This window comes from Streptomyces sirii (genome assembly GCF_045690365.1).
Taxonomy (GTDB): Bacteria; Actinomycetota; Actinomycetes; order Streptomycetales; family Streptomycetaceae; genus Streptomyces; species Streptomyces sirii.
The window spans coordinates 799,083-855,879 of record NZ_CP147982.1 but is presented as its reverse complement, the minus strand read 5'-3'; the positions used below and the strand labels follow the sequence as shown (position 1 = coordinate 855,879).

50 protein-coding genes and 3 pseudogenes (1 of these 53 running past the window's edge) are annotated in these 56,797 nt (G+C 71.4%); 32 read left to right on the top strand and 21 right to left on the bottom strand.

Annotated elements, in window-relative coordinates; all coding sequences use genetic code 11:
* Nucleotides 1–120: 120 nt before the first annotated feature.
* Entirely contained in the window at nt 121–2,298 is a 2,178-nt protein-coding gene (locus tag WAB15_RS04075; RefSeq protein ID WP_407285352.1) for a polyprenyl synthetase family protein, read from the top strand.
* Between the two features lie 65 nt (nt 2,299–2,363).
* Here the strand turns inward: WAB15_RS04075 and WAB15_RS04070 are convergent, their stop codons facing one another.
* Entirely contained in the window at nt 2,364–3,089 is a 726-nt protein-coding gene (locus WAB15_RS04070; protein ID WP_407285351.1) for a rhomboid-like protein, read from the bottom strand.
* 57 nt (nt 3,090–3,146) lie between these two features.
* Entirely contained in the window at nt 3,147–5,516 is a 2,370-nt protein-coding gene (locus WAB15_RS04065; RefSeq protein ID WP_407285350.1) for a helix-turn-helix domain-containing protein, read from the bottom strand.
* A 162-nt stretch (nt 5,517–5,678) separates the two neighbouring features.
* Here WAB15_RS04065 and WAB15_RS04060 point away from each other — a divergent pair, with 162 nt between their 5' ends.
* Together WAB15_RS04060 and WAB15_RS04055 are read left to right on the top strand one after the other, a co-directional pair.
* The gene (locus WAB15_RS04060) at nt 5,679–6,746 is read left to right on the top strand and encodes a BTAD domain-containing putative transcriptional regulator (RefSeq protein WP_407285349.1); all 1,068 of its coding nucleotides are present in this window, start codon (nt 5,679–5,681) and stop codon (nt 6,744–6,746) included.
* The gene (locus WAB15_RS04055; RefSeq protein WP_407285348.1) at nt 6,743–7,468 is read left to right on the top strand and encodes a DUF6585 family protein; all 726 of its coding nucleotides are present in this window, start codon (nt 6,743–6,745) and stop codon (nt 7,466–7,468) included. The genes WAB15_RS04060 and WAB15_RS04055 overlap by 4 nt, the downstream gene beginning before the upstream one ends.
* Nucleotides 7,469–7,561: 93 nt before the next feature.
* Here the strand turns inward: WAB15_RS04055 and WAB15_RS04050 are convergent, their stop codons facing one another.
* Together WAB15_RS04050 and WAB15_RS04045 are read right to left on the bottom strand one after the other, a co-directional pair.
* Nucleotides 7,562–8,104: a YciI family protein gene (locus tag WAB15_RS04050; RefSeq protein WP_399144776.1), complete on the bottom strand. Its 543-nt coding sequence runs from the start codon at nt 8,102–8,104 to the stop codon at nt 7,562–7,564.
* Nucleotides 8,105–8,185: 81 nt separating this feature from the next.
* Nucleotides 8,186–9,703 (bottom strand): serine hydrolase domain-containing protein, encoded by a 1,518-nt coding sequence (locus WAB15_RS04045; protein ID WP_407285347.1) that lies wholly within the window; start codon nt 9,701–9,703, stop codon nt 8,186–8,188.
* A 109-nt stretch (nt 9,704–9,812) separates the two neighbouring features.
* Here WAB15_RS04045 and WAB15_RS04040 point away from each other — a divergent pair, with 109 nt between their 5' ends.
* The 3 genes from WAB15_RS04040 (at nt 9,813) to WAB15_RS04030 (ending at nt 14,268) form a co-directional block, all read left to right on the top strand.
* The gene (locus WAB15_RS04040; protein WP_407285346.1) at nt 9,813–11,033 is read left to right on the top strand and encodes a sensor histidine kinase; all 1,221 of its coding nucleotides are present in this window, start codon (nt 9,813–9,815) and stop codon (nt 11,031–11,033) included.
* Nucleotides 11,024–11,671 carry a response regulator gene (locus tag WAB15_RS04035; RefSeq protein WP_399144779.1) on the top strand — a complete coding sequence of 216 codons (648 nt, stop codon included), beginning with the start codon at nt 11,024–11,026 and terminating at the stop codon, nt 11,669–11,671. The genes WAB15_RS04040 and WAB15_RS04035 overlap by 10 nt, the downstream gene beginning before the upstream one ends.
* 179 nt (nt 11,672–11,850) lie before the next feature.
* Nucleotides 11,851–14,268 (top strand): SpoIIE family protein phosphatase, encoded by a 2,418-nt coding sequence (locus tag WAB15_RS04030; protein WP_407285345.1) that lies wholly within the window; start codon nt 11,851–11,853, stop codon nt 14,266–14,268.
* A gap of 96 nt (nt 14,269–14,364) precedes the next feature.
* Here the strand turns inward: WAB15_RS04030 and WAB15_RS04025 are convergent, their stop codons facing one another.
* From WAB15_RS04025 to WAB15_RS04010, 4 genes and pseudogenes are all read right to left on the bottom strand, one after another.
* The gene (locus WAB15_RS04025; RefSeq protein ID WP_399144781.1) at nt 14,365–15,528 is read right to left on the bottom strand and encodes an NAD-dependent formate dehydrogenase; all 1,164 of its coding nucleotides are present in this window, start codon (nt 15,526–15,528) and stop codon (nt 14,365–14,367) included.
* Between the two features lie 187 nt (nt 15,529–15,715).
* Entirely contained in the window at nt 15,716–15,994 is a 279-nt protein-coding gene (locus tag WAB15_RS04020; RefSeq protein WP_399144782.1) for an antibiotic biosynthesis monooxygenase family protein, read from the bottom strand.
* An 86-nt stretch (nt 15,995–16,080) separates the two neighbouring features.
* Entirely contained in the window at nt 16,081–16,494 is a 414-nt protein-coding gene (locus tag WAB15_RS04015; protein WP_407285344.1) for an MBL fold metallo-hydrolase, read from the bottom strand.
* 49 nt (nt 16,495–16,543) lie between these two features.
* A pseudogene (locus WAB15_RS04010) lies at nt 16,544–16,966 on the bottom strand (fumarylacetoacetate hydrolase family protein); the annotation flags it as partial.
* 337 nt (nt 16,967–17,303) lie between these two features.
* On the opposite strand from WAB15_RS04010, the gene WAB15_RS04005 reads away from it, so the two are divergent.
* Both WAB15_RS04005 and WAB15_RS04000 read left to right on the top strand, forming a co-directional pair.
* Complete coding sequence (locus WAB15_RS04005) at nt 17,304–17,903, top strand: TetR/AcrR family transcriptional regulator (protein ID WP_407285343.1); 600 nt, start codon at nt 17,304–17,306, stop codon at nt 17,901–17,903.
* Nucleotides 17,904–18,031: 128 nt separating this feature from the next.
* On the top strand, nt 18,032–18,493 hold the full coding sequence (locus WAB15_RS04000; protein WP_407285342.1) for a polyketide cyclase: 462 nt from the start codon (nt 18,032–18,034) through the stop codon (nt 18,491–18,493).
* Nucleotides 18,494–18,591: 98 nt separating this feature from the next.
* Here WAB15_RS04000 and WAB15_RS03995 read toward each other — a convergent pair whose 3' ends face one another.
* The 6 genes from WAB15_RS03995 to WAB15_RS03970 all read right to left on the bottom strand — a co-directional run bounded on the left by WAB15_RS03995 (nt 18,592) and on the right by WAB15_RS03970 (nt 26,064).
* Nucleotides 18,592–20,322 carry a PKD domain-containing protein gene (locus tag WAB15_RS03995; protein ID WP_407285341.1) on the bottom strand — a complete coding sequence of 577 codons (1,731 nt, stop codon included), beginning with the start codon at nt 20,320–20,322 and terminating at the stop codon, nt 18,592–18,594.
* 333 nt (nt 20,323–20,655) lie between these two features.
* On the bottom strand, nt 20,656–21,252 hold the full coding sequence (locus tag WAB15_RS03990; RefSeq protein ID WP_407285340.1) for a Type-2Aa cytolytic delta-endotoxin: 597 nt from the start codon (nt 21,250–21,252) through the stop codon (nt 20,656–20,658).
* An 87-nt stretch (nt 21,253–21,339) separates the two neighbouring features.
* Nucleotides 21,340–22,365, bottom strand: coding sequence for a TolB family protein (locus tag WAB15_RS03985; protein ID WP_407285339.1), 1,026 nt, complete (start codon nt 22,363–22,365; stop codon nt 21,340–21,342).
* The gene (locus tag WAB15_RS03980) at nt 22,362–23,684 is read right to left on the bottom strand and encodes an MFS transporter (protein ID WP_407285338.1); all 1,323 of its coding nucleotides are present in this window, start codon (nt 23,682–23,684) and stop codon (nt 22,362–22,364) included. The genes WAB15_RS03985 and WAB15_RS03980 overlap by 4 nt, the downstream gene beginning before the upstream one ends.
* A gap of 5 nt (nt 23,685–23,689) precedes the next feature.
* Complete coding sequence (locus tag WAB15_RS03975) at nt 23,690–24,580, bottom strand: alkaline phosphatase family protein (RefSeq protein ID WP_407285337.1); 891 nt, start codon at nt 24,578–24,580, stop codon at nt 23,690–23,692.
* 125 nt (nt 24,581–24,705) lie between these two features.
* Nucleotides 24,706–26,064 carry a helix-turn-helix domain-containing protein gene (locus WAB15_RS03970; RefSeq protein ID WP_407285336.1) on the bottom strand — a complete coding sequence of 453 codons (1,359 nt, stop codon included), beginning with the start codon at nt 26,062–26,064 and terminating at the stop codon, nt 24,706–24,708.
* Nucleotides 26,065–26,440: 376 nt separating this feature from the next.
* Here WAB15_RS03970 and WAB15_RS03965 point away from each other — a divergent pair, with 376 nt between their 5' ends.
* From WAB15_RS03965 to WAB15_RS03935, 7 genes are all read left to right on the top strand, one after another.
* A complete protein-coding gene (locus WAB15_RS03965) occupies nt 26,441–27,160 on the top strand; it encodes a DUF4232 domain-containing protein (RefSeq protein ID WP_407285335.1) in 720 nt (239 codons plus the stop codon).
* A 264-nt stretch (nt 27,161–27,424) separates the two neighbouring features.
* Nucleotides 27,425–27,850 carry a hypothetical protein gene (locus WAB15_RS03960; RefSeq protein ID WP_407285334.1) on the top strand — a complete coding sequence of 142 codons (426 nt, stop codon included), beginning with the start codon at nt 27,425–27,427 and terminating at the stop codon, nt 27,848–27,850.
* 379 nt (nt 27,851–28,229) lie between these two features.
* Nucleotides 28,230–28,337 (top strand): keywimysin-related RiPP, encoded by a 108-nt coding sequence (locus WAB15_RS03955; protein WP_393490870.1) that lies wholly within the window; start codon nt 28,230–28,232, stop codon nt 28,335–28,337.
* Nucleotides 28,338–28,491: 154 nt separating this feature from the next.
* Entirely contained in the window at nt 28,492–30,420 is a 1,929-nt protein-coding gene (locus WAB15_RS03950) for a lasso peptide isopeptide bond-forming cyclase (RefSeq protein ID WP_407285333.1), read from the top strand.
* Between the two features lie 14 nt (nt 30,421–30,434).
* Nucleotides 30,435–30,692 carry a lasso peptide biosynthesis PqqD family chaperone gene (locus WAB15_RS03945; protein WP_399144797.1) on the top strand — a complete coding sequence of 86 codons (258 nt, stop codon included), beginning with the start codon at nt 30,435–30,437 and terminating at the stop codon, nt 30,690–30,692.
* Nucleotides 30,693–30,878: 186 nt separating this feature from the next.
* A complete protein-coding gene (locus tag WAB15_RS03940; RefSeq protein WP_399144798.1) occupies nt 30,879–31,295 on the top strand; it encodes a lasso peptide biosynthesis B2 protein in 417 nt (138 codons plus the stop codon).
* 4 nt (nt 31,296–31,299) lie between these two features.
* The gene (locus tag WAB15_RS03935) at nt 31,300–33,177 is read left to right on the top strand and encodes an ABC transporter ATP-binding protein (RefSeq protein ID WP_407285332.1); all 1,878 of its coding nucleotides are present in this window, start codon (nt 31,300–31,302) and stop codon (nt 33,175–33,177) included.
* Between the two features lie 49 nt (nt 33,178–33,226).
* Here the strand turns inward: WAB15_RS03935 and WAB15_RS03930 are convergent, their stop codons facing one another.
* Complete coding sequence (locus tag WAB15_RS03930; RefSeq protein WP_407285331.1) at nt 33,227–35,740, bottom strand: ATP-binding protein; 2,514 nt, start codon at nt 35,738–35,740, stop codon at nt 33,227–33,229.
* 668 nt (nt 35,741–36,408) lie between these two features.
* Nucleotides 36,409–36,726, bottom strand: coding sequence for a hypothetical protein (locus WAB15_RS03925; protein ID WP_407285330.1), 318 nt, complete (start codon nt 36,724–36,726; stop codon nt 36,409–36,411).
* A 702-nt stretch (nt 36,727–37,428) separates the two neighbouring features.
* On the opposite strand from WAB15_RS03925, the gene WAB15_RS03920 reads away from it, so the two are divergent.
* The 10 genes from WAB15_RS03920 (at nt 37,429) to WAB15_RS03875 (ending at nt 48,039) form a co-directional block, all read left to right on the top strand.
* Complete coding sequence (locus WAB15_RS03920) at nt 37,429–37,596, top strand: hypothetical protein (protein ID WP_399144803.1); 168 nt, start codon at nt 37,429–37,431, stop codon at nt 37,594–37,596.
* A gap of 206 nt (nt 37,597–37,802) precedes the next feature.
* The gene (locus WAB15_RS03915) at nt 37,803–39,386 is read left to right on the top strand and encodes a radical SAM protein (RefSeq protein ID WP_407285329.1); all 1,584 of its coding nucleotides are present in this window, start codon (nt 37,803–37,805) and stop codon (nt 39,384–39,386) included.
* Nucleotides 39,387–39,500: 114 nt separating this feature from the next.
* Complete coding sequence (locus tag WAB15_RS03910) at nt 39,501–41,384, top strand: carbamoyltransferase C-terminal domain-containing protein (protein ID WP_407285328.1); 1,884 nt, start codon at nt 39,501–39,503, stop codon at nt 41,382–41,384.
* 149 nt (nt 41,385–41,533) lie between these two features.
* The gene (locus WAB15_RS03905) at nt 41,534–42,436 is read left to right on the top strand and encodes a phytanoyl-CoA dioxygenase family protein (protein WP_407285327.1); all 903 of its coding nucleotides are present in this window, start codon (nt 41,534–41,536) and stop codon (nt 42,434–42,436) included.
* The gene (locus WAB15_RS03900; protein WP_407285326.1) at nt 42,429–43,781 is read left to right on the top strand and encodes an MFS transporter; all 1,353 of its coding nucleotides are present in this window, start codon (nt 42,429–42,431) and stop codon (nt 43,779–43,781) included. Before WAB15_RS03905 ends, WAB15_RS03900 begins: the two co-directional genes overlap by 8 nt.
* A 3-nt stretch (nt 43,782–43,784) precedes the next feature.
* A complete protein-coding gene (locus WAB15_RS03895) occupies nt 43,785–44,720 on the top strand; it encodes an NAD(P)/FAD-dependent oxidoreductase (RefSeq protein ID WP_407285325.1) in 936 nt (311 codons plus the stop codon).
* A 120-nt stretch (nt 44,721–44,840) separates the two neighbouring features.
* Nucleotides 44,841–45,758 carry an Inducer of phenazine A gene (locus WAB15_RS03890; RefSeq protein ID WP_407285324.1) on the top strand — a complete coding sequence of 306 codons (918 nt, stop codon included), beginning with the start codon at nt 44,841–44,843 and terminating at the stop codon, nt 45,756–45,758.
* 11 nt (nt 45,759–45,769) lie between these two features.
* A complete protein-coding gene (locus tag WAB15_RS03885; RefSeq protein ID WP_407285323.1) occupies nt 45,770–45,955 on the top strand; it encodes a hypothetical protein in 186 nt (61 codons plus the stop codon).
* 13 nt (nt 45,956–45,968) lie between these two features.
* A complete protein-coding gene (locus WAB15_RS03880) occupies nt 45,969–47,849 on the top strand; it encodes a carbamoyltransferase (RefSeq protein ID WP_407285322.1) in 1,881 nt (626 codons plus the stop codon).
* A complete protein-coding gene (locus tag WAB15_RS03875; protein WP_399144815.1) occupies nt 47,827–48,039 on the top strand; it encodes a hypothetical protein in 213 nt (70 codons plus the stop codon). Before WAB15_RS03880 ends, WAB15_RS03875 begins: the two co-directional genes overlap by 23 nt.
* Before the next feature lie 56 nt (nt 48,040–48,095).
* On the opposite strand, the gene WAB15_RS03870 is transcribed toward WAB15_RS03875, so the two are convergent.
* The 3 genes and pseudogenes from WAB15_RS03870 to WAB15_RS03860 form a co-directional block, all read right to left on the bottom strand.
* Complete coding sequence (locus tag WAB15_RS03870; RefSeq protein WP_407285321.1) at nt 48,096–48,722, bottom strand: class I SAM-dependent methyltransferase; 627 nt, start codon at nt 48,720–48,722, stop codon at nt 48,096–48,098.
* Nucleotides 48,723–48,825: 103 nt separating this feature from the next.
* A pseudogene (locus tag WAB15_RS03865) lies at nt 48,826–49,347 on the bottom strand (NAD-dependent epimerase/dehydratase family protein); the annotation flags it as partial.
* Between the two features lie 59 nt (nt 49,348–49,406).
* Nucleotides 49,407–49,619 (bottom strand): annotated as a pseudogene (locus tag WAB15_RS03860) (nuclear transport factor 2 family protein); the annotation flags it as partial.
* Nucleotides 49,620–49,709: 90 nt separating this feature from the next.
* Between WAB15_RS03860 and WAB15_RS03855 the strand changes: the two are divergent.
* The 5 genes from WAB15_RS03855 to WAB15_RS03835 all read left to right on the top strand — a co-directional run bounded on the left by WAB15_RS03855 (nt 49,710) and on the right by WAB15_RS03835 (nt 53,652).
* On the top strand, nt 49,710–50,294 hold the full coding sequence (locus WAB15_RS03855) for a TetR/AcrR family transcriptional regulator (protein WP_407285320.1): 585 nt from the start codon (nt 49,710–49,712) through the stop codon (nt 50,292–50,294).
* Between the two features lie 236 nt (nt 50,295–50,530).
* Nucleotides 50,531–51,073: a DUF1707 domain-containing protein gene (locus tag WAB15_RS03850; protein ID WP_407285319.1), complete on the top strand. Its 543-nt coding sequence runs from the start codon at nt 50,531–50,533 to the stop codon at nt 51,071–51,073.
* A 498-nt stretch (nt 51,074–51,571) separates the two neighbouring features.
* Nucleotides 51,572–51,949: a peptidase inhibitor family I36 protein gene (locus WAB15_RS03845; RefSeq protein ID WP_407285318.1), complete on the top strand. Its 378-nt coding sequence runs from the start codon at nt 51,572–51,574 to the stop codon at nt 51,947–51,949.
* 131 nt (nt 51,950–52,080) lie between these two features.
* Entirely contained in the window at nt 52,081–52,950 is an 870-nt protein-coding gene (locus WAB15_RS03840; protein WP_407285317.1) for a hypothetical protein, read from the top strand.
* Nucleotides 52,951–53,238: 288 nt separating this feature from the next.
* Nucleotides 53,239–53,652 (top strand): hypothetical protein, encoded by a 414-nt coding sequence (locus WAB15_RS03835; protein ID WP_407285316.1) that lies wholly within the window; start codon nt 53,239–53,241, stop codon nt 53,650–53,652.
* Nucleotides 53,653–53,836: 184 nt separating this feature from the next.
* Here WAB15_RS03835 and WAB15_RS03830 read toward each other — a convergent pair whose 3' ends face one another.
* Nucleotides 53,837–54,556 carry a DUF6215 domain-containing protein gene (locus WAB15_RS03830; protein ID WP_407285315.1) on the bottom strand — a complete coding sequence of 240 codons (720 nt, stop codon included), beginning with the start codon at nt 54,554–54,556 and terminating at the stop codon, nt 53,837–53,839.
* 596 nt (nt 54,557–55,152) lie between these two features.
* Here WAB15_RS03830 and WAB15_RS03825 point away from each other — a divergent pair.
* Nucleotides 55,153–55,899 (top strand): hypothetical protein, encoded by a 747-nt coding sequence (locus WAB15_RS03825; protein WP_399144822.1) that lies wholly within the window; start codon nt 55,153–55,155, stop codon nt 55,897–55,899.
* A 15-nt stretch (nt 55,900–55,914) separates the two neighbouring features.
* On the opposite strand, the gene WAB15_RS03820 is transcribed toward WAB15_RS03825, so the two are convergent.
* Nucleotides 55,915–56,526 (bottom strand): TetR/AcrR family transcriptional regulator, encoded by a 612-nt coding sequence (locus WAB15_RS03820; protein WP_407285314.1) that lies wholly within the window; start codon nt 56,524–56,526, stop codon nt 55,915–55,917.
* Between the two features lie 258 nt (nt 56,527–56,784).
* Between WAB15_RS03820 and WAB15_RS03815 the strand changes: the two genes are divergently transcribed.
* Nucleotides 56,785–56,797: the 5' portion of a purine-cytosine permease family protein gene (locus tag WAB15_RS03815; RefSeq protein WP_407285313.1), read on the top strand. Its footprint extends 1,448 nt past the window's final position; 13 of the gene's 1,461 nt are visible here — the first part of the coding sequence; it begins with the start codon at nt 56,785–56,787; its stop codon lies off the right edge, out of view.

Genomic DNA, 56,797 nt, shown 5'->3' with positions numbered 1-56,797 from the left:
GTACGGATGTCGGTGGGCAACTCGCCCGGCCGTTGGCGGTTTGCTGCTAGGCCTGACGAAGGCATGGGACTCCTGGGCCGCTCAACGTGGCCGGGGGGCGGTGCGCGGTTGGGGGGGAGCATGCTGGAGCGGTGGGCCCTGCGCGGCCGGCTGTCCGGGGAGGCCGGCGAGTCGTCTACGTTCGCGGTGATGTTCTTACGGGGTGTGGACGCGGCGGACGGGTGTCCATCGGTCCCGTGGCACGCGTTGCTGTGGTCCCGGTCGGGCGCCGGTGGCCGGGAGCCGGCTGTCCGCACCTGGATGGACGGCCCGGCGGTGGCGATGCTGCGGTCGGTCGTCGAGGCCGATGAAGCGATGGACTCGCGGGTGCGCGCGGCGCTGGCGGAGGCGCTGGCGGACGGGACGCCGGTGCCTCCTGACCGGCTGCTTTCCGGGCCGGTTGTGGTTGCCGCCAAGGGACGAGTGGGGCTTGAGTACGGCGGTGTGGCCGCCCTGCGGGAGGCCGCCGACGGCTCGTACCTGCTCACCGTCCTGGAGGAGGACGGCCGCAGGGTGGACCTGGTCGTCGAGCCCACCCGGGCAGCCCTCCCGTATAGCGATCTGGGGGACCTGGGCGGCCATTGCCGGCCGCGCTGCGGCGTGCGGGGCGTGATCGCCGGACCGGGCGAGCGGCCGGTGGCGGTGTCGGGCAGCGGGTGGTACGACCACACCATCGGCGCCGACCTTCCGCGTATGAGCGGCGGGCGGCGGACGGCCGATGTCGGCTGGAGCCGTCTGGACATCGGGTTGGACTGCGGCTGGGACATCTGCGTCGGCGACGTCCAGGTCGAAGACGTCGTCTCGCGCCGCGTCACCGAACGGCGTACGGCCGCGGGCGTCGTGGCTCCCGACGGCACCGTCGTCCATGCCCGGCCGCACCTTGTGGAATCCGCCTCGTGGACCTCGCTCGCCACGCTGAACACCTATCCGACGTCCTGGGAGGTCCCGCTCCCCGAAGTGGACGCGCAGCTCACGGTCACGGCGACCGTGGACCAGGACATCCGAAGCCTGCTGTTCGGCTTGGGTCTGCTCTGTACGGACGCCGAGGTGCGGGGCACTCTGGGCGGTCGACCGGTGCGGGGACGAGCCTGGGTGGAAGTGGTGCCCGCCCAGCAGGTCACGGACATCGAGGAATACCTGGGCCGGCTCCAGACGGTCACCCGGCGCGAGGTGGATCTGCTCTACCCGGACTGCCCCTCACCGGCCTTGACGGCCTCGCTGCTGGGTGGCCGGGGCACCTCGACGGACGGCATGCCCGATACGACGGTGCACGAGACCCTGGTGCGGCCCATCCGCCACCTCACGGACCCCGGGGGCAGGGGCTGGCGGACGTTCGTGTGCTGCGCGGCGATGGAGTTGTTCGGGGTCTCCAGCGGCCCGTATGCCCCTTTGCTGGCGGCCGTCGAAGTGATCCACAGCGCGACTCTGGCGATCGACGACGTACAGGACGAGTCGACCTGCAGGCGGGGCGTTCCGGCCGTGCACACCGTCTACGGCGTGCCGACCGCGATCAACGCCGCCACCGCCGCGTACTTCGTCCTCGACCGCGTCATCGAGGACCTCGTGCCCGACGACGACGCCCTGCGCCTGGGCGTCTACCAGCGGTGGATTCGGATCCTGCGGGCGGCGCACGGCGGCCAGGCGGTCGACATCGCAGGCCACACAGAAGCGATGGACCAGGCGGTCGCCGCACACGATCCGACCGCGCTGCTGGCCCGGATCCAGGCGGCCCATCGGTTCAAGACCGGTTTGCCGGCCCGCGCCTTCGCCGAGATCGGAGGCCTGATCGTCAGAGGCGGCGCCGCGCGGATCGCCGTCCTGGGGGAGTACTTCGAAGCCGTCGGCACGGCCTACCAGATCACCGACGACCTCCTTGATCTGTACGGCGCGACGCTTCCCGCCCCGCAGGGCGAACGCCGCAAGCACTGCGGGGAGGATCTCCGGGCCGGCAAGGTCACCATGCCGCTGGCCCGCGCCGTCTCCCTGCTGCCGGCCGATGAGATCTCCCGGCTGTGGCGGTCCGTGCGCGGTGGCGGAGCCGATCCGGCGACGGTGCGCGAAGTTGCCGCCGCCGTCACCGGCTGCGGCGCAGTCCAGGCCTGCTACCAGGAGGCGAAGGCCCATGTCGACGTCGCCTGGCACCGGCTCGAGCCCGTGCTGGCGGAGTCCATCACCAAGGTCCTGGTTCGGGCCCTGGGGAACTACGCCGCCCTGCGCGAACCGGACGTCCCCGCCCGGGGAGGCGTGTTGTGGAAGTGACGGCGGTCGTCCCGCTTACGGAAGCGGTCGCAGGGCGGCACCGACCAAGCCTCACATGCGGTTTCCTACGCCATATGGTCGGGACCGATCTGAGAACTCGGGGCGTTCGCCCGCCGCGGCCCGACCTGGGTCATGAGGAACGCCACGGTCAGTCCGATCAGCGCCGCGGCGATATGGCCGATCGTGGTGAAGTCCGGGAGCCGGCCGTACCACTCCGCCGCCGTGAGGGGATAGAGCACCGCGACGGCGGCCCACCATGGGCGGGCACGGCGCGGTAGCAGCGGTGTGATGGAGGCGGTGGCCGCGATCGATACGTAGCTCACGCCATAGTCCAGCGCGTGCCGGATATCCGGCGGATACGTTCCCGCATCGATCGCCATCGCCACGACGCCGGACGTGACCAGCGTCGCCCCCACATGTCCCAGCAGCACCGCCGCGAAGGCGCGCGGTGCGCCGATCCGGTGTTCCAGGAACCCGAGGCAGACGGCGACGCCGAGTCCGACGGTGAGCAGATAGTCCAGCAACGTGCCCCGATCAACGACAAGGAGGCTGCCGAGGAGGCTGGTGACGGGGTGCCGCGGAAGGTTGTCGATGTTGGTGCTGATGTCTTGCAGTATCCGGCCGGCGGTCGACTCCGGCAGTACGCGCTTGACGACGAGGGTGTCCACGGCCAGCAGGACGAGATAGCCGAGAGTGGCCGGACTGCGGCGCGGATATCGGGTGAGCGCACGAATCGAGCGGCCGAGGAGGGTTTCGGGGGCGGCTTCGGAGTGCTGGGAGATGTCGGTCACGGTGTGGGGGGCTCCGGGGACTTTCAGGGGAGGGAATTTTCCGGGGGAGTCGTCTCGTCAGGCTGACTCCGATTCGTCGGTCGGGCGCGGGCCGTCCGGTCCGGCCGGCTGCTGTGGTACGCGGGGGGAGCGGTAGGCGCGAGCGAGGTGGCCTTGCAGCCGGGCGTGGCGGAACTGGTAGACCGCGCCGGCCTGACGGAGCACGCCCCGCTGGTAGGCGTCTTCGAGGAAGGTGACGACGGCCCAGGGCAGCCGGCCGGTCAGCGGCAGCCAGATCCGGGAGAACACCGCCCACTGCCCCCAGGCGGTCAGACTCAGCGCATAGCCGAGGGCGCCGCCGAGCCCGCTGATGAGGCCGAGCTTGAGCGAGGCCGTCAGACTCCAGACCACCGGGCCGGTGACCGTCTCGACGAGGCCGACCACCGCCATGGATCCCAGGCCGACCATGAGTCCGAAGGTGGGGGACCAGAGCAGGAGTTGGGTGGCGACGGTCCGGGAGTTCGTACGCAGCAGGCTGACCGGATTGACGGCGGACCGGATGTCGAGGGGGGCTTCGAAGAGGGTCAGCAGTCCGAAGGTGGGGCCGGCTCCCAGCGCGAACACCAGGCCGTAGACGATGCCGTCGCCGAGGCCGACGGTCAGGACGGTCGGGAGGCTGCCGTGTGCGAGGACGCCGTTCAGCACTCCGCGGACGAAGCCGTAGCAGAGGCCGAACACGAGCCCGCACACCAACCCGATCACCAGCCGGGGGAGGGCTCTGCGTCTGGTCCGCGCGTCCCGGCCGAACAACTTCATGCGCATGCTGGACGGTTCCACGGCCGCGTCGTCGGACGCGACCAGTAACCAGTACGCGATGCCGAACAGGAGCCCGGAGAGGAGTCCCGCCGCCAGCCCGTCGGCGAGCTGGAACTGGAGGGAGTCGAAGAGGGTGCCGACGACACTGTCGACGAGCCCGACGGCCAGACAGGTCGCCAGCGCGGTCACCAGTGTGCGTGTGGTGCGGCGCAGCCCGTAACCGAGCCGCCACCACTCCAGGTTGGGGGTGTCGAGCCGGGTCAGGTGGTCGGCCAGGTAGCCGAGCCAGTACTGGGCGCGTTCCGGGTCGACGGTGCGGCGCGGCCCGCTGCCGGGGCGGTGGTCGGGCCGAGGACGGTAGGCGGTGGCGATGAAGTTGTCGAGGAGGTGGTCCTCCAGCTCCCCGGGGCTGGAGAAGCGCCGGGTCTCCAGGAGCGAGGCCGGGTGGTTGCCGGGGGTGTCGCTGTAGACGGCGCGGGCGAGGGTGACCATCAGCGGAGTGGTCAGCACCGCGGCGAGGTTGGCACCGGCCTGGCTGTGCGGCCGCTCGCGCAGCTCGTTCAGCACGGGATCCCAGGCGGTCGCCGAGGGAGCCCCGCCGCGGGCCTTGCGTGTGGTGCGCGGCAGGTAGTCGGCCAGGTCGTCGAGGGTGAGGTCGGTCAGATCCACCGCGGCGGCGGAGGTGAGCACATCGGTCTCCGCCACCGCGGCGGCGTACTCGGACGGACGGCTGGTCAGCAGCAGCGGGAGAGTGGTGGCGTTGAGCGCCTCCAGCGCGGGACGGCGCAGTCCGCCGGCGATCTCGTCGAAGCCGTCCAGTACGGGAAGCACCCGGCCGGTCTCGACCAGCGCGGCGGCCAGGCTCGACCCGCCGGGCCCCGGGGCGGCGAGACCGGGGTGATCGCGCGTCAGCTGCGCGGCCAGCCAGTCCCGGAACGTCATGGCGGTCGGATCCCATGAGCCGATGCTGAAGATCACCGGTACGGCTTCGGTGCGGCTCCTCGACGTCAGGTAGTCCAGGACGAACCGCACGGCGAGGATCGTCTTCCCGGAGCCGGAACGGCCCAGCACCACCAGCCGCCCGGACGGGATCCGCCGGAACACGCCCGCGATCTCGTCCAGTTGCCCGCTCAGGTCCAGCGGACCGGGCGTGGCACCGGCGGGCAGCCGGCGGATGTTGGCCCAGTGATCGGTCAGCTCCTCGGCAACCGGCCGCCAGCGCACCGGCAGCGGATAGGGATCGTGGACCTGCCGCTGCTCCTCCTCGCGCCGCCAGCGGGCGGCCACCGTCTGCGCCAGCTGCTCGGACACATCGGCCAGGGTCTCGTCCAACGCCGACTCCGGACGGACGCCCGGCCCCGGCTCGGCGCGCCCGGCCGGGTCCTCCGACCGGGTGTCGTCCCCGGTCCGGCGGACGGCAGCCGCCAGCAGCTCCTCCCGTTCCTCGGGGCTCAGCCCGAGCGCGTCGGCCAGCAGGCGCACCGTGGTCACCCTGGGGTCGGCGCGCTCGCCGGTCTCCAGCCCCCGGATGGTGCGCACGCCGACTCCGGCGCGCTCCGCCAACGCCTCCTGAGTCATCCCGGCCGCCCGCCGCAGCCGCTTCAACAGTGCGCTGAACTCACTGGTTGTCACAGGTCACGCCTTCCCCCCGGCATGTCGATTCCCCCAGGTGAGGGACTCTAGCGCGGCCACCGGCCGGATACGGCCGGTCTGCTGGCCTGTCCGCCGCGCGGTGCCGGGGCCAGCGTCGACGGCAGCGACCAGACCGACCACCGGAAATCAGGGGACCCCGCGATGCCGACGACCGCGACCGCCGACCGATCGACCGTCACCACGCTCACGTCTCAGGAACGCGAGCTGCTCTACGCGGTCGGCTGCGGCCTGAGAGACGCCGAGATCGCCACCGCCCTCGCGCTCCCCGACGACGCCGTGGCCGGCCGCCTCGCGCGGATCCTCGCCAAACTCGGGCTGCGTGACCGGGCCGCCGCCATCGTCCACGCCTTCGACTGCGGCCTGGTCGTCCCCGGCCACGGCCCGCGCGAGCCGGTAGGCCCGCCGGCACGGACCGCCGGCCGCCAGGCCCGCGAACCGCGGGTGCGGATCTGCGTGCTCGGCCCCCTGAAGGCATGGCGCGACGGCCGGCCCGTGGACCTGGGGCCGCTCCGCCAGCAGGCCGTGCTGGCGGCGCTGGCGCTGTCCCCGGACCGGACGGTCAGCCAGCAGGAACTGCTGGACGGGGTGTGGGGGATGGAACCGCCGAACACGAAGGTGGTGCCGGTGTACATCTACCGACTACGGAAGATCCTCAACGCCGGGGACGGCCAGGACTCGGTGATCCAACGTGACCGGTGCGGCTACCGGCTGGTACCCGGCGCGGTCGAGGTGGATGTGACGCGCATGGAGGAACTGGTCACCGCCGCCGGAAAGGCCGAGCGGGCCGGCGAACTCGCCGAGGCGGTCCGGGTCTGCGGCCAGGCGGTGGACCTGTTCCGCGGTGAGCTGCTGTCCTGTCTGCCCGGTCCGTTCGTCGAGTTGGAGCGGCTACGGCTCACCGAGCGCAGGATCACCCTCGCGCAGCGGAAGCTGGACTGGCAGCTGCGGCTGGGCCGGCACACCGAGGCGATCGCCGAGCTGTGGGCCCTGGCCGTGGCGCAGCCCCTGAACGAACCGGTCGCCGCGATGCTGATGCGTGCGCTGTACCGCAGCGGCCGGCGGGCCGAGGCGTTGGCCGTCTACGACCGCACCCGCCGCCGGCTGGCCGACGACCTGGGGGTGTCGCCGGGCCGGCTGCTGAGCCGGACGCATCTGATGATCCTGCGCGGGCACGACGCCGGCCTCGGCCTCACCCGCACCACGCCATGACCGGACCGACGCCGCGTACGCGCGGTGAGGAGCTGCTGCTGGCGCGGATCTCGGCGGCGGCCGGCCGCGCGCGCATCGGCAGACGGCGTGCCACCTACGCGGGGACCGGACAGCCGACCCCCGCGCAGGCCGGCCCGCTCCGGGTGATCCGCAGACTGCCGGCCTTCGTCCGGTACGGCCGGTCCGCCGCGACGAAGGCGCGCGCGGACGCCCGACTGGACCTGTACGAGCACGGGATGACGGTCGTCATCAAGGGACGGATCCATGTCATCCGCTACGACACCACCTCGGTGTTCCACACCAGCATCCGGCCCGCGCACGACGCGGGCCGGGCCGGCGCCCTCGGCGTCCACACACTCACCGATGTCGAAGGCAAGCGGGTGGTGCTGTACGGCGGGCCGGAGCACAGCGTCGCGGAGGAATGGGCGGCCGAAGTCCGACAGGCCGTCCTCCGCGCCCAACTGCCATGGGCGCTGGCCACACTCGACCAGGGCGAACGACTCGCCTTCGGGGGCATCTGGCTGACCAGGGAAGAGATCGGGTCCGCCGAGGTCGCCGCCCGGTGGCCGCAGGTGCGGAGCCTGGGGGTCGAACACGGCGCCGTCAGGCTCGACATCGACGGCACCTGGCACACCCTGGCGGCCACCGCGTCGACGATCCGGAACCTCTTCGTCCTTCGCGCGCTCGTCGAGCACTTGCGCACCGACGGTGGGCGCTCATGACGACGAGCCGGTCTCGCGACGTCCACCACGACCTGCCCTAGGTGTGCCGCCCCGGCACACCTGGCGCATGGTGACGGGCGATGTCCCGATTCCTCACGACCGCCCGCCGAACTGCCAGTGGTGGACCTCGACGGCGGCGTATCGGTCGCGGGTCAGGACGGTGCGTGCCGTGTCCGGGTCCGGCGCGCGGACCAGGGCCGCGGTACCCACCCAGGTGGCGCCGTCGTCGGACAGCAGCGGCCCGTACGCGATCAGTTCGTCCTGGTCGGGCGGCAGGGCGAGGTCGGCTGCAGGTCCCGTGCCGAGGCCGAGCACCAGGTAGCGGCTGCCCTCGGTCGGGCCGCCGGGGAAGTCCCACATCGTGCGCCCCAGTATGTTGCGCCACCGGCGCAGCAGCACGTCCCGGTACACGCCGGCCTGGTAGCCGGGCTCGTCGAAGGCGAACGCGCGGGCGGCGGCGAGATCGGGCAGGTCGACGATGTGGACGCTGCCGGTGGGCACGTCGCCGGCGAGCGTCGGGCCGCGGGCGATCATCTCCTTCGCGTACCGGTCCATATAGGACCAGTGCTCTTCCAACAGCTCGTCGCGCAGCGCCAGGGAGTCGGGTCGATCGCGGTGGTAGCAGAAGAACTCCATGACCACATTATCGAGGCGCCGGTCGATGAGGGGGTCGGGTATCCCGGCGTCGGCCGATCTCGCGGCCGACGCCGGGCTCCGTCAGCCGTGGATCGGGCGGGCAGTCGGCCTTCGCAGCAGGGCCACCGTGCGTGCGGTGACGACCGTGGTGGAGGCGAGAGCACCCGCGGCGGCGCAGGCGACGAGGGCGGGCCAGGCGTAGGCGGTCTGGGCGAGCGTTCCCGAACGGTTCATCAGCAGGCCCAGCAGCGTCGCGAGTTGGGTGAGGAGAAGGACGGGAAGGGCCTGGGGCAGCATCCGCAGTGTCGTGCGCCCCCATGCTCGACGTGCGGTGCGCAGCGCCGCCCACCGGCGGGCGCGCAGGACGCCGCGGACGCCGAGGCCCACGGCCAGCAGGGTGAGGGCCGCCAGGACCCAGTCGGCCGTCATCGAGAAGGGCTCGGCCACCTCGGGGTGCTCGCCCTGGGCGAGGTCGACCAGGCCCTGCAGGATCTGGGGTGCGTCGTCCCCGGAGATCATGCCGGTGTTGGTGACGACCGCGATGCCGATCCTGCTGTCGGGCAGCAGCGCCGCCATGGAGTTGTGGGTCAGTAGTTGGCCCGTGTGCTGGATCATTCTGGGGCCGCCAACGGGTCGGTTCTCCGTCCAGCCCATCGCGTAGTCGCTGTCCTTGGACGCTGGTGGCGGGGTGTGCGTGAGCTCGATGGTGCGCGCGGTGGCGATACGGCGTCCGTCGGCGGACACCCCCTGGTTGTTCTGGGCGATCAGCCACTGGGAGAGGTCGTCGGCGGTGGTGACGACGCCATGGCCGCCGGCGGTGAACCAGCGGGGGTGGGAACGGGGGACCACCGTGCCGTAGGCGCGGACGTAGCCGCGGGCGTGGTCGGGCATCTCGTCGGTGGTGTCGACGGACGCGGTGTGCGTCATGCGCAGCGGCCCGAAGAGCCTGGCGGACAGGTAGTCGGCGAAGGGCCGTCCGCTGACGACCTCGACCAGGCGGGCCGCGACGAAGTAATTGGGGTTGTGGTAGCGGTACTTGGTGCCCGGGGCGGTGGCCAGGCGCGCCCCGCGCATCGCGGCCACCGCCTCTTCGAGCGTGTGCGGTTGGGCGCGGGTCAGATCCGGATAGGTGGAGTCGGCCATGCCCGAGGTCTGGGTCAGCAACTGGCGGACGGTGATCCGTGCCGCGCGCCGGTCGTCCATGGTGAACTCGGGCAGATAGCGGTGCACGGGCCGGTCCAGGTCGACCTTGCCCGCCTCGACCAGCTGCATGACGGCGAGTGCGGTCATGGACTTCGACAGCGATGCCACGGGGAGGCGGGTGCGCGCGGTCACCGCCTGCCCGGAGGCGGTGTGCCCGTAGCCGGCCGTGTGGAGGACCCGGTTGCCCTTGGTCACGGCGATCACCGCGCCCGGCAGACGCGTCTGCTCCAGGTAGTCGCCTACGAAACGGTCGATCGAGGCCGGAGTCAGGCTCGCGGCGGGTCGGGCGGCCGATGCGGCCGTCGGGAGGGAAACGGCGGCCGTCGCGATGCCGAACGCGGCCACCAGGACGCCCAGTCGGCGACCGGCGCCACTGCGGACGGTGAACATTCTCATGGCGCCCAGTGCACCGGTTCGCCCCGGTCGGCGCATTGGCGTACATGGGAGGCACGAAGGTAGTGCCAGCACTACCGCATCAAGATCCCCGCCCCGGTACGGTCGGCGGGTGCGACATCGAACCGCCTGGCAGGCCCTGGGCCAGAACCCGCTGAAAATGCTTCGGTCGAGCTGGCCTTGGCGGTCCTTGGCCTACCTGCTGTCCGGGGTCGCCTTCGGCGCCCTCGCCACGGCCGTCCTGGTGAGCGCGCTGATCGCGGGCATCGTCTCCCTGATCGTGGTCGTGGGCGCCGTGCTGCTGCTCGGTGTCGCGCTGTCGGGTATCGCCGTCACCCGCTTCGAGCGGTGGCGCCTGCGCCTGGTGGACCTGGACCCGGTGCCCGACCCCCATCAGGCCCCCGAGCGCCCGGGGTTGCGCGGCTGGCTGCGAACCCGGCTGCGGGAGCCGGCGACCTGGCGCGAGTTGGGCTTCACCGCGGTGTCCTCGGCCGCCCTGTGGTGGATGGACTTCCTCGTACTGGGCTTCGCCCTGGTCGTCCCCGTAGTGGTGATGTACTCGCCGGCCGACGACCCCGGTGCCTGGCCGCTGACGATCGTCGGCCTGTGCCTGCTGGTCGCCGCGCCGTACACCATCACCGCGTGGGCCGGCGCCAGGGCCGCGCTGACCCGCCTGATGCTGGCGCCCCGCGACAGCGAACTGGGCCGGCAGCTCATCGACGTACGGGCCTCCCGCGCGCGTCTGGTCGACGCCTTCGACGCGGAACGGCGCCGGATCGAGCGGGACCTGCACGACGGAGCGCAGCAGCGGCTGGTCTCCCTCAACGTGACGCTCGGACTGGCCCGTCTCGACGTCGCCCCGGACTCACCGCTGGCCGGGCAGATCGCCGACGCCCAGGCCCAAGTCACCCTCGCCGTCGAGGAGTTGCGTGAACTCAGCCGCGGCGTGCATCCGAAGGCCCTCACCGACCACGGCCTGCCGGCGGCCGTCGAGAACCTCGCGGCCCGCTCCGCCCTGCCCGTCACCGCCGACATCCGCCTGCCGCGCCGGGTGCCGGTCGCCGTGGAGACCACCGCGTACTTTGTGATCGCCGAAGCGCTGACCAACACCACCAAGCACAGCCGAGCGACCCGAGCCGAGGTGCACGCCCGCCTCCACACCGACGTCCTGACCCTGTCCGTCAGCGACGACGGCATCGGCGGCGCCGCCCCCGAGGGGGGCACTGGCCTGACCGGCCTCGCCGACCGCGTCGCCGCGGCGGACGGCAGACTCCGCATCTCCAGCCCACCGGGCGGACCCACCCTCCTGCACGTGGAGCTGCCGTGCCACTGACCGTCGTGCTCGCCGAGGACTCCCCGCTGATGCGGGACGGCCTGGTCGGCGTGCTCACCCGCTTCGGCCACCAGGTGCTCGCCGCCGTCGGCGACGCGGACGCCCTGGTCACCGCCGTCCAGGAGCACAACCCCGACATCGTCGTCACCGACGTCCGCATGCCACCGGAGAACACCGACGACGGGCTGCGCGCCGCGGTGCTCCTGCGCCACGAGCGCCCCACCCTGCCGATCCTGGTCCTCAGCCAGTACATCGAGCAGTCCTACGCCGCCCATCTGCTCGACCTCGGCAGCGACACCGGCGTCGGCTACCTCCTCAAGGACCGGGTCAGCGCCGTCGGCGAATTCGTCGACGCGGTCGCCCAGGTCGCGGCGGGCGCGACGGTCGTGGACCCCGAAGTGGTCCGCCAGCTGCTGAACCGCCGCCGTGATCCGCTGCAGCGCCTCACCCCGCGCGAGCGCGAGGTGCTGTCCCTGATGGCCGAGGGCCGGGCCAACGCCGCCATCGCCCGCGAGCTGTACGTCACGGAAGCCGCGGTCAACAAGCACGTCAGCAGCATCCTGCAGAAGCTCGACCTCCACCTCGACGGCCAGGGGCACCGCCGCGTCCTGGCCGTCCTCACCTACCTCCGCGCCTGACGGCCCGAGCGGCCGGAACGGCGGGCGCGGGCCCATGCGTATGCCCTGTGAAGCGCGCGGAGTGCTCTGGCCAGGCCGATACTGGTTCGAGTCGAGCCAGGCGCCCGGTCGCAGCGGATCGAGCAGCGCCCCGGACGCCGACGCGCGGTCCCACGGGGACGGTACGAGGGTGGTAGGTGATGGACACACCGGTGACGACCTTCAGCGAGGGCCCGGACGACCCGTTCGCCCTGCGGCACTCGGCCTCCGCGGTGCTGGACGGCAGGGGGCGGGTCGTCGGCTGGAGCGAGCACGCCGAGGCTCTGCTCGGCTACTCGCCGGAGCAGGTGCTCGGGCGGCCGGCGCGCGAGGTGCTGCTCGACCCGCGCGACGAAGACGTCGTCATGGCCGCGGTGGCGGAGTGCGTGAGCGGCGGGGGCTGGTTCGGGGTGCTGTCCGTACGGGAGCGCGGCGGCAGACGGGTGGAGCTGGGCTGCCGGGTGCGGGCGGTGGCGCGGGCCGACGGCGATATCGAGTGGGTGCTGGTGGCCGCGCCCGCGGAGCAGGTGATCCAGTGGGAGACGGACCGGTCCGTCCTGGACGGGATGTTCCGCCGGTCCCCGATCGGTCTCGCGGTGCACGCCCCCGATCTGAGCCTGCTGCGCGTGAACCGGGCGCTCGCCCGGTTCGGCGGCATCCCCGCCGAGCACTTTCGCGGGCTGTACACCGGCGACTTCGTCATCGCCCGGGACACCGCGACGGTGGAGGCACGGCTGCGGCGGGTGCTCGAAACGGGGGAGCCGCTGATCTTCACCGAGCAGCCCTGCCGTCTGCGACACGACCCCGACCGGGAGCTGGTGGTGTCCATCTCGGCCTTCCGGATGCAGGACTCCTCCGGCCGGATCCTCGGCGTCACCCAGATGGTGGAAGACGTCACCGACCGCTACCGGGCGCGCCGGAGACTGGCGCTGCTCAACGAGGCCGGTGCCCGCATCGGCACCACCCTCGACGTGGAGCGCACCTCGCGCGAGCTGGCCGAGGTGGCGGTCCCCGACCTCGCGGACTGTGTCTCCGTCGACCTGCTCGAACAGGTCACCCGCGGTGAGGAACCGGGCCAGGAGCCGCCGCCCCACATGGTCCGGGCGGCCGTCCGCAGCATCTCGCCCGAGGCCCCTCCGGTGATGTATCCGGTGGGCCACACGATGCACTTCCCACCGGAAGCCCCACAGGCCAGATGCCTGGCCGCGCGCGCTCCCGTCCTCGAACCGGTCCTGGAGTTCTCTCCCGGCTGGTCCTCCCTCGACCCGGACAAGGTCGAGCGGGTCCTCGAACTGGGCGTCCACTCGCTGATCGTCGTGCCACTGGTCGCGCGCGGCCTCGTACTGGGCGTGGTGAGCCTGTGGCGGTGGCGGCGGCCCGAGCCGTTCGAGGAGGACGACCTCACGCTGGCCGAGGAGTTCGCCGCCCGGGCCGCCCTCTGTATCGACAACGCCCGCCGCTACACCCAGCAGCACCAGGCCGCGCTCGCGCTCCAGCGCAGCCTGCTCCCGCGCGAGGTGCCCGGGCACCCGGCGGTCGAGATCGCCCATCGGTATCTGCCGGCCGACGCCACCGCCGGCGTGGGCGGCGACTGGTTCGACGTCATCCCGCTCTCCGGGCTGCGGGTCGCCCTCGTCGTCGGCGACGTCGTCGGCCGCGGTATCCACGCGGCGGCCACCATGGGCCGGCTGCGTACCGCCGTCCACACCCTCGCCAACCTCGACCTGCCCCCCGAGGAGGTCCTCTCCCACCTGGACGACCTCGTGGACCGGCTGGCGACCGAGCAGGAGCAGACCGGCGAGCATGCCCCGCAGGTCGTCGGCGCGACCTGCCTGTACGCGGTCTACGACCCGGTCACCCGGCGCTGCGCCCTGGCCCGCGCCGGTCATCCGCCGCCCGCGGTGGTGACACCGGACGGACGGGTGGACTTCCTCGATCTGCCGGCCGGTCCGCCGCTCGGCCTGGGCGGACTGCCCTTCGAAGCCGCCGAGCTGGAACTGCCCGAGGGCACCGTGCTCGCCCTCTACACCAACGGGCTCCTGGCGCGTCACCGCCGCGACCTCGACGAGGGCCTGGCGCGGTTGCGCGAGGCGCTGAGCCGGCCCGCCGGCTCGCTGGAAGACACCTGCAAGGCGGTGGAGGACGCGCTGCTGCCCGACCGCCCCAGCGATGACATCGCCCTGCTCACCGCCCGTACACGCTGCCTGGCCGAACACAAGGTGGCCACCTGGGAGCTGCCGGAGGAGCCCACCGCGGCCGCCGAGGGCCGGGCGCTCGCGGTGGCCCAGCTCGACGACTGGGGACTGGCGGACCTGGCCTTCACCACCGAGCTGATCGTCAGCGAGCTGGTCACCAACGCCTACCGCTACAGCAGCGGCCCGGTCACCCTCCGGCTCATCCGCGACCGCGACCTCATCTGCGAGGTCTCGGACACCAGCAGCACCTCCCCCCATCTGCGCCACGCCGCCACCACCGACGAGGGCGGCCGGGGCCTCTTCCTGGTCGCCCAGCTCACCGAACGCTGGGGCACCCGCTATCTGCGCAACGGCAAGACCATCTGGGCGGAGCAGCCGCTGTGAGGCGCGGGTAAGCGGTGCGGGAGCACCCGATTCGGGGGCTCCCGCCATACGCCCGACGACTTCTCGGACGACTTCTCGCCCGCCGGCCGTCGCCGGCTATCCGGCGACCGTGTACGAGCGCGCTCCCGTCCCGGCGAGTCCACCCCCGTCGACGATCAGGTACTCCGGGCGGACGGGCCGCCCGTCGAGCCAGTTCTCCAGGATCTCCCGGGTGCCGGCGGCGTACCGGGCCTGCGCCGACAACGTCGTACCGGCCACGTGCGGCGTCATCGCCTCGTGCGGCATGGTGCGCCAGGGATGGTCGGACGGCGGCGGCTGCGGATACCAGACGTCACCGGCGTATCCGGCCAGCCGGCCGCTGTCCAGGGCCCGCACCACGGCGTCCCGGCTGACGATGAGCGCGCGAGCGGTGTTGACGATGTACGAGCCGCGCTTCATGACCCCGATCAGCTCGTCGTCGAAGAGGTTCTGGGTCTGTGGGTGCAGCGGGGTGTGGATCGACAGCACATCGATCGAGGAGGCCAGGGAACGGGCGTCGGGGTGGTAGGTGAGCGCCAGCTCCTCCTCGACGTCCTTGGGCAGCCGGTGCACATCGCAGTAGTGCAGGGTGACGTCGAACGGCCGGAGGCGTCGCAGCACCGCCTGGCCGATGCGGCCCGCGCCGAGGACGCCGACGTCCATGCCTTCGAGGTCGTAGGAGCGCGAGACGCTGTCCGCGATGTTCCAGCCCTGCTTCGCGGTCACCCACTCGTGGGCGGGCAGATAGTCGTGCACCAGGGTGAGGATCTGCATGACGGCGTGCTCGGAGACGCTGATGCTGTTGCTGTAGGTCACCTCGGCCACCGTCATGCCGTGGGAGATGGCGCTCGGCAGGTCGACGTGGTCCGACCCGATGCCGGCGGTGATCGCGAGTCTGAGCCGGGGTGCCGAGGTGATCCGGTCGGGGGTCAGATAGGCGGGCCAGAAGGGCTGCGAGATCACCACGTCGGAGTCGGGCAGCTCGCGGTCCAGCACGCAGCCCGCCCCTTCCTTGTCGGATGTGACGACGAAGGTATGGCCCCGCTCCTCCAGGAAGCGGCGCAGTCCCAGTTCTCCCGAGACGCAGCCGAGCAGCTGTCCCGGGGTGAAGTCGACGGCCTGCGGGGTCGGCGCGGTCTGACCGCCCGGATAGCCGGTGATGGTGGGAATCGCGTCGCGGGCGTACTGGGGTGGATAGCCGCCCACGGGATCCGGATAGAGCACCGCAAGGATCTTTGCCATGGCCGCCCTCCAACAATGGGGCCACCGCAGTGGAGAACCGGCAGTCCACTGGTGAATCGACTAATGGTCGATGATCTTGAATTTTAGTCGAGCGGGTGTCCGCCCGGCAAACCTCGGAGCGCGCATTCGGCCCCGCAGCCCATCAGGACCGCGGGGCCGAATCCGGGGTGGCCGGCGCCCAGTCGGTTCAGGCCGCCATCAGCGGAACGATCTCGCGGGGGCGCGCCTCGCGCTCGTCGTAGGCGACGTCGACTCCCGCCTCCATCACGGCGGCGAGCGACGCGGCCTGTGCCTCCTCGGACTCCCACTGCACTATGGAAATCACCGCGTCGCCGGACACCCAGCACTCACCCGAAAGGCATCCCGGTGTCCGCAGCATCACCTCGCGGACTTGGTGGACGCGCGAGACGAACTCCTCGCGGTAAGCGGCGTGCGGATAGTGGTATGCCACCATTCCCACCTTCATGATGTCTCCTTGCTCTTTCTCAATGGTTTTCGTCGTGCCGAATCAGGGACAGAGCCGTCCGCCGTGTCGATTGCTCGGCATTCGGCTCACGCCCGGCGCTCTCGCCGGCTGTCCCATTCGGCCATCAGGCCGAACAGGGCGAATCGGTCGAGCACGGGCGGGTCGGGGTGGATCTCGCGGTAGCGCCGGTAGACGTTGACCACGATCCGTTCGGCGTCCAGCCAGTCCGCGTACTCGGCCAGTTCGATGCCGAACGCCGCCTCCTGGAAGTCGAGTCCCTTGGCGTACGCGGCGTCGGTCTGCTTGGCGAGGGGGCCGCTCCACACGATCGGAGTGCACCCGATGAACAGCAGGTCGCCCGCGAAGAGCACCCCCGCGTCGGGAACGTGCACCACCGTGTCGGCCTCCGTGTGCGCGGGCCCGAGGTTGAGCAACCGCACCTCGCGTCCGCCCACATCGAGGGTGAGCCGCCGCTCGAAGGTCTGATAGCGGGCGCGCATACGAGACGACCTCGCCGAAGGACCAGTCCATCGCGTCGGTGCAACCCTCGCCGATCGGCTCGCCGTTGACCTCGGCGCGCACCCGGAGCGCGAGCCCGCCGTTCGGGGCGAAGGGCAGCTCGTCGGGTGTGACCAACCACGGCCCGAGCGTGGAAGCGCCGTCCTTGCCCTTCGCCTGGCCGATCTTGAGCTGGCTTTCGAGGCCCTGGAGGTCGCGGGCGCTCCAGTCGCAGAACAGGGTGTAGCCGGCGATATGGCCTTCGGCCTGTTCGGGCGTCAGATCGCGGCCCGCGACGCCGATCACCGCACCGATCTCCAACTCGAAGTCGAACCAGGCGCTGCCGGGGGAGATGGGTACGTCGTCGTAGGGGCCGAGGACGGTGGCGGGATTCGCGAAGTAGAAGGCGGGGATCCGGTACCAGGTCGGGTCCAGCGTGCCGGTGCCGCCGGCGGCCCTGAGGCAGCCGCGCATGTGGTCGAGGAAGCACAGGCAGTCCCGTAGGGACGGCGGCCTGGGGATGGGGGCCTTGAGGGTGACGTCGGCGACCGGGACGACCTCGTCGGGCGCGGCGAGCGCGCGCTCGCCCGCCTGCCGCAAGGAGCGGCCGAGCAGTTCGAGCAAGGTCGTGCCCTTGGGTAACGCGTGGATCAGATCTCCGTTGACGACGCCGGCCCGGGCGCCGTCAGCCGAGGCGTATGTGACGAAGCGCAACGCAACCCCTCCTCCTGCCATCCCGGACAGCCCGGACTCAACGCTGGGCCTATGTTGGCCAGCATAGAATATAATCACCGGCATAGAAGGGGGCGGTGTGGCGACGCGACGCGAGCAGACCAGTCACGAGAGCAGCGAGCGGATCCTTGCGGCGGCCGCGGAGCTGTTCGCGGCGAAGGGATATCGGCAGACCACGTTCGCGGACGTGGCCGAACGCTCCGGGATCAGCAGGGGATCGATTCCCTGGCACTTCGGCAGCAAGGAAGGCCTGCTGCTGGCCGTACTCGAACGCTCGGTGCAGCTGATGAGCGCCGACCTCGCCGAACCGGGCGAGGCGGAGGCCCCGGAGGTGGGCTTCGACCGCCTCGTGGAGGGCGCCCAGGCCATGCTGGAGGCGCCCACCACCAAGCTGTTCGTCACGCTCCTGGTGGAGGCGCTGGAGCCGGGCTCACCGATCCACGGCCGCTATGTCGAGATCCACGAAACCCTGCGCGGCCACTGCCGGCGCTGGCTGGAGCGACTGCCGCTGCCGCCCGGTCTGTCGGCGGAGATGCTGGCCGTCGCGATCAGCGGCGCGATGATCGGCATCCACCAGCAGTGGCTCCTGGCACCCGACCGGATCGACCCGAAGGGCGCGCTGGTCGCGCTGCGCGCCATGGTGGCTTCGGTGGTGCGGTCAACGGAGGATCGCGCCTGAGGCGCGCCCACACGACCGATGAGTTCCGCCTCGCCGCGTCGTCTGCAGAGGGGAACGTCCCCCTTCCGCGCCTGCGGGAGGCCCGAGACGAGATGACGAGGAGTGTGCACACAGTGGACCAGGAGAACGTGAGCGCCACACTGACTGTCGCCGTGCCCGCCGCGAGGGTGTTCGCGGTGCTGGCGGACCCGACGGCCCATTCCGCGATCGATGGCACCGGCTGGGTTCGGAAGGCCGTCGACCGGGCGCCGCTGATCGAGGTGGGGCAGATCTTCCGGATGGGCATGTACCACGCCAACCATCCAGACGGTGACTACCAGGTGGTCAACAAGGTCCAGGTGCTCGACCCGCCGCGTGCCATCGGCTGGCTGACCGGGGAGGAGAAGGACGACGGCCGCCTGGAGTTCGGAGGCTGGATCTGGCGTTACGACCTGGTACCGCTCGGCCCGACCGAGACCGAGGTCACCCTCACCTACGACTGGTCGGCGGTGCCGCAGTTCATCCGGGAGTACATCCGGTTCCCGCCGTTCGGCCCGGAACATCTCACCAACTCGCTGCACCACCTGTCCGAACTCGTCTCCCGTGGGTGATGCCGCCGACCAAGACCGGTCGGCCCAACTAGCCAACAGGATTGCGCAAACGTCCCAGGGGCGGCCCGCATCCGCGAGCCGCCCCTGGGACGGAGCCATTAGTCGGCAGTGATGGCCTGGGAGGCCTCGACCAGGGCGCGTCCGCCGTCCTGACCGGTCATCACGACCCGAGGAAGCCAGGGCCCCTTGCGGTCGTAGGCATGGGCGACGGCCGGCTCGCTCGTCTCCTGCTGTGTACCGTCACCGAAGTACCAGTGGTAGCGGTACCCGCCGGCGGGCGGCTTCCCGTCCACCGTCACCGACAGCGGCACCTCGCTGCCGACCTGCGTGTTCCGCGGGGCCTTGAGCTGCGCCCGGGGTCCCTGCCGGGGGAGATGGAACCACCTGCGCACGCTCGGGTTGAGGAGAAAGGCGTCGGCGTACTGCCGGGCGCCCTCGATGTCGGGGTGACCGACGGCCGCGGACAGGCACTGCAGCGGAGTCGAGCTGAGCTCGGGGCAGGCGCGGGTGCGCAGCGGGAACGCCGGGTCGGTCAGCGGAGTGTTCCAGACCTTGGAGTCCCGGGTGAGAACGGCGTTGTCCACCGTGAACAGTCCGTCGGCCGCGACCGCGTACGGGCCGTCCTTGGACGCCTTGTTGGCGTCGGCCGCCGCCTGGCGGTAGGCGGCATTGGCCAGTTGCGTGTACTGCTCGTAGCGCTCGGCCACGCTGCCGAGGGCGCCCTTGCAGGAGGCCAGCCGGGCCCCGGCGAGCCCCGGCGTCGAGCAGGTCTTCACCGGGATCGGAGAACTGCTGCGGCTCAGCGCGTAGTAGAAGTCGGCGACCAGCACCTTCGGCCGTCCCGGCAGGGAGTGGGCCTTCTCGATCGCCGCCCGCATGCCGCGTCCGCCGTATCCGACCTTCGCGCCACTGAAGTACGGCACGTCCTTGGCCGGGTTCTCCGGTGCCGCGCCGATGCCGGAGCACTCGCGCCTCACCGCCGCGGGCAGGTCCTTCGAGCCGGGGGTGATGCCGACGCCGATACCGAAGAAGGGATCGAGGTCGTTGATGCAGCCGTTGATCACGACCAGATCGAGACCGTAGCCGCCCGCCCGCGCCTGTGCGCCCGCCTTCTCCAACTGGCAGAACACATCCGGCATTTGCTGGGTGACCTCGCCGAACTCCATTTCCCCGTCGCCGTCCGGGTCCTGCTTCTCCGTCGTGCGCAGGCAGGCCGCGTCCTCGTTGCCCGCGGGCAGCTCGGGCGCGTCGAGCACCGCGCCGGAGATCGAGTAGTCCAGGTTCTGATGACCCCGGCCGGTCGCCCGGCCGAGCAACTCACCCGTCAGGTAGGGGAACTTCTGGTCGTGGTCCAGGCCCTGCCCCCAGACCACGGAGTCACCGACGGACGCCACCCGCACGGGGTCGCACCCCCGGCGCACCGTGTCCCGCCAGACCTTGCCGTAGTGGCCGGGCGCCCGGCCGTCGGAGCCGGCGATGCGGGCATCGATCTGCAGGGCGGTCTCGGTCGCGGGCACCCGGTCGAAGGGGATGCTGAACTCCGCCGTGCCGACATCGGCGGCCATGGCGAGGCGCCCGCCGGCCAGCTGCTCCGCACCGGCGCGCACCCGCCACTCCACGGTGGCTGCGTGCTTCGCCGCGGACGGGTCGTAGATCTGCACCTTGCCGTGCACGGCTCCGCTGCACACCGGATTCGGCGTCAGGTCCACATCGAGGACGAGGGGGAACGCCGATCCCGGCAGGAGGCCGGTCTGCGCCGCGGCGGGGTGCCCGCCGAGGAGCTGGCCGAGGAGCACGGCGGCCGCGCCGACCGCCGCGAAACGCCTCACCGCCAACAAGCGGCGGGTCACCCCGGGCCGCCTCGGCACGGAACCCGCACCGGAGTCCGCCCGCCTGGGCGCAACCCGCCGCCACCACGCTAACTTCACGCCAACACCCCTGATTTCGCCGTCATTTCGGTCCGGTGCGGAGTGTGCGGAGGCAACCGCACTCCGCACCAATAGGGATCATGGCAGTCGGGAGACCGGTATGGACCGCGAGCGGGTCACGTACTGAGTGAAACTGATCACTTACCTGCAGTTACTGAACCGCTGGCGGTGGTGCGCGCGACGGAGCAGGCGGAGAGGCCGGGGCGTGGTGTGCTGCCACGCCCCGGCCGTCTGTCAGGCGGCGGACCGCAGCGCCTGCCGCACGGCGATCGCGTTGAGCCGGATGGCGAACCGGGTGACGTCGTCGAGGGCCAGTGCGCGTGCCCGCTCCCCGTCCAGCGCGACGGTCACATCCGCACAGAGCGCGAGGACGTAGACGAAGCCCTCGGTCTCCTCGTCCTGGAGCGCGAACAGCAGGTTGTAGTAGTAGCTCGTGCTGTCGGTGGCGTCCCCGTGGAACGACAGGTGGGTGCCCCGCTGTGCGCCGAGGCCGACGAAGGCGTCGGCGAGCGCCGCCTCGGCCTTCTCCCAGAAGGCGGGGTTGCCGAAGGGGTGCGTCAGTGCTTGGCGGACGGCCTCCCTGAGCGAGAGCGCCATGACGCCGACGGGAGCGGTCTCCTGGAGCCCCCAGCCGCGGATGATCTTGACGATCGAGCCGCCGGGGATCGCCCCCGCGGCGCGGCCGATCTCACCGAAGTCGTAGTCCACGGTCGCCGGGGCGACCGCGTGCTGGAACGCGTCGGCCATGCGCTGTGTCTGCGCCAGGGCATCGGGGCCCACTTCGAAGACCGTCCGGAACGTGGTCTTCTGGGCGGTGGGCTGATCGGCCATGACTGCTCCTCACATGCGGAAATGAACATGTCGCGCCGACAGGCAGTATGCCGTTGCGCTCGTCGGGGGCGGAGGGCGGTCCGCCGGTCAGCGCAGATACGCCGGAGCGAGGGCGGAGGCCATCAGGCGCCGGGCCGTTCCGCCGCCGTCGGCCGGAACGGTCCACAGATCCGAGCCGTAGTCGCCGGGGAGGGCGTAGAGGAGGGTGGAGTTGTCGGTCCAGAGTGCCTGGTCGTCGATATTGCGCTGTTCGGCCGTGGGGGTTTCGGACATGGTGCGCAGATTGAGTACGTACAGCCGCCACGGGGCGTCGGGTGAGGCTCCCGGGACGCGCTTCTTGTAGGCGATCCGGCTGCCGTCGGGGGAGAGCGCGGGGCATTCGACGTTCCGGTGCAGAGTGGTCAGGGTGCGGGCGGTGACGTCCCCCCGGACGAGGTAGGTCTGACCGCCGGACGCGAGGGTGGCGTAGAAGCGGTGGTCGTCGGCGAAGGTCACGCCCCAGATGTTGATGTCGGAGGCGCGGTACGGCCGGCCGTCCTTGGTGACGGCGAAGGACTCCAGGTTGTCCTGGATCGCCCAGGTACGGGTATCGACGATGGCGGTGCGGGTGGAGAACTTGGTGCCCGCGTAGGAGTCCCCGCTGACGAACACCGTCCAGGCGACGAGACGGCCGGAGGGCGAGACACGGGCGCGGGTGGGGATGCCGGCCGCCGGGAACGCATGACGCGGGCGCAGGTGGGAGTCGAGGACGACGGCCCGATAGGTGTCGTCCAGCGCATGGTGCACGGCCTGCAGGCAGATACCGGTGCCGGCGGCCGCGTGGAAGCGCAGGCACTTGACGCCGGACACGGTTCGCGGCCCGTTCGGCCGGTCGGCGGGCGCGGTGGCGATCTCGTCGCGATGCGGGCCCCAGGCCAGATTGCGGACCAGCAGCCGGCTGTGGGCGGCGGTCGCCCGGAGCGATACGGCGCCGGTCCGCACGGGCGGACCACCCGCCTGCTCCTGGTCGCGCCGGCCGGATCGCTCGGCGGCGCGCAGGACCGCCGCGGCACCGATCGTTCCCAGCAGGAGTACGGCGACCAGCAGGATCGCGAGGCGGGCGGTTCGGGTCATACGGCACCTCCGGTGGTCTCACCCGGCGTCTCACCGGTCGTACGGAGCACGGCCCAGGCCACGACGGCGCTGACCGCCAGCGCGACGGCCGTGACGGCGAGGGCGCTGCGCCCGCCCCACAGGCTCCAGGCGGCGCCGAAGGCGAGCGAGCACAGGAACCGGGCCACCGCCTGGCCCGTGCCCACCAGCGCCTGGCCGGCACCCTGGTGCTCGGCCGGGACGGCACCCGCGGTGGCCGCCGCGAGTACCCCGTCGGTCGCCGCGTAGAAGGCACCGTGCAGCACCAGGACGGTGACCGTGACCGCGACCGGGGCGCCGCGGACGGGGGAGAGCAGCAGACCGTAGCCGAGCAGCAGGAGGCCGTGCCCCGCCAGGAAGAGCCGACCGCGGCCGATACGGTCCGCGGACGTGCCCAGCGGTATGGCGAGCAGCAGAAAGACTGCGGCCGTACCGAGCGGCAGCAGCGGGAACATGTGGGCGGGCACCTGCATTTCGCGCTGGAGCAGCAGATAGAGGAACGAGTCGCTGACGGTGGTGAGTCCGAGCAGGGCGGCGCACAGGGTGAGCCGGCGCAGCCCGGGCCGCCGTAGCAGCGCGAGCGAGTCGCGCAGTGTGGGGCCGGAGCCGCCGCGGGCCGCCCCAACGGCCTCCGGCGCGGTCGTCGAGTCCAAAGCGGCCTTCGGGGTGACCCTCCGGGGCACGAAGAGCACCAGTACGAGGACCCCGAGCGCGGCGATGCAGCCGCTGACCGCGAAGACCGCGTCATATCCGTCGACCGCCGCCCGGAGCACGGCGAAGGCCACCAGCGGGCCGAGCAGGGCGCCGGTGGTGTCCATGGCGCGGTGCACGCCGAACGCCCTGCCCCGGTGTTCGGGCCGGGTGGCCAGCGAGATCATCGCGTCCCGGGGCGCGGTGCGCAGGCCCTTGCCGGTGCGGTCGACGGCGAGTACGGCGCTGATGACGGGGAGGCCGTGGGCGAACAGGAACAGCGGTTTGCACACGGCGGAGAGTCCGTATCCCAGCCCTGCCACCACCTTGTGCCGCTGGCCGCCGCGGTCCGCGAGGTGGCCGCCGGCGAGCCGGACCAGTGCGCCGACGCCGTTGTTGATGCCGTCCAGCAGCCCGAAGCCGAGCGGTGACAGGCCGAGGGCCGCGACCACATAGAGCGGGAGGACGGCGGTGACCATCTCCGAGGAGATGTCGGTGATCAGGCTGACCGCACCGAGAGCCAGGACGGTGCCGGGCACGGCGGGCCGCCGCCCCGGACGGGTGTCCGGGGCGACGGCGGGCGCGGCGCTGCGAGAGTCCGCGAGATACACGGGCGTCAGTTCCAGATGCCGGTGATGTCGGAGGCGGTGGCGGCGTTGCCGGCGTGCGTGGTCAGACCGGCCAGGTCCTCCAGGGTGCGCAGGACGTTGTAGTGGTTGTAGGTGGTGGCGGAGGAGCTACCGGGGGCGACGTGCGCTCCGTACAGGACGGTGGGAATGCGGTTGCCCGACTGCTTGTTGTCCTCGTCGAAGGTGACGACCAGGAGGCTGTTGTGGGTCTGCGCCCAAGTCGCGTACGCGCCCAGCTTGTTCTGGATCCAGGAGTCGCCGGTGGAGACCGAGCAGTCGTGCATGTCGTTGCACAGGTTCGGCACGACGAAGGAGACCTTGGGGAGGGTGGTGTAGTCGGTCGGGAACTGCGTCATGGTCATCGCGGTGTTGGTCGGCACGTTGGAGAAGCCGAACCACGGGTTGTGCTTCTGCGCGTACTGACCACTGCTGCAGACGGTCGAACCCTGGCTGGGCAGGCCCTCGTTGTAGCTGGCCCAGGTCTTGCCGGCGGCGATCAGTTCGGAGCCGAGGTTCGGTGCGTTGAGGGAACCGACGGGGACGCAGCTGTCGTCGGTGCGGCCCTGGTTGGAGCCCGAGAACAGCTGGTAGTAGTTCGGCTCGCTGGGGTGGGTGATGCCGAAGGACTGGGTGAGGTTGGCGCCACCCGCCTTGAGGGTGTTGTTGATGTACGGCGCGCTGGCGCTGCCGATCACCTGGGAGTAGGCGTGGTTCTCCATCACCACGACCACCACATGATCGGGCGCCGGCAGAGCGACGGCCGATGCGGTGGACTCGGTCGTGGCCCACAGCCCGATCGAGGTGACGGCGAGGGCCATGGCCCCGGCCAGTGCGGTAAGGGGACGACGACGGCGCTTGGGTGCCTTGACTGCGGTCATGACTGTCCTCCGGACAGAAGTGACGAGCGTTAGGGGGGCGGCACGGCGCAACCTTAGAAGCAGCCGTGTGACCCAGACCGCAGCCGGCAAATGAAGAAAAGGCGAACGATGATTCCGCATCCGGTCTACTGGGGCACCCACTTGTACTTGTCGGGCCAGTAGGAGAAGCGCTCGCGGCCGTCGATGGCGCTGGTGCGGAACGGCTTTCCGCCGTCGTCGATGCGCACCGTTCCCTGCCGGTCGCCGCTGCTCCAGCCCAGCTCCAGGTACCAGCTGACGTCGTGGCCCTCGGTGTGCAGGTCCAGGTTGAACACCTGCGGATCCTGGGTGGAGACCTTGAAGGGGAAGTCCTTCGCGGGGACCACGATGTCGCCGTTCTGGCCGGCCACGGGCTTCGTCGTCGGCCGGTCGAAGTCCAGGTCGATGTCGAAGCTCTGCGGGATGACCCCGCCGCCACAGCCCTCGGCCATCGAGTACGCGGGCCAGGGGAGCGCGGCGCGCTTGCCCACCACCCGGACGTGCAGCGAGGTGAGGACGACGGCCTCGTCCGTGCTGCCGGTCGCCGTGAGCTGGAGCCGCAGATGTCCCGCGTCGACGCCGCCCAGGGCACGCGCCCAGCCGCGGGTGTCCTGCGGCGGGGGCGGCGGTGGGACGTGCTCCGGCTTCTGCTGGAGCAGGTAGTAGGCACCGCACGGCCCGTCCCAGTTGTACGAGCTGACGCCGACTTGCGGTGCGGAGCGGTCGCCCTTCCCCTTGTCACCGGCGGGTGCACGGCTCGTGTCGGGGGCCTTCGGGCGGGCCGACGCGGAGGGGCCGTGCTCGCCCTTTTCGCCCGGCGCGGGCGAGTCCTTCGCGGCCGAAGGGGCAGCGGAGGGGCGGTTCTTGGGCGTGCCGGCGGGGTGCTCGCCGGCGGCCGGGAGGCGCGCGGCGCCACGCGAGTCCCGGCGGGCGTCCTCAGCCGGGGCCCCCTCTAAGGCCAGCGCCGCCGGTACGGCGAGGGAGACCAGGGCAAGGGCGGCGAGGGCGAAACGCAGCCGCCTGCGGGTGGGGGAGGCGGCGGTGGGCGGTGTGGCGTCGGGGGATGGGTCGGAGTCTGCGTCGGCAACTGCGCCTGCACTTGCGCCTGCGTCGGCATCTGCGCCTGCATCTGCGTCGGCGGTGTCGGGGGAGCCGGGGTCGTCGGGGCCCGCTGTGGCCGTGGCCGTGGCCGTGGCCGTGACCGAGGCCGAGCGCCCGCGTCGGCGCCGCTCGTCCGCAATGATCCACTGCCGGTGCAGCTCCACCATTTCCTCGCGGTTCGCCCCGCACAGCCTGGCGAGGCGTTCGACGGGGGCGAAGTCCAGCGGTACGGCGTCGCCGTTGCAGTAGCGGTGCAGCGTGGACACGCTCAAGTGCATCTGCCCGGCGAGGGCGCCGTAGCTCCGTCCGGAGCGCTCCTTGAGCCGGCGCAGCAGGTGCGCGAAGTCCGCTGTCTCTGTGGTCACCCTGATCCCCCTGTTCGTTCCGCCGTTCCAGGACGGTGTTCCAGGGAATGGTCGTTTCCCCAGGTCAAACCCCCTGTCGGCGTTCCAGCTTCTCTCATTGTCCAGGATCGGTTGGCGCGGTGACGATCAGCACGCAGGCTGGACGCAGCACCACTGAGACGGGAGACCCGATGCGAACCCGCCCGTGTCTCAGCGATGTTCTCGCCCTCACCGTGCTGATCGTCTGCGTCGCAGTAATCGTCATCTCGCTGCTCGACTGGACCTGAGACCTCACCGGTAGAGACAGCCATCGCAAGCACAGGGATCCATCCGCCCTACACACAGACACATCCCCGGCCAACTCCACCACTGTGGAGTGAAAGGAACACCGCTCATCATGCTGCGCATTCGTCCCCGTACCGCCGTCGCCGCGACCGCGGCCGTACTCGCCGCACTGTCCCTGACCGCCTGCCAGGGCTCGTCACCCGACGCCGACTCCCCGGCGAAGTCCGCCGCCGATGGCGCCACGGCGCAGCCCGGGGACAAGGCCGACAGCAACAGCAACAGCAACGGCAAGAGCGGTAGCAGCAACGGCAACGGCAACGGCGGCGGCTCGGGCTCGGGCGCCGAGAAGAATCCCTCCGCCCAGCAGCCCTCGAACGGCGGAAAGGCCCCCGGCCGCGGAACCGGCGCGTCCGATGCCTGCACGGGAGGCAATGTGACGGCCACCGTCACCAAGGTCCCGCGCCCCATCAACCACCTGCTGCTGACGGTCACCAACAAGGGCTCCCGCCCGTGCAGCGCCTACTTCGCGCCCTCGCTGCGCTTCGACGACGAACAGTCCGCCACCCGGGTCAACGACGACAGCAAGCCGCAGGCCGTGGTGACCCTGGCACCGGGCCGATCCGCCTATGCGTCGATCGTGCTCAGCGGCGAGGGCGGCGGGGACACCCATGGCCGCACCGCGCAGAAGCTGACGGTGTACTTCACGCCGAGGAGCGGCTCCGGTTCGGTCGGCGCACCGCTGACGCTCAGCCTGCCCGCGGGGACGCACAAGGACGACAACGCCGCGGTGACCTACTGGCAGACCTCGGCGTCCGACGCGCTGCTGTACTGAACCGAAGGGCCGGGTGCCGGCACCAAGTTGGCCGGATCCGACCGGCGAGGTGACCGCGTGACGCCGACGAGGCCCTGACCAGACGTCCGCCGGCCGCGCCGACCCGTACGGGACCTCCGTACGGGTCGGCGCGTGCGCGTCCGGTGGAAGTCGAGGTCGACGCGGGCCGTCTTGGTTACCGAATGAAAGGCCCGCCTTCGACACCCTCAGAAGAGGGAGAGCACGAACCGCGCCACGGCAGGACGCAGCCAGCCCCCGAACGAGGTGGAGATCGCCCTCAGAGCGGCGATCGGGACCGTGTTCCTGGAATTCGTCGGCTGGGTGCTGAACGCATTCGTCATCCCACCCACGGGCTTTGACCAACTGCGCGACCACGAGGGGCTGTCGGGAGCGATCCTCCAACTCTCCCTCTCCGCCGCGGTGCTCGCCGTGCTCGCCGGCGCATGGCTGCTGTGTGCGGTATGGATGCGCCGAGGACACAACTGGGCCCGGCTGGTGATGATCGTGGCGGGCGCGGGCAACCTCCTGTTCATGTTTAATGACATGAGCATGAATGGGTTCGGGCTCGCCGCCCTCGATTGGAGTCTCCCTTCCTCCTACGCCCCGGACATCTTCATCGCCGCGATCGCAGTGGTGCTGCTTCTGCCCGCATCGCGCGCGTACTTCTCCGCGGCCAAGCCCGCCGGCTGACAGGTAAGGGCCTGGCAAATATTCAAGGCGAATGACTCTTCGGGTGGTCGACACTCTGTTCGTGTGGATTCCAGGTGGGATGGATATCCCCGTTCCGTGGTCATGGCGGGTCGCAGGGAAAACGTTATTTCGCGAACCAACTGCCGTGCTGCGGTGCGTCCGCAAGGGCGCAAAGGGATGCCTGGCCGTAGTGCACCTCAATTGCGCGCCCTCTGTGTACCACTCAATGCCAGCGGGCCGGCATTGTGCTGTTGAGGTTGTCCTACTTATCGTTGTGCCGCAGATTTCGCCGCTCGCAACTTCCGTCCCGGGAGTTGCTTGAAATCCGCTGCACAGGCGCCTGTTGTGTACACCGTCCCCATGAAAAAGGAGAACGATCATGACGTACGAGCGCCCCACCCTCACCAAGGCCGGCAGCTTCCGTAAGGTCACCGGCATCAAGAGCACCGGCCCGAAGGACATCCTCGGCGGCAAGCAGCTCCTCTGACCGAAACCACCCACGACCGCTGAGCGGTCCGGGGCGCAGCGCGCACCGGACCGGCCGCTGAGCCGGTCCGGTCATCGGGTGGCGGCAGCCGGCCGCCACCCGTTCCCTGTTCTTCCTCCCTGTCCCGAGTGTCAGCGATCGAAGGCCGTAGCCCATGGACCAGTCCCTGTCGCTCCAGGTCGTACGCACCTGGTTCGTCGTTCTGCCCGACACCGACGCGGTCGGGGCCCTCGCCGTCAAGGCGCTCTCCTACGCGGACCGGAGCCTGACTCACGCATCGGGGCGCCCTTGGCTGGTGGGCCGATGGGCGCCGGAGACGGTCGTGACGGGGGAGTGCCGGGGGGCGCGCGTCGCGGTGTTCGGGGAACATGCCGTCACCGCGAGGGATGCCGAGCGGGCCGCCGCCGCGGCGGCCGTCGCCGACTCGCCGACGGCGCTGGACCGCGCGGCCGACTGGGCCGGCAGCTTCCACCTGGTGGTCAGCGGCGCTGACCGGGTCATGGTGCGGGCCGGCGTGGTGGACCTGCGCCGTGTGTTCCACACCCGGACCGGTACGCCCGGCCGCGGACCCGTGAGCGTGGCGTCCGACCGGGCCGATGTACTCGCCGAACTGGTCGGCGCGGACCTGGACGAGCGCCGCATCGCTCTTGAGGTGCTCACCCTCGGCGCACCGTACCCTCGCGCGGGGGACCCCCTGTGGCGCGGTCTGCACGCCGTGCCGGGCGGGCACTGTCTGACGATGCACCACGACGGGCGGACCCGCACCAGCCGGTGGTGGTCACCGCCCGACCCCGTCGTCCCGCTCGCCGTCGGCGCCGGGCGCCTGAGGGAGGCCCTCGATGAAGCGATCGAGGTGCGCACCCGTGGGCGGAAGCTGGTGACGTCGGACCTGGGAGGGCTGGACTCCACGGCCGTGTGCTGTACGGCGGCACGCACCGGGACCAGAGTCGTCGCCTACACCGCCGCGATCCACGACGAGGCGGGCGACGACGTGTACTGGGCCAAGCGCACCGTCGCGGCGCTGAACGGCATCGAGCACCACGTCGTACCGGCCCAGGACGTGGCCATGACCTTCGACGGGATCGACGCCTTGGAGGACGTCCTGGACACGCCCAGCATCCTCACCGTCGACCGCAACCGCCGTATGGGCATCGTGGAATTGGCGGCCGCCCGCGGGTCCGACCTCCATCTCACCGGCCTGGGCGGCGACGAACTGCTGGCCGGAACACCCGCCCGCCTGCACGCGCTGCTGCTCACCCACCCCCTCATCGCCTGGCGGGCGCTACGGGGATACGCCGCCAAATACCGATGGTCGCGGAGCGGCGTACTGCGCCATCTCCTGGACCGGAGTCCCTACCGGACGTGGCTCGGGCGGGTGGCCCGCGATCTGACCGAACCGGCGGTACCCGACAACGAGCCCTTGCTCGGCTGGGCGGTTCCGCCCCGGATGCCGCCCTGGGCCACACCCGACGCCGTCACCGCAGTACGCGAGGTGCTCCGTGCGGAGCGGGTCGACGTCGAGCCCCGGGGCAGGGGACATGGCGAACACCGTGAGCTGGTCGCCATGGACGGCATCTCCCAATGGGTGCGGCATATCGGTCAGATGGCCGCCCCGCTGGGCATCGGGATCAGCGCGCCCTACTACGACGCCCACGTCATCGAGGCGGCCCTCGCCGTCCGACCGCAGGAGCGGATCACTCCGTGGCGGTACAAGCCGCTCATCGTCGAGGCCATGCGCGGCGTCGTGCCGGAGGCCAGCCGCACTCGCGACACCAAGGCGAACGCCACGTTCGAGGAGGAGGCGGGACTGCGCGAGCACCGCCGGGCCCTGCTGGCGCTGTGCGAGGACTCCCGGCTCGCCCGACTCGGTCTGGTCGACGAGCGGGTCCTTCGCGAATGGTGCCGCCGTGCGCTGGCCGCAGGGACGGAGAGCTATCTGCTGCACCCGACCATCGCCTGCGAAGTCTGGCTGCGCTCGCGGGAGATGACGCCTTCGCACGTTCACCGGGCAGCGACGCCACACGGCCGGGAATCCGCGCCGACCGGCACATCGGCCCTGCCCACCGCCCACCGCGAGACCTGAGAGTGGTGAATTCAGTGTTGACCCTGAAGTCCGGCGTCCTGCTGACCGAGACCGAGTACGGCATGGCGCTGCTCGACCAGGAGAGCGCCGAGTACTGGACACTCAACCCGACGGCCGCCCTCGTTCTGCAGACCCTCATCGACGGTCACGGGACCGAGCGTGCGGTGGAGATCCTGACCACGCGCTACGACAACGTCGATGCCGGCCTGGCCGCGGAGGACGTCGGCCGCATCGTCGGCGAGCTGCGCTCGGCGGGACTCGTCACGTCCTGAGAGCCGGCCTGCGGCCCGTCGACGCGGAGCCGTTCGGCCGGCCCAACCCGCCACCAGTTCCTCGGATCCAGCCGATCCACCCTCCGATCCAGTCGGTTCATTCGATCTGTCGGATCCGTTCCTCCGACTTCGTCCGCCCAGGTCCCGCCCGTCCCGGGCCTGTCTGTCCAGACCGGAGAGCCACGCATGTCGACGCCGGAAGTGGTCCCGTACCGCCCGCGCTCCGTTCCACCGGCCCGCCGTTTCCTGGCCCGGGTGGTGGTGTGCTGCGCCCATGTGCTCGCCACCCAGCCGCCCGGCCGTATTCGTGCCGTCCTGCGCCGGCTGCGCCGAGGTGCGCGGCCCGCCACCCTCGCCGAGGCGAGCCTGGCGCGGGAGACGGTGCTCGCCGTGAGCCTCGCCGCAGGGGGCCAGAAGGGGTGCCTGACCAGGTCCCTGGCCACCGTCCTGCTGTGCCGTTGGTACGGCCGGTGGCCCGCCTGGTGCGTGGGAGTGCGCAGCCGCCCTCCGTTCGCGGCGCACGCCTGGGTGGAGGCCGAGGGAGTCCTCGTCGGCGAAGGTGCCTCGGCCGACTACTTCCAGCGCTTCTTCACAGTGGAGTGACCCGATGAGCGCGGCACCCTCCGTCGAGACGCCTCGCACCGGCCCCGGCGGCCGCTCCCAGACGTATGAGGGCACGGGCGGCGCGAGGCCGGGGCACCGGGCCCTCGTAGGGCATCTGCGTCGGCAGCGCGGGCGGATGGCGGTGGGCGTCGCCTTGGGGCTCCTGGGCAGCGTCATGGGGCTGGCCCAGCCGCTGGCGGCCAAGCGAGTGATGGACGAGATGAGCCGGGGCCAGCCCGGGGCCGGAGCCGTACTCGTGCTCAGCCTGCTGGTGGTGGCCGGCGCGATCCTCGTCGGTCTGGGGCACTACGTGCTCCAGTGGTCGGCGGAATCCATGGTCTACGCCGCCCGGCGCCGGCTGACCGAGCGGCTACTGAGACTGCGGGTGGCCGTGGTGGAGGGCACCGAGCCGGGCGATCTGATCGCCCGCGTGACCTCCGATACGGCGGTGCTGCGCCAGAGCGTGCCCCAGGCGCTGTCCGCGGCGGTCACCGGCACACTGGTCACCGCGGCGACGGTCGTCATGATGGGGCTGCTCGACGCCGTGCTGTTGTGTGTCACCCTCGCTGTGATCGCCGTCGTCGGCGTCATCGTCGCGGTCGTGGCCCCGCGTATCGGCCGGGCCACCCGACACACACAGGAGTCGGTGGGGCAGATCGGGGCCGCACTGGAGCGGGTCTTCGGCGCCTTCCGTACGGTCAAGGCGTCGGGCGCCGAGCGGCGGGAAGCCGCGGCGCTGGACCGGGCGGCAGCGGACGCCCGTCGGACCGGGGTACGGGCCGCGGCGTGGGAGGCGGTGTCGGCGACGGCCTCGGCGGTCGTCGTCCAGGTCAGCTTCCTCGTCGTCCTCGGGGTGGGGGGCGCACGCGTCACTTCCGGCGCCATCAGTGTCTCCACACTCGTCGCGTTCCTCCTCTACCTCTTCGCACTGGCTCCTCGCATCGGTCAACTGGCCGAGGGTGTCGGCCAGTTGCAGGTCGGTGCGGCAGCCGCCGTCCGTATCGACCACGTCGAGGGGCTGGAGGTCGAGAAGCTGGCAGTCGAGCACGTCGACGGACCGGGAGCGGAGTGCGTACGGGAATGCCTAGGGGAATTCGCGCCCGCCCCCGCGGCCGCCGCGGTCACGGCTCCCGAATCCGGCGAGCCGCCCCTCGGCGTGGCGTTCCATCAGGTGAGCTTCGCCTATCGGCCCGGACTGCCCCGCGTCCACCACGAGGTCACGTTCTCCGTTCCCGCACGCGGACTGACCGCATTCGTCGGCCCGTCCGGCGCCGGCAAGACCACGGTCTTCTCCCTGATCGAGCGCTTCTACGAGCCCGACTCCGGTCGCGTACTCCTGGACGGGGAAGACGTACGACGGTGGCCCCTGCCCCGGCTTCGCGCATCGATCGGCTATGTCGAGCAGGACGTTCCCGTCCTCGCCGGCACCCTGCGCGACAACCTGACCCTCGGCACCGTCGAGCCCGGCGAAGAGGAGCTCGCCCGTGTCCTGAGGATGGCCCGCGTCGATGTGCTGGCGGACCGTCTGCCCCATGGCCTGGACACCGACGTCGGCCATCGCGGCAGCCGGCTCTCCGGTGGCGAGCGACAGCGTGTCGCGATCGCCCGCGCCTTGCTGCGCCGGCCCGGGCTGCTGCTACTGGACGAGGTCACCTCCCAGCTCGACGCGACCAACGAGGCGGCGCTGCGCGACACGATCACCGAAACCGCCCTCGACACCACGGTGTTGGTGGTCGCCCACCGACTGTCCACCGTGACCAGCGCGGACCGGATCGTGGTCATGGAGGCGGGCCGGGTACGCGCGGTCGGCACCCATGCCCAGCTCATGACATGCGACGCCCTCTACCGCGAACTGGCGAGCACTCAGCTGCTCGGGCAGTAGCTGCTGCGTGTGGTCGCCGCGTCGGTACCTATGGTCGCCGCGTCGGTACCTAGTGACAGCCGTCGGCGGCGCGCAACGAGAGCACCATGGTCAGCCCGCCTCCGGGGGTGTCCTCGGGGGTGAGGGTGCCGCCCATCGCCTCGGCCAGGCCACGGGAGAGGGCCAGCCCGAGGCCCAGGCCGGTGGTGTTGTCGCTGTCGCCCATCCGCTGGAACGGTACGAAGATCCGGTCCCGGTCCTCGGGGCGCAGGCCCGGCCCCCTGTCGATGATTCTCAGCTCGACTCGCGGGCCGAGGGCGCTGGCGCTGATCAGTACGCGTTGGTCCGGGGGCGAGTGGCGTACGGCGTTGACGACCAGGTTGGCGATCACCCGCTCCAGCAGGGGCGGATCCGCGGACACGTCGCAGATCTCCGTCAGCCCCTGCGACTCGATGGGCACCGAGGTCGCGGAGAGCGTGTCGAGCGCGAGGGGGAGTACGTCCGCGAAGGCCGTGGGCTGAAGGCGCAGGGTCAGGGCCCCGGCCCGGAGCCGGCTCATGTCCAGCAGGTTGTCGACCAGGCGGTTGAGCTTGGCGAGCGACTCGTCGGCCGTCGTGAGCAGTTCGTTGCGTTCCTCCGCGGAGAAGTCCACGTCCGTGCTGCGCAGTGAGCTGACGGCGGCCCGACCCGCGGCCAGCGGGGTCCGCAGGTCATGGCTGACCGCGGCCAGCAGTGCCGTACGCATCCGGTCCGCGGCCTTCACCGGTTCGACCTCGGCGGCCGCCTCCGTCAGGCGGGCGTGGTCCAGGGCGGCGGCGAGATGTGCCGCGAAGGCGGTCAGCACCCGGTGTTCGGAGGCGGGCAGGGTGCGGCCTCGCAGGACCAGCACCTGGTCGGGCCCGGCCGGCACCTTCACCAGGCCGTCGCCGCCCTCCACCGCCTCGGTCTCCTGGCCCGCACGTGGGACGAGTTCGGCCGACTCCATGCCGAACGTCTCACGGGTGTGCTCCAGCAGCATCGACACCGCCTGGTCGCCGCGCAGGATGTTCCCGGCCATGGACGACAGGGTCTCCGCCTCCGCGGTGGCGCTGGCCGCGCGCCGTGACAGCCGGAGGGAACGCTCCACGATCGCGGCGACCGTGACGGCGACCGCGACGAAGACCGCGAGGGCGAGCGCGTTGTTGGGCTCGGTGATGGTGAACTGCCCACTCGGCGGGATGAAGTAGTAGTTCAGCAGCAGCGACGCGGACAGCGAGGCGAGCAGCGCCGAGACCACACCGCCGAGACAGGCCACGCCGATCACGGTGACCAGGAAGAGCAGGGCCTCGCTGGTCAGGTTGAGCGTGCCGCGAGTGTTGGCGAGGAGGGCGGTCAGCAGCAGGGGGAGCACGAGCCCGGCCACCGGCCCCGCGACGCGGCGCGCGTACGGCAGTCGCCGGCCGGGCAGGGACAACCGCCGTCCGCGGCCGGCGCGTTCGTGGGTGACCATGTGGACGTCGATATCGCCGGAGAGCTCGACGGTGTCCTCGCCGATGCCGCGCGGCGCCAGCAGCCGGGACAGCCAGCTGCGTCGGCTGGTGCCCAGGACGAGCTGGGTGGCGTTCTCGGCGCGGGCGAAGTCCAGCAGCGCGGTGGGCACATGGTCGCCGACGACCGAGTGGTAGCTGCCGCCCAGGCTCTCGACCAGTTCGCGCTGTCTCGCCAGCGCGGCGGGGGACGCGTAGGCGAGTCCGTCGCTGCGGGCGACATGGACGGCCAGCAGATCGCCGCCGGAGGACCGGTCCGCGATCCGTTCCGCCCGGCGGATCAGCGTTTCGCCCTCCGGGCCGCCGGTCAGCGCCACCACGACGCGTTCGCGGGTCTCCCACACGGTGCCGATGCCGTGCTCGGAACGGTACTTCTGCAGGGTCTCGTCCACCCGCCCGGCGACCCACAGGAGCGCGAGTTCCCGCAGGGCCGTCAGGTTGCCGACCCGGAAGTAGTGCGCGAGCGCGGCGTCGACCTTCTCCGGCTGGTAGATGTTGCCGTGCGCCATCCGCCGGCGCAGCGCCTCGGCGGGCATGTCGACGAGTTCGATCTGGTGGGCGCGGCGCACGACCTCGTCGGGGACGGTCTCCCGCTGCGGGACGCCGGTGATCTTCTCCACGACGTCGTTGAGCGAGGCGAGGTGCTGGACGTTGGCGGTGGTGACGACGTCGATCCCGGCGGCCAGCAGCTCTTCGATGTCCTGCCAACGCTTGGCGTTGCGGCCCCCGGGAACGTTGCTGTGCGGCAGCTCGTCGACGAGCGCGACCTCAGGGCGGCGGGCCAGGACGCCGTCGAGATCCAGCTCGGTGAACGTACTTCCCCGGTACTCGCGCGCCGTCCTGGACAGTGTCTCCAGCCCCTGGAGCTTCTCCTCGGTGTGCGGCCGGCCGTGGCACTCGGCGTACGCGACCACCACATCTGTGCCGCGTCGAGCACGACGGCGTCCCTCGTCCAGCATCCGATAGGTCTTGCCGACCCCGGGCGCCGCTCCGAGAAACACCTTGAGCTTTCCTGGCCGTACGCCCGGCGTATCGGCTGCGACCACCCTCGGCGCCACCGAAGGCCCCTTCCTCAACGGTCCTGCACGGCCCCACGACGCCTGCTACTACGAGCGGATCTCGGGCGGCCGAGCGGACATGGGGTGTGTTCCATGCTCACATCAGCCCGGTGAGAGCGGTGCTTGAGCTCGATGATGTTGACGCTTTCCTGATTCGGAGGAACGGGATGCAGCCAGGCCCCACCCCGGGCCCCCTCAGGACCGGGCACATCCCCGGTCCGTGCACGGCCGGCTGCCACAGCGCGTACGGTCCCACCGCGCGCAGCGGACGGGTGTCCGGGAGGGGGAGGGCTACGGGCTCGCCCTGAGGGAGGTCCGCGGTACTGCCTTGGAGCGTCGCTCCGTAGACGTACCGGTCGTCGTCGAGGACGAACAGGGCTCCGACGCACCGGTCCGGTGGCTGCTCGGCAACCGGCGCCCAGTAGAGCCACCCGGCCCGGCGTTCGAGGGCTCCGGCGTGGGCTTGCGGGTCGAGGCACCGGTCGAGGAACAGGTCGCGGATGCCTTCGGGGGAGGAGAGGCGCAGGGCGGGGAGCAGACGGTGCAGCAGCCCCGGTGCCGCCGATCGGCTCCCGCCGGCCCGAGTTCGCGCACGGAAGAGGGGACCGGCCCGTTGAGGGCAGGTCCCCTGTGGATGAAGGTCTTCGGTGTGTCCGGGGGCCGATTGATCAGCCGTGGCCGCCTCCGTGGCCGCCGCCGCCGAATCCGCCGCCGTAACCGTGGCCGCCGTCGCCGAATCCGCCGCCGTAACCGTGGCCGCCACCTCCATAGCCGTGGCCGCCGTAGCCGAATCCGTAGGAGTCGTAGCTGAAGCTGTAGCTGAGGCCGTGGTAGCCGTGTCCGTAGTAGGCGTCGCAGTCCCAGTCGTTCCAGGTCCAGTAGTCACAGCGCCAGTCGTGGTTCTGGACGTGGACCGGTGCGGCCGCCGGTGCGGTGGCCGGGAGCGCGCTGGCGGCGCCGGCGCCGCCGAACACGAGGAAGGGCACTGCGCACAGTGCTGCGACAAGGCGATGGGTTCTGCTCTTCCCGCGCATGGTCGTCCCCTCTCGGGGGTGGTGCGTTGCCGATGGATCGGCGTATCGATGCCATCGGCGTATCGATGTGGAGTTCTCCGGCCCCACCACCGTGCGCCCGGCAACGCGCGCGGCCCCGGCCGCACCGGCGGGGCGACTTCGCAGGACTCCGACCTGCTTCGCCGACGTCGTGGCAAGCAAAGTTGCACTCTCAATGACGTCACTCTCGAGCGTAGGCACGTCGCCCCGGTACGGTCAAAGGAGCTGCGTTCCGTATACGGACGGTCGCGCTGGGCGGTCTGGTCCGCCGACTGACGGGCCGCTCGCCCCACCGTGCGGAATGCTGCGGACGGTGGCGGGACCCGCACGCCTTGTGACCGCTCCGGGCGCCTTCCCACCCCCCTTCTGGCCGGATTTCATCCCGCGTGAAGGAAATCAAAGTGCGCCCAGCGGTGCTCCCGGCCGCATGGGATCACGCGGGCGTGCGGGCGAATTGGCCGCTCAGCGCAGCGCCCGTCGAATGAGGAAAGATCGATTCTCCGCGGCACGCTCGGAAATTGTTGGGAAATGTGATCGAGGGGTTTTGTCGAGCATGACCGGTAGATGTCTTATCGAGCGTTCATTTCTTCTGCTTCAGTGGGGCGCGTTGTGAGTCGCACTTATTGAGGAGGCCAGATGGCCGAAGTCAAGAAGGTCGCCCGCCCAGCGGTCACCGCGTCGACCCGTCCCTGCGCGTTCGTCTCGCCGGACAGGGGCAACGCCCCGACCATCACGCCCGCCCGTAAGCAGGCAGAGGTCGTCTCGACCTCCGCTGAGCAGCGGAAAGAGCGTACGTCGGCCTAAGGGCTGAGGTTCCCCGGGGCCCTGCCGACCGGCCGGGCCCCGGTCTGCAAGCGCGGGCCGGGACCAGATTCGGAACCGGTCCGCGCCCAACGGCCCCGCGCCGAAATCCCATTCACCGACGCCGTGCCGCACGCCGTATGCGCGCGCCCCGGAGCCGCGCCCTACGCCGGGTCGGAAGTCGTAAGACGCAGGGAGATATCTTCACCATGCAGAATTCGATGTACCAGTCCTCGCGCTACGTCCGCACCCTGCGTGCCGCGGGTGACCGGGATTTCACGTCGTTCGGGGGCCGGCTCGGCTCCTACGAGGGCGACGAGCGGACCATGGCCTTTCATTCACTCTTCGGAAATGCGCGGCTGATCGACCGGGATATCGTCGAACTCCTCAAGGAGGCCTCCCAGGGCCTCAGTTGGGACCAACTGACGAAGCGGGTCGACGACGACTCGCTGCGCGATCTCGTCGACGCCCGGTTCCTCGTCGAGGCCGGGCACGACGAGGCAAGGGAGATCGACGGCCTGCTGGAGAGCCGGCAGAGCGCACTGGGCAGCGGCGTGTTCCACTCCTCCATCCAGCTCGTGCTCACCAACGCCTGCAACTTCTCCTGCCAGGGCTGCTTCGCGTACAACTTCGACGGCGGCGTCGAGGAGCGCAACACCTCCGGCGAGTCGGTGAAACCCGGTCCGGTCCTGGTCGAACTGCGCCGCTCGCGCGACGACGCCGGCCCCCTCCGTCAGGACTCGGGCCCCACGCTCGCCAAGGGCGACTGGAACCACGGCGCGGACGAGGGCCGCAACCCCTCGATGCACATGTCGCGCGAGGTGGCCGAGAAGACCGTCAAGGAAGCCATCGAGCTGCGCAAGGCCAACGGCGGCGGCCATCTGACGGTGTCGTTCTTCGGCGGCGAGCCCACCCTGGCGCGGGCCACCATCCTGCACGTGCTGCGCACCTTCGGCGACCGCCACGACGGGGTCACCCTCTCCTACGACCTGACCAGCAACGGCTCCCGCATCGACGACGAGCTGCTGGCGGCGCTCGCCAGGCACCGCGTCGACACCACCGTCTCCATCGACTACCTGGTCCCGGAGACCGGCGAGTTCCGCGGCGGCCAGCAGCAGCGCACCCCATGGGCGGTGGTCCGCAAGGCGATCCTCGACATGAAGGGCGCGGGCGTCCCGGTCAGCATCACCTCGGTGCTCTCCCAGTACACCTGGGACAAGTGGGGCACCCCGCTCATCGACTTCGTCGCCGAGGCCGGTCTGGACTCCCTGGACGTCATCGTGTCGTTCCAGGCCAAGGAGTTCTTCCAGCAGCACAGCCCGCACGACGTGGCGCAGCGACTGCTGGCCGCCGTCGACTACGGGCGCGAGCGCGGTGTGCAGCTCAGCGGCTACTGGTACCAGACCTTCCAGATGATCGTCGACGAGGCCAAGTGGGCCCAGCAGGCCGACTACAAGACCTGCCCGGCGGTCGGCCGCCAGCTCTCCATCGAGCCCAACGGCAGCGTCTTCGCCTGCAAGGCCACCGCCCGCAAGCTGGGCACCATCGACGACTGGCGCGGCATCTTCTCCTCTCCCGCCTACCAGGACTACGGCATGCGGGCCTACACCAACGGCCCCGGCTGCCAGGGCTGCGAACTCCAGGGCACCTGCTCGGGCGGCTCCGCCGGAGCGCTGGAGGAGGAGAACGGCTCGATCCAGCTGATGTCACCCGGCTACTGCGCCTACATGCGCGAGGTGGTGCAGGGCCTCCTGGAGCGCCATCACGCCCAGGGCCTCGCCACCCTGTCCTGACCCGGGCCCCTCCCGACGCTCTCCGCAACGGCCCGCCCCCTCCGTGAGGCGGTCTGCCGATCCACGACCCGGCCCCGCGACTCCCCTCCGGGCCGACGAAGGGTGACTGGTTCCATGGCAACGATTGGGATGCACTTCGGCCATGACGCGGGTGCCGCGCTCACCGACGCGGGCGGCTACCGCGTCATCGAGGCCGAGCGCCGCCTGGGGCTGCGTCATGTGTGCGGCGGCAACGGCGACTTCCCGCGAGCCGCCGCCGAGTGGCTGGCGGAGCTACGGGAGCGGGCGGCGAGCCCGGTGACCGGGATCGCCGTGGCCGACTGGTACACGCCGATGTGCCAGGTGCTGCCGCCGGCGCTGGTCGAACTCGTCAACGAGGACGCCCGCTGGACGGCCACCGGCGGCACCGGCCTCGCCGACGCGGTGACCCGGGTGATCAAACCCCTGGACTGGCCGCCGGCCAAGGGGTTCGGCGACATCACGCTGACCGCGGTGCGCCACCACTACGCGCACGCCGCACTCGCCTACTACACCTCCGGGGCCCGCAAGGCCCTGGTGCTGGCCCTGGACGGAACCGCCAACTACGCCGAGTGCGGCATGGTCTGCCTCGGCGACGGCGACCAGCTGACCCCGGTGATGTCCTTCACCAACCGCACCGGCCCGCGTTTCGGCCTGGTCTACGAGGCCCTCGCACGGCGCGTCCACGGCAGCCAGTTCGACACCGGCAAGCTGCTCGGGCTGACCGCCACCGGGGAGTGCGACGCCTCCCTGCTGCCGGTGCTGCGCGCCATGCTCGTCCCGCAGTCCGCCCGGCGCGCCTCGCCGGACCTCTTCGAGCCGCTCGACGAGGACCGGCTGACCGGCACCGCGCTGCGCTATGCCGACACCTGGTGGGAGTACGACCCGCACAGCGGCGGCTATCTGGACGCGGGACTGGCCGACTCCTCGGACGACGACGTCGTGCACTCCTTCGGCTCGGTCTTCCCCGACGAGATCCGCACCGCGGACGGCCGGACGACCGCGGTCGGGACCTCCCCCGACGAGCGCGTCTGCCGGGACCTGGCCGCCACCTTGCAGACCGCCGTGGAGCGGGACCTGACGCGACTGGTCACCGGTATCAGCCGGCGCTTCCCCAGCTACACCACGCTCTGCTACGCGGGCGGCTGCGCGCTCAACATCACCGCCAACAGCCGCCTCGCCGAGTGCGGCCAGTTCACCCGGGTGTCCATCCCGACCTGCTGCGACGACTCCGGCATCGCGCTGGGCGCGGCGCTGGCCGCCGCCGACCCGGCCGACCGCCCGGCCCTGCTGAACGGTTCGCGATCCACGCCGCTGGCCTACGCCGGACCGCCGCTGGAGGGCCTGGACACGGCGGACGGCGACGACGTGGCCCCGGACGGCGGTCTCGCACGGCGGCTGGCCGGCCTCGGGTTGTCCCTGTACCGCCCGGCCGACGACGAGGAGTTCCTCCAGAGCGTTGCCGACCTGCTGGCCGTCCGGCGCTGTGTGGCCTGGCTGGAGGGCGGCCTGGAGACCGGGCCGCGGGCGCTGGGCCACCGCTCGCTGCTGGTCTCGGCCCATTGGAGCGGCGCCCGCCGGTACGTCTCCCAGACGATCAAGCAGCGGGAGTGGTTCCGGCCGGTCGCGCCGATCTGCCCGGAGGAGGTGGCCGAGCAGTACTTCACCGGCCCCCTGGACCACACCGAGACCATGCTGTTCGCGGTACGGGTGCGGCCCGACCGGGCCCGGCAGCTCGCCGAGGCGCGGCATATCGACGGCACGGCCCGCCTGCAGACCGTACGGCGCGACGCCCAGCCCCTGCTGCACGGGTTGTGCCACGCGGTGGCCGCCCGCACGGAGTTGCCCGTGCTGATCAACACCAGCGCCAACGGCGGCGGCCGCCCCATCCTCAACCACCTCGACGAGGCACTGGAGTTGCTCACCGAGACCGAGCTGGACGCCGTGGTGCTGCCCGAACGCCGCCTGATCATCGAGTGACCCGGTCCCGCCCCCGCCCGCCCCGTCCAACGCTCCGTACCCGTTCCCCCCCGACACCCCGACCGGGCGAAGTTTGGCCGAATCGGACATGTCGGGGCCGCCCCGTCCCACCCGATCATGTGCAGGCGTCGTGTCCCTGGAGAGTGCCCGTGGCCGCCATTCCACTGCGAGACATCCGCAAGACCGAACCACTGCGCGTCCTGTCCCCCGCGGACTGGCAACAATGGATCGACCAAGGCTATGTGATCGTCCGTCAGGCGGTGGCGCCGGAGACCGTCGCCGCGCTCACCGACGGCCTCTGCTCCTTCCTCGACATGCGCCCCGAGGCCCCCTCGACCTGGACCTCGCCGCACACCGGCAACGACCGGCTGCCGGGCCACAGCGGGCTGGTCGAGATGTACAACCACCAGGCCCAGTGGGACATCCGGCAGACCCCGCGGGTGTACGGGGCCTTCGCCGACATCTGGGACCGCGGCGACCTGTGGGTCACCATCGACTTCGCCAACGTCAACCCGCCCAACCGGGGCCCGCGCGCCTTCGCCGGGTTCATCCACTGGGACGTGGACACCTCCACCGACCCGCTGCCGTTGAGCTGCCAGGCGGTGCTCTCGCTGACCCACGGCGACGAGGAGATCGGGGGTTTCCAATGCGTGCCGGAGATCTTCACCGAGTGGGAGAAGTGGGTGAGCGGCCAGCCCGCCGACCGCGACCCGATCACGCCGGACATCACCGGCTACTCGATCACCACACCGGAGGTCGCGCCCAGCGACCTGATCATCTTCAACAGCCTGCTGCCGCACGGGGTGCACCCCAACGTCTCCCAGGGCCGGGTGCGGATGGCCCAGTACCTGACCATGGCGCCCGCCTGGCAGGAGAACGCCGACCTCCGCGAGGCCCGGGTGCGGTTCTGGCGGGACCGCATCCCACCGCATCCACCGGAGGGCGGGGTGCGCAAGGACGAGGCCGAGCTGTACGGGCCGGCGACGCTGACCGAACTGGGCGAACGGCTGCTGGGCCTGCGTGCATGGCCCGAGGGGAGCGCCGTTGACTAGTACCGCCAGGTCCGGGACCCGCCCGGCCCGCCGTGTGGACCTGGGCCGCCCGTTCCGCTGGCTGTGGGCCTCGACGGCCGCCTCCAACGCGGGCGACGGCGTCACCCGCACCCTGCTGCCGCTGCTGGTGGTCACGCACCACCCCGACCCGGCGGCGGTCGCCGGACTGACCGCCGTCAACATGCTGCCCTGGCTGCTGTTCGCACTCCCCGCCGGCGTCCTGGTGGACCGGGTGGACCGGCGCCGGATCGTGCTGGGCAGCAACCTCGTTCGTGCCGCGGCCCTGCTCGGCGCGGCCCTGGTGCTCGCCGACGACCGCCCGCTGGCCCTGCTGTACGCGCTGGCGTTCCTGCTGGGCATCGCCGAGACCCTCGCCGACACCGCGGCGCCGGCGATGCTGCCGCGCCTGGTGGACGAGCGGCATCTGGAGCGCGCCAACGGGCGGCTGATGGCGGCGCAGATCGTGCTCAACGAAACGGCCGGACCGCCCGTGGCGGGCCTGCTGGTAGGCGTGACCGCCGCCGCGGCGCTGGCCACCGGCGGGGTGCTCTACGCGCTGGCCGCACTGCTGCTGTTCGGCCTCGCCCCGCTCGTCCGCCCCGGCCGCGAGGCGGCACCGGGCGGGGCGGGCGGCGGAGTGCTGCGCGACATCCGCGAGGGGCTCGGCTTCGTCCTGGGCGACCGCACCCTGCGGCTCACCCTGGCCGCGAGCGCCCTGTACGGCCTGGTGTTCTCGGCGACCTTCTCGATGCTGGTGCTGCTGAGCGACCGCACTCTGGGGCTGAGCGAGACCGGGTACGGGCTGCTGCTCGCCGCCGGTTCGCTGGGCGCCGTCGCCGGCAGCTGGCTGGCGCCCCGGGCCGCCGCCCGAGTGCCCACCGTACGGCTGGCCCGGTGGTCCCTGGTGGCGTCCGGGGCCGCGTACGCCGCGCTGGGCCTGGGCCGTCACCCGGTCCTGGCCGCGCTGGCGCTCGCCGCCAACGGCGTCTTCATGATGGGCTGGAACATCCCCGTGATGTCGCTGCGCCAGCGACTCACCCCGGAAGACCTCCAGGGCCGGGTGATGAGCGTGTCCCGGCTGTGCTCGTGGGGCACCATGCCGGTCGGTGCCACGCTCGGCGGACTGCTCGCCGAAGCCCTGTCCGTGCCCGCGGTGTTCGTGGTGTGCGGGGCCGTCCTGGCCACGGGGGCCCTGCTGCTGCTCGCGCCCCTGCGCGAGGACCACTCCGCGCCCGGCGGCTGGCTCGCGCACACCGAACCCCCGGCGCCCCGCACACCATCACCGTCGACCGACCGACCGCCGTCCGATCCACCTCCGCACCACGACCCCCTCGACAAAGGATGACCCTTGGACACTCAGCTCTACGACACGGTGATCGTCGGAGGCGGCCCGGCCGGCCTCAACGGGGCGCTCTACCTGGGACGTTCACGCCGCCGGGTGCTGCTGATCGACTCCGGCGACGCCCGCAACATGGCGGCCGGCGTGATGCACAACGTCCTCACCAACGACGGCACGACGATCGCGGACTTCCGAGCCCGCTCCCGCGCCCAACTCGCCGCGTACGACGTGACGTTCCGCGACGACGAGGTGGTGTCGGCCGAACCTGACGGTGACCACGTGGTGGTCACCACCAAGGAGTCCGGCACCTTCCGCACCCGCACCCTGCTCTACGCGGCCGGTGTGCGCTCGGTGCTGCCGCCGGTCCCTGGCCTGGCGGACCTGTGGGGCAAGACGGTCCTGGAGTGTCCGTACTGCCACGCCTGGGAGGTACGCGAACGCAGCTTCGCCGTGTACGGGGGGACCGTGCCCAGCGAGTGCCTGGCCGCGACCCTGACGGTGTGGTCCGACACCATCACCTACCTCACCGACCGGCGTGAGCTGCCCCAGGACGAGCGCGACCGCCTCACCGCGGCCGGCGTACCCGTCGTCACCGACCGGGTCGGCGAGGTGAAGCCGCACCCCGAGGGCGTCGAGGTCCTCTTCGAGGACGGCCGGTCCGCGCGTTACGGGGCGCTCTTCCTGCACCTGGACATCGAGCCCCGGGTGGCCCCGCTGCGCCCCTGGCTGCAGGCCCCGGACCTGGAGTCCGTACAGACCGACGAACGCGGCCGCACCAGTCTGCCCCGGCTGTACGTGGCCGGGGACCTCGGGCGGAACATGCAGCAGGCAGCGATGGCCGCGGCCAGCGGAGGCCTGGCCGCCATGGCCGTCAACGCCGACCTGATCCGCGAGGACCGCCCCGGCTCCCTGCCCGAACCGCCGCCCCCGGCGCCGGCCCGCTGAGCACACACCGCCCACCCCGCACCCACCGTGCCCACGAGCCGCACCGCGCACGGCGGAACGCCCGGTCACCACGGAAGGCACCACAGCCACACACCGCGCACCGACGGGAGCCCCTTCGCGATGACGTCACCCCGCGCCGAGTTCACCCCGCACATGGAGCACTACACCTTCGTCCTGGAGGACCAGCCCTATCTGGGGTACTTCCAGTACGGCAACGAGAAGACCCCCGTCTACACCACCGACCGACACGGCTTCCGGGTCACCCCGGGCCCCGCCGGGCTCCGGGCGACGGTCGGCGACGACCGCCCCGACGGCCCGGTACGGGTGCTCGCGGGCAGCTCCGCGGTCTTCGGTGTGGGCGCCACCGGAGACGCGGCCACCATCACCGCGCGGCTGTGGCACACCCACGCGCCCCGGCTGCCCTGGCTGAACATCGCCGGGCAGAGCCACAACTCCGCCCAGGAACTCCTGCTGTTCACCCTGTTCCAGCACGAACTCCCGCCGGTCGAGGACATCGTGCTGCTCTCCGGGGTCAACAACCTGGTGCTCAGCCGGCTGCCCGAGGAGCAGCAGGGCCGGCACGGCGCGTTCTTCGACTGCGGCCCCGCCCCCGACGCCGTACCGCCTCCGGACCAACGAGTCGCCCACGCAACAGAGCTGACAACCCGTCACCTCGGCGGGTGGAAGTCGCTCGCGGACGCCCTCGGCGCCCGGCTGACCTTCGTGCTCCAGCCGCTCGCGCCCTGGGTGCGCGCCGAGCCGCTGCCCCGCGAGCAGCTGCTCTTCGAGGAGCTGGACGAGATGTCCAACTTCCGCCGCTTCCACAACGACATCTCCACCATGGCGGTGGGTCGCACCTACGCGGACCGGCTGGCCGCCGGCTGCGCCCGGCTCGATGTGCCGTTCCTGGACATGAACGTGGCCCTGGCCGAGGCCGCCGGTCCGGAGGACTGGCTGTTCATCGACCGCGTGCACTGCACCGACCTGGGCTACGACCTGGTGGCCCGGCAGCTGGCGGACCGCATCGACCTGGCGTGAGGAGCCCATCCATGCCCGACGACAGCAGCGCGGCGCCCGCGTCGGCGCTCCGCCGCCTCGCCTCCTGGCTGCGGCACCGGGACCGACCCGTGCCCTCCCGCGACGTCCCACCGGACCGGCCTGCCGCCCAGGCCCCGCCGCCGTCCCGGCTGCGGCCGCAGCCCGAGGACGACGCGTCCGTCTACCCCCTGTTCTGACATGGGGAACGGCATGGGCGGTGAGAGCGCCGACCGCTTGAGCCCAGCCGGGCCGGACGGCCCGGTCCTGGGCATCTCCGCCTACTACCACGACAGCGCGGCCGCCCTGGTGGCCGGCGGCACCCCGCTCGCGGCGGCGCAGGAGGAACGGTTCACCCGGCGCCGCCACGACCCCGGCTTCCCCTCGCACGCCGTCTCCTTCTGCCTGCGCGAGGCCGGACTGCGCCTCGACGAGCTGGCGGCCGTGGCGTTCTACGAGGACCCGGCGCTGAAGTTCCGCCGGGTCGCGGCGACTTGGCTGGCCACGGCCCCGCACGGCTTCCCCGTGTTCCGCCGGGCGTTCCCGCAGTGGGCCGGCTGGAAGCGGCGGGCGCTGCACGACGTACGGGCGCGGCTGCGCGACCTGGCGCCCGGGCGGCCGCTGCCGCCGGTCGTGGCCTACCGGCACCATGCCTCGCACGCCGCATCGGCGTTCTTCCCGAGCCCGTACCCGTCGGCGGCGGTGCTCTGCGTCGACGGTGTGGGGGAGTGGGCGACGACGACGCTGTGGCACGGCCGGGGCACCGAACTGGTCCCGCTCGCGGAACTGCGCTTTCCGCACTCGCTCGGCATGCTGTACTCGGCGTTCACCTACTTCTGCGGCTTCAAGGTCGACTCGGGCGAGTACAAGCTGATGGGCCTGGCGCCCTACGGGACGCCGCGCTACGCACCGCTCATCCGGGAACGGCTGATCGACGTCAAGCCGGACGGCTCGTTCCGCCTGGAACTGCGCCACTTCACCTTCCAGTACGGGCGGACCATGGTCGGCCGGGCCTTCGAGGAGCTGTTCGACGGGCCGCGCCGGACACCGGAAGGCCCGCTCACGGAAAGAGAGTTCGACCTGGCGGCCTCGGTGCAGCAGGTCACCGAGGAGGTCATGCTGCGGCTGGCCCGGACGGCGTTGGCACGTACCGGGGAGCGACGGCTGTGCCTGGCCGGCGGCGTGGCGCTCAACTGCGTGGCCAACGGCCGGATCCTGGCCGAGGGGCTCTGCGACGAGGCGTGGGTCCAGCCGGCCGCCGGGGACGCGGGCGGGGCGCTCGGCGCGGGCCTGGCCGAGTCGCACCGCCGAGGGGCGCCCCGCGGCCATGTGGGGCGCGGCACCGACGCGATGGCGGGGGCGCTGCTCGGCCCCGGCTGCTCCGACCGGGAGGTCGAGGAGTTCCTGACCCGGGGCGGATACCCCGCCGTGCGGCTGCCGGAGCGGGAGCTGGTGGAGCGGGTCGCGGCGGAGCTGGCGGCGGGAAAGGTGGTGGGCTGGTTCCAGGGGCGGATGGAGTTCGGACCGCGGGCGCTGGGCAATCGCTCCATCCTCGCCGACCCGCGCGATCCGGCGATGCAGTCCACCCTCAACCTCAAGACCAAGTTCCGGGAGTCCTTCCGTCCGTTCGCGCCCGCGGTGCTGGCCGAGGACGCCAAGGACTGGTTCGACCTGGCGCAGGAGAGCCCGTACATGCTGCTGACCGCGCAGGTCGCCGCGGCACGGCGGCGGGAGTGCGAGGACGTGCCCGAAGGGGCCACGGGCCTGGACCTGCTGCGGGTGCCCCGCTCGACGATCCCGGCGGTCACCCACGTCGACGGCTCGGCCCGGGTGCAGACCGTGTCGGCCGAGCGCAACGCGCGGTTCCATGCGCTGCTCACCGCCTTCCGGGACCGCACCGGCTGCCCGGTGCTGGTGAACACCTCGTTCAATGTGCGCGGGGAGCCGATCGTGCGCGACGTCGAGGAGGCGTACGCCTGCTTCATGCGCACCCGGATCGATCTGCTGGTTCTCGGCGACTTCCTGCTGGACGAGCGGGACCAGCCCGAGTGGCGGGAGGAGGGCGACTGGCGTGCCGCGATCCCGATGGACTGAGCGGCTGCGGCACCTGGCCCTGGCCGCCCTGTACTTCGCGGTGGTCACCCCGGCCGGGCTGTGCGTACGGGCGGTGCGCGACCCGCTGCGGCGTTCCCGGGACGACCGCCGGACGAGCTATCTGGACCGCCCGGCCGGTCCTCACCATCGCCCTGCGAGGCCCGCCCCGTCGCCCCCTGATCCGCCGTAGCCGACGCACGCGGGGCCGCGGGGCGGTCCTCGCGGACGTCGTGGCCCGCCGCTTGCCTACCGGCCGCCGGGCTCCCTGGCCGAGGTCACCACCACACGACGCGTACCGAGGACGAGAACGCGGGACTCCGCCTCGGTGAAGCCGCACTCCGCCGCCCAGACACTCGCCTCCTGCGCGGTCCGGGGCAGCGGCACATCGCGGGCGACATGCCCCGAGAAACGCTCCGACGGACGGAAGTGCGTGGCCAGCGGCAGCGTGAAGCCCACCCGGCCACCCGGGCGCAGGGCCCGCCGCCAGTCGGCCGGCGCCCGGCACCCGAGGAAGTGCAGCGAGGAAGCGCAGAGCACGACGTCGAGGGAGCGATCGGCAACCGGCAGCGGTACGGCATCGGCGACCCGCCAGTCGATCGCCGCGTCCGGTACCAGGCCCGCGGCACGGGCCCGGCCCACCTCGACCATCCCGGGAGACACATCGACGGCCAGGACGGGGTGCGCGGTCTCGGGCCGGCTCCGCGCGAGTTGCAGGGCGACGGCTCCCGCTCCGCACGCCACGTCGGCGACTTGGTCGCCCGCACCGGGGGCCACCCACGCGATCAGCGCCCGGGCGATCTCCTCGTGGTGCCGGTGATCGTAGCTGTCGGCCAGCTCGTCGAAGGCCCCGGCCAGCGCCGCGCTCTGTGTCACCGTCCGATCCTATCCACCGCGCGCCGCCCCCGCGCCGACGGCCGGGCGGGGCGTCGCGGGAACCGCCCCGCCGCCCCCTCCCCACACCTACCGCCCGCGCACGTCATCTCCCACCTGCCAGTTCCCGTTCCACGACCACCCGGAAACCGTGCGGCGGGCGTCCGGTGAGGCGCTGGACGGTGTCGGTGGTGCGGTCCTCGGCGCCCTCGGCGATGGCACGGTCCATACCGGCCGGCATCGCGGCGAACTCCGCCGGCATCTGTTTCGGCCAGACGGACACGCAACTGTTCGTACGTCAGCGGACGATGGGCCACAGGTCGGCCGGTGACCTCCCTGATGACGGTGGCGATGTCGTCGTGGCTGAGCGCCTCCGGCCCGGTCAGGATCAGGTCGGTGTCGGGCGCGTGGTCGTCGGTCAGGGCATGTACGGCGACGGCGGCGATGTCGTCCGCGTCGACGAATCCGACCCGGCCGGTCCCGGTCGCGGGACCGGCTCCGCGCCCGCGACCGGGGTGGCCCGTCGACTGGCGGCTTTGACGCGGTGGCCGGCGGCGGTCAGCCGCGCCGCCGTACGGCTGCCGGTGGTGCCGGTGGCGCCGACGACGAGGGTGGTGCCGGTGCCGGTGCCGGTGCCGGTGCTTTTGCTTGTGCCCGTGCTTTTGCTTGTGCCGTTCCTCGGGCGTCGCTCCTGGTGAAGTCCATGCCGGGGGTGTGGACGGCGAGGGGGTTCCAGTAGTCGCGGTAGGAGGTGAAGCGTCCGTCCTGAACGGATACGACGGCGATATAGGTCATGTCGAAGGGGCCGCCGGTCTCCACCACCCGGCCCACGCCGCGCATCTCGACCACGATGGTCTCGGGGGCGGTGGTCTGGTGGATCCGCACGTCGGGCCGGGCATGAGTCCTCCGTCGCGTACGATGACGATGCGGACCGACGGTCCGCTTCCGAAGATACGGACCGCCGGTCCGCATCGCAACTGGAGGAACCACATGACCGAGCGCAGACCGCGCAAGGACGCGGCGCGTAACCGTGCGGCCGTCCTCGCGGCCGCCGACACGCTCTTCGCCCGCTGCCAGAGCCCGGAGGAGGTCACCATGGCCGACATCGCGGCGGCGGCCGGCGTCGGCAAGGGAACGCTCTTCCGTGCCTTCGGTGATCGCACCGGGCTGATCCGAGCGCTGTGTGAAGCACGCCTCGAACCGATCAGGACCGCCGCCGAAGAGGGCCCGCCGCCCCTGGGGCCCGCCGCCGCGCCGCTTCAGCGCGTACCGGCTCTGCTCGACGCCGTCCTGTGCTTCAAACTCGACAACCGCCACCTCGCACTGGCCCTGGAACAAACCGGCAGCGACAGCCCCTACCGCACCGCGCACTACGAGCGATGGCACACCCTGCTCCGTGACTTGCTGGAACAGATTCCGGGCGCGATCGACAGCGACTTCACCGCCCACGCACTGCTCGCCGCCACCCGGGCCGACCTCGTCGAATACCTGACGGGCGAGAAGCACATGTCCCGCGAGGAAATGCGGGGGCAGTTGGCAGCCTTCACCGCCGGAGTGCTCGAGACCCGTGGATAGCGGATACCTCGGCACATTCACATCGTCGGCGCGGCACTAGGGCCTGTCCGATGGGTCATGGCCGGGCCCGCGGCGTCTGGCACGGCACCTCGCGGCGTCTGGCACGGCACTTCGTGGCGTTGCCGAAACATCCCGATAGCTCCGCTATCGAGACGCTCCGGCGCCTTGCGATGCACCGCACCAGACGCCGCGGCCTTTCCAGCCCTGACCCATCGGACAGGCCCTAGAGTGAGACAGTGACCAGTCCGCCGGAAGATCCGTTGCCACTGCTCAACGAAGACGACCGCGAGACGGCCCTGCAGCGCCTGCGGGAGGCATACGCCGATGAGCGCATCTCGCATGAGGAGATGGACGAACGCCTCGACATGGTGCTCACCGCCAAGACGCACAGCGAGTTCGCGTCGGCCCTGGCCTCACTCCCGGAGGAGCGCCCGGGCACCACGTCGACGATCGCTGCCGCCGGCGGGCGGATCCAGCGGCGTGGCGCATGGCGGGTGCCTCGGATCCTCAGGGTCGCGTCCGCATTCGGAAGGGTGCGCCTGGATCTGTCCCGGGCAATCATCGAGCATCCGGTCGTCGACATCGAGCTGCAACTCGGAACCGGCGGCGCCAGAATCACGGTGCCTCGCGACGCGGTCGTCGATGTCGAGGGGTTGCACACCGGTTGGAAGGACCTGAGGTATAAGCCCCGGCGGCGTTCCGGCCTCGGCGGGCCAAAGATTCGAATCTCCGGGACTCTGGGATACGGACGATTGGAGATCCGCCACGCCCGGCGTTGAGTCTCCGGCGTAGCTTCATCGGGTTGGTCGGGCGGCGTATTTCAGGGGGCCTCCTTCCCAGCTGATGCCCTTGTCTCTTCGGGTGCGGGTGTGTTCCTCGCTCGTGCTGCGGCGGCACATGAGTTACTGCGGCCGCTGACCCTGGTGGCCGCGTGACGGCGTGACCGCGGGTCATTCTGATCATTCCGATCGTCATGTTCTGCGGCCGATTACCGCCCCCGGTGCAGCTTTTCGTTCATCCCTCAACGACAACTGCCTTGACTCCAGGGGTAGTTGGCGCCGCCATCAAGGGTTCCATCGCCCTTCGGGTGGAAGTGCCGTTCATCCGCTCGGGGGAGCCGGATGGTTCTGAGGCAGGAAGTGAGGGTCGCCGGCGCCGGACAGCATGGAATCCATGAGCGCAGGGGCCGCACCCTCCCACTTCGGGAGATGGGCGGACCCGCCAGCGCTTTGCCAACGTCACGCACATCGCGTGACAACGAGCCAAAGGGGTAAATCATGCGCATTCGTCGCATAGTTGCCGCGGGTGCCGCCGCGACCGCGCTCTCACTCGGTGCCGCGCTGCCGGCGTTCGCCGACGGTCACGCCTCGGTCGCCGCCAGCCAGGCGGCCGCCGCGAAGCGGAAGGTCGTGGTCTACCAGGACGCCAAGTACGAGAACAGGAGCACGACCTTCACCAAGAACGTCCCGCGGCTGTCGACGTACGGCTGGAACGACACCATCAGCTCCGCCAAGAACACGGGCAACCGTACGGTCACGTTCTACCAGCACAAGAACTACAAGGGCGCCAGCTTCTCCCTGGCGCCCGGCGACCGGGAGGCGCACTTCGGCAACCGTGGCCTGCCCGACTCCACGAGCTCCATCAAGTTCCGCTAAACAGCACGTTCCGTCAGCAACGAACTGCTGACGGGTGGGGTGCGGCGACTGGCGCCGCACCCCGCCCTGCCTGCCACCACACCCCGCTCAACGCGCACTGCGCATTGCGCATTGCACGACGAGAGGCAGCCATGTCGCCCTCCCGCGCCCGGGCCACCACCGCGCTCGCACTGCTGCTCCTGGCCACCACCGCCTGCACAGCCGCAGAGCACGAGTCCGCGCCCGCCCCGCACTCCCCGCCTGTGTCCCGGCAGGCCGAGCAGCTCCGGCTGCCACTGGACGCCTATGCGTCGACCGTGGCCGAGACCCACGTCGTGGAAGACGCACAGGACATCCTCATGCGCCGGTGCATGAAGGACCTGGACATGGAGTGGAAGACCCTGCCCTCGGCGGACGCCCAGGACATCGAGCCGCCGAACCTCCGACGATACGGCGCCGACGAGTCGGAAGCCGTCCGCTACGGATACCACCCGCGCCCCGACCCGCCGTCGGTGGTACGGCGCAACCGCGCCTGGGACGAGCGCGAAGCGCTCCCCGCCGAGGTACAGCGCGCGGCCTACGGGACCTCCGGCAAAGGCGGCTGCTTCAAATCCGCCCAGCACCAACTCGTCGGCGACACCGCTCCACCCGACTACCACGCCTTCAACCAGCTGACCGGCACCGCCCTGGAAACCTCCCGGCGGACCCCCGAAGTACGCGACGCCCTGCGCACATGGCACGCATGCATGGCCAAGGCGGGCTTCGACTACCCGGACCCCTATGCCGCGGCCGGCGACGAGCGCTGGGAAACGGCCGAAACCACACCCGCCGAACGCGCCACTGCCCGCGCCGACGTGGCCTGCCAGAAGTCGACGAAGTTGGTGAAGGTTTGGGCTGCGGCCGAGACTCGTATCCAACGTCGCCTGATCCGGCAGAACGCCGACCGTCTGCGCGAGGCGAAAGCCCGCAAGGACCGCTGGCTGACAGCCGCCCGCCGTGTCCTGAACCGTGAGGGAAGCTGAGGCACGGCCAAGGCGTGTCCGAGCCCCCGGAGTAGGCCAGGGCGAGGAACACGCCCGCGCGACCAACATCACACATCGGTCAAGGTCTACGAGCAGGCCAATTTCAAGGGCAGGTACGCGACCTTCACGCACGGCGTGTCGAATCTGCCGGCCCACGGCTGGGACCACATCGGCTCCACAAGGAACGTGGGCAAGCGCACGCGCTTCCGCTGACAGCGAGCCGCTGACGGGCGGGGTCCGGTACCGAGCCGCTCCCGGCCCGTCACACCCGCGCCCGGCCTGCCGGTCATGAGCCGGCAGGCCGGGCAGTGGAGACCGCCCGGCGCAACTGCGTACGTCTCGGATGCCGGTTCTAAGCGCGGTGACTTCTGGGGCGCACTGTGCCTGTGCACCCCGTTCGACGACGAGAACCCGGTCCGGCTGGAAGCGAACCTCCTGGAGGACTTCGGCCCGATGCGCGAGCGCCGGCCCGAGGACCACCCCTATCGCTTCTTCCCGGAACCGGGCGGGCTGCTCACCTGGGCAGTGACCGACGCCGCGGCGCAGTTGTGCTGGCTGACCGAAGGGCCGCCCGAGTCCTGGCCGGTGGTGATCTGGTCACGGGACGACGACTACGAGCGATTCGACAGCGGGGCCGCCGCGTTTCTCGACGGGTGGGTCAGCGGCCGCATCAGGTCGTCACCGAGACCGGGTGGCAGCTGACGTATGAGACGGCGTACGCGCATCAGCTCCGTGTCGCCTTCCCGCCCACCGACAGCGAGTCGGCCCGCCGTGCGGTCCTCCGCGCCATCGACCGCATGGGGTGCGCCGTGCGGTCCGTCGAGACCGTCCACGGCACGTCATCCTGGGCCCCTGGCCCTGCCCCATCGGACAGACCCTAGAGCCGCTACGGGCGCTGTCGGCCGGCGGTCCAGCCCGGGATCGTCGGCAGCACCTTCTTGGCGACGCGGAGCAGCGCCTCGTCGTCGGGCGTGCCCCCGTCCTGGCGCCAGATGGCGAGCTCGAAGGAGCCGCCGCGGTCCTTCGCGTCCTGGGCGATCACCAGGGTGCGGGCGATGCCGCCGGGGCCGGTGTCGGTATTGCTCGCCTTGCCGTCGCGGAGGTCGAAGCTGATGGCGATGGTCCGGTCCGAGTAGAGCACCGCCGGGCGTCCCAGGAACGTTTTCGCCTGCGCGGTCTCGCCCAGCAAGCCGGCCGACTGGGCGACGCGGTCACGGTCGTACGACGCCGAGAGCTTCACGGAGTAGGTCTCCAGCTCGACGGTCGACTCGGGGGTGGCGATCTTGGTGCCGCCGGCGAGTTTTACCCAGCTTTCGCCGCCCCCGGCGGTCTTCGCGCGTTCTTCGGGCGTTCCGAGGAGCGTCGGCAGGTCCCGGCGGTTGAGTGCGGTGCAGAGCTGTGCTCCGGAGACGCGCTTCGAGGGCGGGGCGTCATGAGTGGGGGAGCAGGTGGCCGGCTTGCGGTCCTCGGGCGTCTGCGGGGAGGTGTCCCCGAGCCCGCGCAGCCCCCACATACCGCCGACGACGACGGCGACCAGCGCTACCGCCGCGACGGCTTGGGCGCCCGCACCCATGCCCTTCTTGGATGTCGCGAAATCGTCGGCCATGTCCCCCACTTCCCCGTTCGCGCCCGATGCGCGCTGGGGGAGCGTAACCGGTGATCGTTTTGCGGGGAAGTGAATACCGCGAGCCGAGAGAGCCGAGCACCGTCCCGGGCTCGGCGAATGAACTCGACGGGTGAACCGGACGGATGAACCCGGCGAGTGAACCCGGCGAGTGAACTCGGCGGTTTCGTGGAGTGTGCGCTGGAGAGGCGCGTGATGCGGGGGTGTGGCTACCGACGGGAGGCGGCGTGGCGGACCAGGACGGCAGTGCGGGTGCGACGGGCGGACCGGACGGGGGGAGCTGGGCGAGCCGTCGGACGGTGCTCGCCGCCACCGTGGCGACGGGGCTCGGACTCCTCACGGGATGCGGTGAATCGGCAGCACCGGACGATCCGGCGAACGGTGCGCCGCCGCCCTCGCGGGCGTCGGGGCCGACGGGTCCGGCCCGGTCCTCGAAGCCTTCGGCCTCCGCGGAGCGGCCCCCTTCCGCCACCGCGGAGCAGTCCCGTTCCACGTCCGCCGGATCCGGTCGGCACGGATCGCATCGCCGACCCGAACTTCCGCGTGGTGGGAGGGAGTTATTCCCTCGATACCGGCTGGTGGGCTTCTGCGGTGTGCCCGGTGCGGCGGCGCTCGGCCGGCTCGGCACAGGCGACCTGCGCGCCCGCGCAGCCGAGGTGGAGAAGGTGGCGCACGGGTACGCCGCCGGGCGTGAGCCGCTGCCGGTGCTGGAACTGCTGGCGACGGTCGCCAATGCGTCGGCCGGGCCCGACGGCACCTACCGTTCGCGGACCCCGGCCGCCACGATCCGGCGCTTTCACGCCGTGGCCCGCGAGCGGCGTGCGCTTCTGCTGCTGAACATCCAGCCCGGCCGCGCGGCACCCCTCGACGAGGTGCGGGCGCTGCGTGAGTGGCTGGTCCATCCCGATGTCGGCATCGCACTCGACCCGGAGTGGGAGATGGGGGCCGGCGAGGTGCCGGGCAGGAAGTACGGGCACACCAGCGGGCGGGAGTTGACCCGCGTCGCCCGCTATCTCTCCGGCCTGGTGGCCAAGTACGACCTGCCGGAGAAGCCGCTGGTCTTCCACCAGGTCGCGGCGTCCGTCGTGCGGGCGGAGTCCACGCTGCGGTCGCAGCCCGGCGTTGCGCTGATCAAGAGCGTCGACGGGATCGGCTCGCCGGGGCTGAAGCGGGGCACCTGGCGCCGGCTGGTGGCGCGGCTGCCCGACGGCGTGCACTCCGGCTTCAAGCTGTTCTACGAGGAGGACGCGGAGGGGAGCCGCTTGATGACCCCGAAGGAGGTCCTCGCGCTCACCCCGCGGCCGGAGTACGTGATGTACGAGTGAAGTTCGTGGGGTTTCTCATGAGTCGGCCGGCCGGGGGATGAGACGTTCCGCGGCGGAGCGGGCCGCGGCCAGCGCCCTGGCGTGGTCGCTGCCGCGCTGGCCGAGGACGACCCTGGTGCTCAACCCGTCGAGCAGTGCCAGGAGTTCGGAGGCGCGGGCCGATACGTCCAGCGGTGCGAACCGGCCGCGTTCCACCCCCTTGGACAGCAGCGACTCCAGGTCGTCCTGCCAGCTTTGGTCCATCTCCTCCTGGGCCTGGTGCAGCGACTCGTTCGACGGCGTACGGGCCCAGAGTTCGATCCACAGCATCCAGCGGGCGTCGCGGGGGCCGCGCGGCAGATACAGATCCAGGAACAGGTCGAGTTTGCGCTCGGCGGACAGCCGGCGGGTCAGCAGCGCCCGCCGCTCCTCGCCGAGGGTGGCCTCGCTCCAGCGCAGGGCCTCCAGCAGCAGGAGGTCCTTGCTGCCGAAGTAGTACAGGATGTGCCCGCCGCTGGTGCCCAGACGCTCCGCGAGGGCGGACATGGTGAGCCCGGCCAGGCCGTTCTCGGCGATGGCCGCCATGGCTTCCTCGAGCATCCGTTCCTGGGCGATATGCCCGTCCCGCCGCCGTGCCGCCCGTGCCACCCGTATCGCCCCTGCTCCTCGTTCTTCGCTGACGTCCCGGCCCGGTCCGGTCGTCCAGTCCGTCCCGGCCGTCCCGGATTTCCCGGCCTTCCGTGACGTACCGGCTTCGCGTGTGACGTCCTCCTGTGGTCCAAACCCTATCCACGAATTCGCGCAGGGGGCTTGACGGGCGGGGGAGTGGTCGCACACCTTGAATGCCGTTCTAAAAGTTAGAACGGCATTCAAGATCCGGATCCGGCATGGAAGGGCGGTGTGCCGATGGCACAGCAGT

Excerpts from the sequence above, each read along its gene's own strand:
- WAB15_RS03840 (WP_407285317.1), top strand. The coding sequence starts at position 52,081 with ATGTCGCCCTCCCGCGCCCGGGCCACCACCGCGCTCGCACTGCTGCTC.
- WAB15_RS03880 (WP_407285322.1), top strand. The coding sequence starts at position 45,969 with ATGGGCGGTGAGAGCGCCGACCGCTTGAGCCCAGCCGGGCCGGACGGC.
- WAB15_RS03975 (WP_407285337.1), bottom strand. The coding sequence starts at position 24,580 with ATGACCGCAGTCAAGGCACCCAAGCGCCGTCGTCGTCCCCTTACCGCA.
- WAB15_RS03885 (WP_407285323.1), top strand. The coding sequence starts at position 45,770 with ATGCCCGACGACAGCAGCGCGGCGCCCGCGTCGGCGCTCCGCCGCCTC.
- WAB15_RS04020 (WP_399144782.1), bottom strand. The coding sequence starts at position 15,994 with ATGAAGGTGGGAATGGTGGCATACCACTATCCGCACGCCGCTTACCGC.
- WAB15_RS03950 (WP_407285333.1), top strand. The coding sequence starts at position 28,492 with ATGGACCAGTCCCTGTCGCTCCAGGTCGTACGCACCTGGTTCGTCGTT.
- WAB15_RS04045 (WP_407285347.1), bottom strand. The coding sequence starts at position 9,703 with ATGAGAATGTTCACCGTCCGCAGTGGCGCCGGTCGCCGACTGGGCGTC.
- WAB15_RS03955 (WP_393490870.1), top strand. The coding sequence starts at position 28,230 with ATGACGTACGAGCGCCCCACCCTCACCAAGGCCGGCAGCTTCCGTAAG.
- WAB15_RS03990 (WP_407285340.1), bottom strand. The coding sequence starts at position 21,252 with ATGGCCGATCAGCCCACCGCCCAGAAGACCACGTTCCGGACGGTCTTC.
- WAB15_RS03830 (WP_407285315.1), bottom strand. The coding sequence starts at position 54,556 with ATGGCCGACGATTTCGCGACATCCAAGAAGGGCATGGGTGCGGGCGCC.
- WAB15_RS03920 (WP_399144803.1), top strand. The coding sequence starts at position 37,429 with ATGGCCGAAGTCAAGAAGGTCGCCCGCCCAGCGGTCACCGCGTCGACC.
- WAB15_RS03835 (WP_407285316.1), top strand. The coding sequence starts at position 53,239 with ATGAGCCGGCAGGCCGGGCAGTGGAGACCGCCCGGCGCAACTGCGTAC.
- WAB15_RS03985 (WP_407285339.1), bottom strand. The coding sequence starts at position 22,365 with ATGACCCGAACCGCCCGCCTCGCGATCCTGCTGGTCGCCGTACTCCTG.
- WAB15_RS03855 (WP_407285320.1), top strand. The coding sequence starts at position 49,710 with ATGACCGAGCGCAGACCGCGCAAGGACGCGGCGCGTAACCGTGCGGCC.
- WAB15_RS03890 (WP_407285324.1), top strand. The coding sequence starts at position 44,841 with ATGACGTCACCCCGCGCCGAGTTCACCCCGCACATGGAGCACTACACC.
- WAB15_RS03965 (WP_407285335.1), top strand. The coding sequence starts at position 26,441 with ATGCTGCGCATTCGTCCCCGTACCGCCGTCGCCGCGACCGCGGCCGTA.
- WAB15_RS04015 (WP_407285344.1), bottom strand. The coding sequence starts at position 16,494 with ATGCGCGCCCGCTATCAGACCTTCGAGCGGCGGCTCACCCTCGATGTG.
- WAB15_RS03845 (WP_407285318.1), top strand. The coding sequence starts at position 51,572 with ATGCGCATTCGTCGCATAGTTGCCGCGGGTGCCGCCGCGACCGCGCTC.
- WAB15_RS04055 (WP_407285348.1), top strand. The coding sequence starts at position 6,743 with ATGACCGGACCGACGCCGCGTACGCGCGGTGAGGAGCTGCTGCTGGCG.
- WAB15_RS04025 (WP_399144781.1), bottom strand. The coding sequence starts at position 15,528 with ATGGCAAAGATCCTTGCGGTGCTCTATCCGGATCCCGTGGGCGGCTAT.
- WAB15_RS04075 (WP_407285352.1), top strand. The coding sequence starts at position 121 with ATGCTGGAGCGGTGGGCCCTGCGCGGCCGGCTGTCCGGGGAGGCCGGC.
- WAB15_RS03915 (WP_407285329.1), top strand. The coding sequence starts at position 37,803 with ATGCAGAATTCGATGTACCAGTCCTCGCGCTACGTCCGCACCCTGCGT.
- WAB15_RS04060 (WP_407285349.1), top strand. The coding sequence starts at position 5,679 with ATGCCGACGACCGCGACCGCCGACCGATCGACCGTCACCACGCTCACG.
- WAB15_RS03940 (WP_399144798.1), top strand. The coding sequence starts at position 30,879 with ATGTCGACGCCGGAAGTGGTCCCGTACCGCCCGCGCTCCGTTCCACCG.
- WAB15_RS04030 (WP_407285345.1), top strand. The coding sequence starts at position 11,851 with ATGGACACACCGGTGACGACCTTCAGCGAGGGCCCGGACGACCCGTTC.
- WAB15_RS04050 (WP_399144776.1), bottom strand. The coding sequence starts at position 8,104 with ATGGAGTTCTTCTGCTACCACCGCGATCGACCCGACTCCCTGGCGCTG.
- WAB15_RS03935 (WP_407285332.1), top strand. The coding sequence starts at position 31,300 with ATGAGCGCGGCACCCTCCGTCGAGACGCCTCGCACCGGCCCCGGCGGC.
- WAB15_RS03910 (WP_407285328.1), top strand. The coding sequence starts at position 39,501 with ATGGCAACGATTGGGATGCACTTCGGCCATGACGCGGGTGCCGCGCTC.